Genomic DNA, 55321 nt, shown 5'->3' with positions numbered 1-55321 from the left:
ATTATCAACCGGGCAACTAAAATAGGGGGTTGGTTAAGATAGCAGCAAAAACAAGAGGTTATATGACAAAGCAAAAAACAGGCCAATGTGATTATTTTGTAACAGTATTGTATAAAAAATAGATTAACATTAATCATTTAATAATCAACATTAATAATTTCAAATTAATTTTATTGTTTTATTTTAATTATGTGACTGACATCACATTTATGATGATTGATTTCAGCATTGAATGACTTGAACTGTGACAGTTATTTTTAATTTGTGATAAGTAATGACCTTTTCTGATTAGATTGGATGATGACTTTTAGCTCAGTTGGCAAAACAGGCGCTACGCTATTGCGGATTGGGAGATAATCATCAGAAGTAGGTGTTCGTAATTCATTCACAGAGTGGAAAAAATCATGAACCTTAAGGAGACAAAGATCGCTAGTGCGGATTTATGCCAGTCTTGCTTTGTGTCAACTGTTCGGCCTGTCATTTTGCTCACTTTTTGAAAGGCATAAATGATTATTCTATACAGTATGAAAAGCTTTCTTGACCTTGAAATGGACCTTGATTAATTTAAGGCAGTATTCGTTGTCGCGTAAGCGATCGTTAATGTTCCCGCAGTCTGAGAGGAACGCCTTCGGGTGACTGATTTCAATGCCATTGTAGCCTGAGAGATGGCGTCTTCGGACGGCAAATCCGTTTATCCTTTGAAAACGGGTATCATTAACGATAGTGATGAAGGTGCAATTTCACAGACAGTTTTCCGACTTGCCAGTATCCTCAAACAACAACCTACGGTTCATTTTGCTTTCTACGCTTGCCTGGGTGGTTTCGTTCAGCAGTCTGGATGACTGTTGCCAGATTTGACAGGTTATTGGCTATTTTGCGGACAGCGCATTGGGTCCAGAGGAAACGGGCAGCGTCACTTGTTGGCGTGATAACGAAAACCAAGTGACTCTGCCAGCGTACAACCTGCCAAGCCACGTAATACAAGCTTTCCCCACGTCTTCTACCGTCTGATCGACACGTAGTACATTGGTCAGGATAGTTTGAAGACTGCCACTTACCCTAACGTCTTGAGTGAAAAACAATCATGTTGACGTTTTATATTCAGAAGAAGGAGAACAATCGACTCGATATTGATGGCGACGTCAGTGAAAACTGGCGTTGGAGGTAGTCTGACAACGGTCAGGACGGTGTAAACCGCGAACAGCTCAGAGAGCTGGGGTGCCTCGTAAGAACTCAACATTTCGCCACCCCGATGCACAGATATCAGTCGAGCCGCAGGAAGCGCAAATCAAACCGTGCCGTTGGGGTTGAGAGATGACATTCAGAATACTGTTTTGTATTGCTTGCCTCCGTCAGGTTACAAGCGGTGGTGTCGTGTGGGTTAAAAAGGAAATCGTTTGAATGTCAAAGTTGAGTAAACAGTTAGTCACATTGGCCCGTCAGGCTGGCGGCAGTTTTAAAACCGTTTCAGACAGAATGAAAATAGCCAAACGTCTGGCAGAAAGCATGGCGATATTAAATATTCAAATCCGTGATATTAAGAATATGAAAATTAATCATATTGAAAAATATATTGATAGCCGAAAGTCAGAGAATATTTCAAAGCGCACGTTACAAAATGAGATGGCGGCTGTTCGGGCGATATTCGCTATGGCGGGAAGATCTCAATTAGCTAACCCTCATCACAAACGGTTAAGTAATCATGCGCTCGGATTATCTGGCGCCAGCCGGGAGGGGACTAAGATGGCGATTTCGGATGAGCGTTATCACACGACGCTTGTTGTGGTCCGGGGGAAAGATGAAGGGGTAGCTGCGGCTATGCAACTTTCTCGTTATCTGGGACTGCGAACGGAAGAAGCGGTTCAGGCGGCAAAGTCATTAAAAACGTGGGAAAAAGCCTTATTGCGTGGGGATGAAAGAGTGAGGGTGGTGTTTGGTACAAAAGGGGGACGTCCTCGTGACACGACGGTGGTTGATCGGGATAAAGTGATCCAGGCAGTCAGGGCGGCAATAAAGTATGCCAATAAAAATCAGGGTCGTTTGATTGATAAACCGAATTTACATTCGGCCATTGATCGTTACCGGAATATCGTCAGGGAAGCGGGGTTAACCGGAAAGTCTTCGCCACACAGTTTGCGTTATGCTTATGCTGTTGAGGCCATAAATTATCATTTGTCGAAAGGATTCAGTCGAAAAGAAGCGGAAGCGATGGTTTCAATGGATTTAGGGCATGGGGATGGACGCGGGCATTATGTTACCCGTGTGTATAATAGACAGGGTGGCCATGATTAATCTGTTTTTGGATTTAGCTTGAATAAGAAAAGTATTCTGTTTAGCATAGATTGGCTTATTTGTTGTTTTTGAACAACTGTCAATGTTCTTGCAGTTTGAGAGGAACGCTTTCGGGTGACTGCTCTTAATGTCAGGGGGTCTGAGACTGACGCTTTCGAGTGACCTGTAATGCCACTGTAGCCTGCAAAGTGGCGCCTTTGGGCGGTACACCCGTTTATCCTTTGAAAACGGGTATCACTCATCAGTGATGAAGGTGCAATTTTACTGACCCAGTGGAGGCGTTTAGTTTCCCGATGGGCGACAATCTTCCTCAGTAATCAGGAGGATTGCTAATAGGAAATATAAAATGCGGCTTTGAGACTCACGAGTCTGCCCGTACAAGCGAACCACGTATAGGAAACCTGTTTGACCCCTGTTGACAGCAGTGATGATGATGACTGCGGTGACTGGCGTCATGAGATTTTCTACCTGCCGGATAAGCGGTTAATACCGTGATACCCATTCTGACTACCACCCTGACGGGGAAGACTTTTCCCTGATACAGGGAGAGTGTTCCTCGTTTTTTTCATTCGAGGAAATATTATGCAAACTTTATCGTTATCAACGGAAATATCGGTGAAATCTGTCCGGTTTGAAGAACTGTTTTCGACACAAAGCTGGCTTGAGGCGTTGTTAAAGAAAATGTTTTTTCGCCGGGCCATTCGGTTATGTCCCGGGTATCAGGGCGATTTCTGGGAGGGCCGTGTTTTGTCAAATGGCATTTTTTATGCCGTTCCGACGTTTCAACAACAATACCGTGTGTTTGTTGAGGATAATGGTTTTGAGGGGATCATGTCAGCGGAGGCTTTTGGCATCACGGTGACGCTATTCTCTCTGTATGAACTGGCAGATTTCAGTGAGCAGGACGACGATATTAAAGCCTTTCATGCTTTGTATGGTTATGCTCGTGGGCATTCAGAAGCTAAAAAAATACTCGCGGCTATTGATTAAATATTATCTGCTTATTCGAACTGAATTTTTATTTAACCCAAGTGAGGCGTGTTTCCCGGGTTGGCGATAACAGGGCCAGTTCCCGTATCTTAAAGGCGTCCTGATAAGGATTGACCTGACGGATTTATTCACTTTGTATGATGTTCTTGACGGACATCTTTTTTCACTTCCCGGGGCTTGTCCCCGTCAAGGGCGGGTTTCCGGTAACAGGAGCTGTTAATGCCTGCTTTTCATTCACCTTCTGATCCGACAATCCTGCCGGCTTCAGAGACATTGACCCCGAAACAACGCTCACTTATCCGCGATTTGATCCGTGATGAGCGTGACTACCGAGATCGTGAAGCACTCCTTAAACTTTTGGGCATGATAACGCTGTTCAAAATTGCGGGGATCCTGACGTTAGGTGTGCTGTTGCTGGTTTTCCAGTTGTTATGGGGATAAAGGAGACGAACGATGTTAATGATCTTTGTGACAGTACTTTGGAGCGTTATTCGTTGGATTTCGCTGTCATTTTACCATGTTATGTCCCGGCTATTACGTCGAAGACAGGTGAGACTACCAGCAGCTCATACGCGAAGACACACGGTGTATGCGGGTAAATGGCAACTTTCTGATGACGCGAAGTCGTGCGGGAGACCGGTGGTGGTCAGAGATAGACACCGCTACAAACCGGGTGTGGAGTTGCTGTATTTCGGTGAGGAGAGTTCGGAGCCGTTTTATGGCGAGCGGTACCTTATCGACGAAACGGAAGCGGTGGATTCGGCGCAGCAGATGCTCACGCGTCTGTTGAGACAGCGTAGTTTGTCGAAAGTTTATGATGAGGCTGCATAATGGTCAATGAGACGTTGACTGCCGTTACCCGGTCGGTGATGCCGGCTGTGGCGATTGAAGAGCCAGTCTGGCTGCGAATGGTAAGTTATCCGTCTGCGCCGGAATATGAAACCGAACGGTTTCATCAACTGATTTACCAGGCGTTCAAAGCCTGGTCGGCAGCAAAGCCGGGAACGTGTGAGGTGACGTTTGGTTTTTTCTGTTTGCCGCATGACGGCGACATGAAGGCCCCCTTATGGCAAGCGCTGCGGCTTAAACATGAATCTGATCGGTTGCTGATTGCGTTGGACGCCTAATTGATTGACCACCCTGACGGGGAAACCCGTGAGGGTTAACTCCGTCAGTCATTTTTTTACAACAGGAGTTAACCCTATGAGTACAATGACGACGAAAGAACACATTCGGGAACCGTCCCAGTCCCTGTCAGTGCAGGCGCTGGCTGAACCGGAAATATTCAGAAAAACCCGTAGCCGGTTTAATCAGTGGCTGCAGGCGCAATTCGACAATCACTATCACACGCTGAGAAATCACGGTTATCGCTGTTTTCTTGCTCGTCATCATCCGACCGAGCTTGAGCGTTACGATGAGGCATGTGAAGCCTTACGGCGTGAGGAATTTCACCGGTTCAGTGAGTTGCAGACGCTGGGGCTGTTCCTGTATCAACAGGTTCAGCTAAAGGAGAAAAAACTCAGGCAGCGTCGTCGCTGGCTGTTGACCGGGATAGCATTGACGTCGCTGGTGACAGGCGTGTGTTTGATGCTTCACGCTTATGAAGTTGACTTGTCAGCAGCTTATCACTGGCTGGCCGCGTTACCGGCCAAAATAGCGCATTATTTCATGCGCTAATTATTTATCCCCCGGGGAGAGACGACTCCCTGTGGACGGGTCTCTTCCTTAATTTTAGACAGGAAAAATGATGACCCTTTCTTACCTACCGGATGATATCTGCCGGTTAATAACCCGACGTCTTACAGACAGCCTGGAAAGTGGATGGGCGCCCTGGCAAGCGGCCAGTGAGTACGGTTTGCCGCAGCATGCGCTGACCGGACAACCGTTTAGCGGTATCAATGTGCTGTTGCTCTGGCAAACTATGTTGCAGCGGCAGTTGATATCTAACCGCTGGTTAACCGGTGATGAGTTAAGAGCGTTAGGCGGATGGGTGGTCAACGGTGAAAAACCGACAACCATCGTCCGTTACCGGCCTTCAATGTCGCTGATACGTGTCATTAATCTGGAACAATGTGAAGGACTGCCGACAGAACTTCAACCCGGTTTTCCTTTACCTCCGCGTCCGGCTCCCGGTTTTACCGCTGTTCAGCAACTGGTGACGGCCAGTGGGATCCCGGTGGTTCATCGGTCGGGCATCGTGCCCGTTTACCGACTATTTCATGACCGTATTGAGCTGCCTGTCCGGCGGGACTACGTTGAAGATTCACAATACTGGCATGACTTGTTGCATCAACTGGTTTATGCCACTGGCCATCCGTCCCGGTTAAACCGCTTTGGCCTGACAACCCAAAGTGAGTTAGATGAAGCTCGGGAACAATGGGTGACAGCATTGGGCGCGGCGTTTGTGGCGGCATTAACCGGTGTTCGGGGTAACCCGGTCTATCCTGATAATACAGTACCCTGGGAACACGCTTTGGGTTCAGATCCGTGGTGGTTATTTCAGGTGGCTAATGATGCCCGCCGTGCTATGGATTATTTGCAAGACCGCAGACAGCAGTTACCGACCCAGGTGGAATTGTGGCAGCAGATGGCTGCCGTGTTGCTCAGTGAGCACTATGGTCTGCCGCTGAATGACACCATGCTGGAATATGATGAGGTGGTTCAGCGCCATATTGATCAGGGTATTACGCCGCTGATGGCTGTCAGTGCTTTAGCCCGAATATATCACTGGGAACGGCATGACCAGCCAGAAGGCAGGTTGTTCCCGGAAGAGTTGGGGCAGGCCAGCGAGGCATTGGCGTTATTCGCCAGCCAGCCATCGTGTCTGAACTATGCTCGGATCCCGGTGGCAGAACCCGCGGATACTGGCGAGCCGGACAGATCATCACACGCTGAGGAGTTGTTGTTACCGCCGGTGGCGTCTGACCGTGGCTATGCGGATGAAGATAATGATCCGCCTGACGATAACGTTGTGGCGCTGCCATTAGCGGCAACTTACCGGGAACCGAATCCACATAAACAGGCTTTTATCAGACTGTTTAACCAGATTGCGCCCCATGAAAACCGCTGGCAGGTGTTCTGTGATTTTGTGCATATGGCAGCCTGTTCATTGTATAACGCGCTGTTGCAAAATGAGGAATTTGAAGCGGACTATATGCAGCGGGTTAAACGTTATTCCCGTGAAGATGCATTCCGGCTGAGTCGTTTGCTGAGTGAAGTTATTATGGGACTGGAGTATGAGGTCGGTGATTTTCTGGGGTCTATTTTCATGGCGCTGGAATTAGGTCATGACCAGGCTGGCCAGTATTTTACGCCGTTTCCTGTCAGCCATATGATGGCCAGAATGCAGTTCGCTGAAGGCTTGACGAGGTTGGGATCCGGAGAGCATGAATATATCACGGTGTCTGACCCGGCTTGTGGCGCCGGCGGGATGATTATTGCGATGCATCAGGCCATGCTGGAAGCGGGGTTTAATCCTCAGCGGCAGATGTTGGCGTTTTGTGTCGATATCGACCCGGTTGCCGCGATGATGACGTATATCCAACTGTCGTTGCTGGGCATCCCGGCCGTGGTCACGGTAGGCAATTCACTCACTCATGTCATGTCTCAGCAAATGGTGACGCCAATGTACCATTTAGGCTTCTGGCAGTTCAAACGTCAGCGTCAGGAAGCTGAAGACGAAATAGTGATGCGCAAGGCTGGCTGACATCACATCTTTAATTCAAAGTCACCATTGGGTGGCATCACATTAACCCGATAGGGGATATCCCCTACAGGGGGAACCCCGTCAATCACGAGATTTCCCTTATGTCTTTATTACGTTTTTATATTCGGCATCAATTCGCAGAGCGAATGGGGCTGGAGCTGGATGACGACGCTATTTTCTATCTGTTTCATGAGAGCCAGGGAGATTACGTCAATACCTATATAAAGTTTACCAAAGAGTTACTTTTGCCCATCATGACTCATCTTTTGGACAGTTTGTCTGAGGATCCGGCAAACCGGGCCAGATGCAGAAATAGTGAGCGTATCCTGACGTTATGGATACGGGGAATGGATGCGATATCTCATGCTTATCAGGATCCGATGCTGATGCCCTATACCCATCCGGAAAGCAGTGGTCGTGTGGATACCCTTATCAGACCCGACACAGCCGTTTTGCTGAATATGTCGGCGGAGGAGTTTCTCCGTCTGACGGCACAGGATAACTTGCCGGAGGAGGAACAAATCACGCTGGAACAGTTCAGTAAAACGCAACAGTACTGGACACGTTTTATGGACTATTTGGATAAGCAGTTGACAGAAACGTGTCTGTATTGTTTTGAACGTTTGGGTCAATTTCTGCGTTACTTACAGGTTGAACCCCGTTTAATCCGGCGTTTTTCCTCCGCTATCGGTTACATCGATGTATTAATGGGGCCACAGGATTTGCACAATATTGATGCAGAGGAATTTGAGTCAGGGTATCTCGAAGACTATATCGATGCGGTCTCCGATGGATTTATGACGCCCGTCCAGTTTCGGGTTGATGTGGTATACAAAAATGATCGTGTGATAGAGAGTTTTCGATCAGATGTAGACATTGAAGATGTTAACAACCCAACAGTCAGAGATTATCGGGATGTGGTGGATGAGGCAATCACCTGGGTAGATGAGCAGTTTGTGCTGAAAACCCGTTCAGTGAGCCTGTCTTCGCCAGTACAGAGGCTGGCAGCATAACTAAAATTTAACCCGTTGGGGGAAATGTTCCCTCAAGGGGAACGTTTCTCCTCAGGAGAACGACGATGTTACTTTTTAAGGCTAAAGACCTGAAACCCGTGTTGCGGGAAGCGATAGCCCATCAGTGTGACGTGTTGCTGGTCAAGGATCAGGGCATTTATATCATGTCTGATATGGGTACGATGCAAAACGGCAGGCATCTTGTCGCTTATGCTTGCGGTTATCATCCAGAGAAGGACGAAAGCTGGTATGAACGTGCCCGGGAGGCGGTGGGCGGAGATGATTTTGCGGAAAAGCTGGGTTTCTCCGTATTAACACTCAACCGGTTACTGAATGACAAATGTGATCTGAAGGTGACGCTGACAGCCACACAAATTATCACACAATTTTATCCCTGATTGCCGGGATGCCGGCAGTCGTTTTCACCCTGACGGGCGTTATTTCCCGTCAGGGGATAACGCCCGTTTTTATTTCGGAGCGTTACTGATGAAAAAGATTAAGACCAAAACAGCCCCAAAAACTGTCCGCAAGAATAAAGTCGCCCGTCGTCATGGCAGGCGTTTCCGGCCTGATTTGTACCGGGTGATGACGGGCAGGATTATCGCGGCGTTTGGAAAAAGAAGGCGCCCTGATGTACAGGCCACAAAATTGTGGAGACCGGCTGTCCGGCTATAAATAATTCGGATAGGGCTATCCGAAAGCGGGATAGCCTTTTTTCACATCGCTGAACTTATCACCTGCCTGTGGGGGTATTGCCTTCACAGGGTATGCCCTGTTTCAGGTAAAAAAGAGGATTTTCTACTATGCCGAAGTGGTACGCTAATCGTTTGCATATCACGGGTCAACCTGACCAACTGGAGGCTCTGCAACAATGGGGATTGGGAGACGTCATTCCCTATTACGGGCAGGCTATCCATCAAAGTATTAAGCTGTTTGCCGCAGGCTGTGCCGGTCTCCTGCAACCCACTGAAACGACAGATTACCCACTTTATCCGGCGCTGGTAGCGAAAGGAACAGGGGTAGACTCACCGGAAAACCGGGCGTTTGAGCAATGGCTGGCCTTGTTAAAAGAGAATGTTGCGCTTGATGAAGTCACCAGCCAACAGATTGACAGGCTATACCAACAAAGTGGTCTGGCCGCGCGAAAATGGGAGACGTTGCTCCCGGCAGCGCAGGAAACCATCACAGCGTTGTTTAACCAAAAGTCCTGCGACTGGTTCGGTCTGGTTGACTGGAACGGAGAGCGTGACACGGAAATGCTGTGGTCTCATCTTGATGACCGGCTGACAGAGACAGTTCCTTGTGACTTGTTTCTGCTGATACCGACCCGTCTTGCGAGTGAAATCAATGGATTTTGCGGTGGATTGTTAAGGGATCACGAAACGACTCGTGAGTTGTATATCCGATTGTACGGTATGGCACAGCCGCGAGGTTATGAAATAGCCTGGAAGCACAATGATGATGGCAGTCTGACCGGACATTTTGACAAAACACCCAGGGAACCGTGGTATGAAAAAGTCATAACACCTTTATCCAGGCAATATCACTGCCATATCACCCATTATTTTAAAGGTGGCCGTAGTTTTTGTGGTTACGACAGATACCGGAATGGGCAGAGGGAAGAGGGTAGCATTGATACACTGGAATTTGGCGAGGAAGATGAGGACGGTATCCGTAAAGTGGTCGGACCGGACTACATTCTCGGCAATATTTCACATGACGGATGTTAGTGAGCTGACAATGTTATCCCGCAGGGAAATTCCTGTGGTGAATTGACATAAAAAAACAGGTTCAGGTTTGCCTGAGCGTCTGATAACACTACTGCCGGCGGATATGACGCCGGCGATTTACCCATTGGGGGAATATTCCTCTGAGGGGGAGTGTCCGGCTCTTGGGCCGGAGTTTTATCCAACAGGACGGAGATGAGAAATAAATCGATTGAGGCTGTTTTGTTCATCTCTGACACGTTTTGGTCTGAATCGATAGTGCTTCCCAGATGCACTGGACACATTCTATTTCCCTTAATCCTTTCTTGCATGAGCCGCCATGTGCCTTTTGTACTTATCATGACTGATTCAACGAAATAACCGGATACACGCTTCGTTTACCCGTGACGGAATTGGGAACGTTTGAATCATTGCGTGCGGTTTTCATCGATTAATTTTTATTCCCGGAAAAGAGTTTTGCCTTGTCCCTGTCAGAGGATGTATTAGGGTTTTGGGAAAAAAGAGGAGATTAATCGTGTTGAAAAAAATTAAAATCCTGCTGGCCGGAACATCCGCAGGAAAAAAGTCACTTCCACAACCCACCGCCATCCCAGAAACGGTCAAAGCAGGCTACTTTTTGCCGTCTGAGCCCAGACTGTTGTTGGATACTGCCCGGCGACGGCAGAGTTTACAGTGTCTGTGGGACAATAGCGCATTACCTAAAACACACTATCAGGCATTGTGGCTGGCCCCGTTACATGAGTGTGTTGCATTGATGCAACAACTTCCGGCGGTACCGCAGGGGCCTTATGCCCACCTGGGTGGCTTGATAGATGTGACTTTGCAATGTACTGCATTTGCCGTACGTCTGGCGAAAGGACAGATGTTACCGCCGGGTGTAGCCCCTGAGACGCAGGCAGAACAAAGTGTGATATGGAGCACGGTGGTGTTTTACGCTGCGTTATTTCATTTTTTACCTGTTTTGGCCCAGTTTGACGGAGAACTGGATGAAGGCCAACCCTGGTACCCGGGATTGGTTGTGCCGCAGAGGCCGTATCGTTTCCGGTTCAAAACTCCTCCAGTGGAGACGAGGGTTGCCTGTCATTTCGGGGTGTTACTCGCCGGACGATTGCTGCCGGCTAAGGCGTTGACCTGGCTGGCGTCAGTACCTCATGCCTTGCCTGCGCTGTTTTGTATTTTATCCAGTGACATGAAGGAAGATGACGCAATCAATCAGATAATGACAGAAGCTTTGAATAAAGCGGGCGCGCCGACAATATCAGAAATATTATCTGTCGCGGCTGCATCACCGCAAATGATTGTTTCAGGCAATCCCGATGTTTCTGCTACGCCTTTATCAACAACAATGGACAGTGTTCTGCCCTCTCAGAGCCGGCAGGAAGGTAACCCGATGACTGAAATTGTTTCATCAGCCGTGAAGCCTGTTGATGAGAGCACGCAACAGCTATTGTCATTAATGGGGATGAATGTCGCGGGCACAGTGACAGAACAGGTTATGGCGAGTGAAGCAGAAATCGTACCTCCAGACACGCCGGTGCCTTCACAACACTCGGTTCAGGCAACATTGCAGAACGAAAATGCGATTGAGACATCCTGTATTGGAGAGCAATTCTGGGACTGGCTGTCCGCTGGATTAAGGCATGGGGTGATGACCATTAATACGCCGCAAGCCCGGATACATCTGGTCAGTGGTTTTGTGTTTGTGAGTGCGCCGGCCATTTTCTTCCAGTTTCTCGGTGAGAAGAAGCAGGTGGATGGCAAAGAGGTTATCGAAAAATGGAAACGGGTACAAACCGCATTTGAGCGGCTGGGACGACATCGAGTCAGTGGTGGAAAGTGTTTTTGTTGCTGTCATCTTTATGATTCAGCTGATCGGACTGGCTCCTATCAACGTATTCATGGCTACTTAATCAAAAACACGTTGCTTTATCGTGACCGTTCTGTACCGGAAGATAGCCCTTTTCTCATGATTTCATGAGAAAGCATCTTTAATAACAATATGTTATTTTCTGCGCCCCGCAATGGGTTTTTAAATTGATGAAGTGAGGAAGTAGAGATGGACAGTATGACCTGGGATAACCTGCTGGATGAGTATTTCTTTGCCAAAATGTTGCGGCCGGATACGGAGTCAAGTTATCGCAAGGTGGTGAATACCTTCCAGGTGTTTGCAGGTGTGGACAATCGGCCTGCTCAAGTGACCCGACAACAGGTGCTGGCGTGGCGCAGATATGTGTTGCATCAGTCCGGACGGAAAGGTGTGACCTGGAACAGTAAGATTGCGCATATGCGGGCGTTGTTTAATTTGGCGATAAAAGAAAAAATACTGCCTCAAACGGAAAACCCATTTAATGGTGTCGTGGTTAATGCGAACAAGAAGAAAAAGAAAACATTAACCAAAAAACAGCTGACAGCCCTGTATCTCACGATGGGGCAATTTGAAGAGCGGGAGCGACAGGCAGGGGATAACCATCGTGCCCGCTGTGCATTATATCCGACCTGGTATTGGCTGACGGTACTGGATACGTTGCGTTATACCGGGATGCGGCAAAATCAGCTATTACATATTCGGCTTGGAGATGTTGATCTGAAAGAACGCCGGATTATTCTTTGCTCCGAGGGGAGTAAGAACCATTATGAACACCTGGTGCCGGTGGTGAAATGGTTGTATCCGCGACTGGAAATTTTGCTGGAACGTGCCCTGGCGGCTGGGGCAAAACTGAGTGATCCTCTGTTCTGTGTGAACTATTTTACCGCCAAAACAGACAGAGGAAGTGAAACCGACCCGTTACAGACGATAAAGTCATTCTTTCGGCGCTTATCAAAGGAGTGTGGATTTGATGTGGGTCCACACCGTTTCCGGCATACATTGGCAACTGAACTGATGAAAGCGCCTGATCGTAATTTGCAAATGGTACGCGGATTACTGGGGCATCGCAGTATTGCCACGACGATGGAATATATTGATATCAATCTGGATATTGCCGGGCGTGCGCTGGAGCGTGAGTTAATGCTGTATATCGATGTTGAGCCAGAGAGAGGAGAAATGTTAATTGGATAAAGCAGAGTATGCCTGCTATTGATTGAACTTGTCTTAATCTATTACAAATTCCCTGTTGCAAGATAGGGAATTTTTTTGAACTGATACCATCACCCATAATTAACTTTCTTCTGATCAATGAGGAAAGTTGAGTAACCAACATACAACATCGTGTTAATTAATTCATTGATTTTAGTTTGGATGGCTTGACAGTTGCAATAGAACTTGTAAATATTGCGCTCGAGCGAAAAAAGGACACCTGATCTCTCAGATATCCTGAATCTAGAACCTTTATGCTTTATATCGAAGCGACGCAAGATTAAGTCAACTGTAACGATGCACTTAGGTCCCAGTATCGAACGCCCGTTAAGTTTTCATCTCCCAACAAGCGCACTTTGAATTGGTGCCCGGAGGCGGAATCGAACCACCGACACGAGGATTTTCAATCCTCTGCTCTACCGACTGAGCTATCCGGGCAACGGGGCGCATTAAACCGTATTCGGTAGAGCTCGTCAATAGATTTCTTTGGGAATAGTGATTTGTGCTTTGAAATTATTCGATTAGCCAGAAATATAGGCAAAATAATAACGGAGAGTAGAAAAATTGCTCCCCGTTATTTTCTTAATATTTTAATGTCTTAATGATGATAGACTTTCTGGGCAGTATTGACTTTCATCAGGTAACGACGTGATTCTGCCGATGGATGTTTGGTCGTTAGGGTTTCATAAACATCACCCGGCGCCATTTTATTTATAATTTGAGCCGCTTTTTTCTTATCGCTGGAAAATACCCGTAATACACTACCTGCACCACCATTGTAAGCCGTTATTACCGCGTAACGGCGAGATGTTGCATTAGTGATGTCACCCAGATAACTGTTTTGTAATATCGATAAATATGCTGTGCCGGCATCGATATTATTTTCTGGATCAAATAGATAACTACGGCTTGGTTGCCCTGATTTACCTTTCATCTTAAAGACATCACGGCCAGCAGTATGTTGTACAACTTGCATCAGCCCAAGTGCATCAGAACGGCTGACTGCATAGGGATTGAAGCTGGATTCTATTTGCATAATTGCCAAAATTAGGGATTCATCTATGCCATATTTAATGGAAGCTTGACGAATCAGTGGCAGATATTTATGAGCACGTTTGTCCAAATGGTTTGGAACCAGTTGTATAGTGACAGACCAAATGACATGTAAACCAGATTGGCGTTTTTGTAATTTGTTGGCAATCAGATAATCTGCAAAGTGTGTTGCTCGCCATTCCCAACGAATCGGTTGGCCGTTGTTGTCCATAACTTGTCCGTAAAGAAAGGGTTCTTTACTGATCTGAATATCGTTAGTATCAGAATAGAGATCAACGGAACCTGGATCGTCACCCATTAATAAGGTCGTGATAATGGCCTTGCGTAGATAGGTCGTAGGGTCAATTGGGGAAATTGTCTCAATCGTGATCGTTCCAGCTTCAAAATTGATATGGCTGCGAGTTTGGTATTGATCGGTATACTTTACGTAATCTTTTGGGCCTGCAATTAATACTTCATGCAACCCCCAAATGTTCTCAATGTTATGAGCAAACTGGCCCATCAAAATATCAAAACCATTGGTATCTTTTATATATTCTTCACGGTATTCACGATTTTTGTTGCTGGTACAGGAAACAAGAATTGGGGCAATAACAAACAGTGCTAACAGTTTTTTCATCTTACATTGCCATCTGGTATTGAATACAACATCAGAGCCGCTGGCTCTGATGAAAGCTAAATATTATTTTTCTGGTGGGGTATATCCATCAATTTGAATATCATGACCTTCGAACAGGAATTTAGCCATTTCCTGTTCAAGCAATTTACGATCTTCCGGATTCATGGTGTTGAGTTTTTTCTCATTGATCAGCATGGTTTGTTTGCTCATCCATTGTCCCCATGCTTCTTTGGAAATTTCATTGAAAATGCGTTTGCCCAATTCGCCCGGATAAAGCTGAAAATCCAGTCCTTCGGCTTCATGTTGTAAGAAAGTACAAAAAACAGTTCTGCTCATAATAAATCCTCAAAATAGTGGGTATGAGATTAGCTTAGTTGCTGTAATAGATATTCAACTGGTGCTGCCAGCCCAACAGTCGCGGGTTGCTGTAAGTTATACCAAAGTCCTTTATTTTCATCCATGCAGGTAGTAAAGGATAAAATATTTATTTTTATCGGCACAATATCTAGATGAAAATGGCTAAATGTGTGGCGGAATGCGGTGAGTTGTTCATGTTTACTATGAGAAATACCTGATTGCTCTAACCAGCCATTTAGCAAATCCATGCTCTCAAACTGAGGAAACGCAAACAAACCACCCCAGATCCCCGTTGGTGGGCGTTGTTCCAGCCAGACAGCATCATTATTCTGCATCAGCAGGAAATAAGCTGTTTTCTCAGGAATGCTCTGTTTAGGTTTTTTACCTGGATATTTGGTCCAGCTATGGTTAGCGTAAGCGATACATCCTTGATTTAATGGGCAGATTTCACATTTCGGCTTGCTGCGAGTGCAAACCATTGCGCCTAAGTCCATCATCGCCTGATTAAAATATTCCACCTCTTGCGCTGGCGTTACATTGGTGCTGATTTGCCAAAGGTTGCTTTCAACCTCTTTTTTACCTGGCCAACCTTCCACGGCATAACAGCGGGCTAATACCCGTTTAACGTTGCCATCAAGAATTGGGAAATGTTTACCTTGAGAAAGTGAAAGGATTGCCCCCGCTGTTGAACGACCAACGCCAGGTAGGGCGACAACATCTTCAAAAGTTGTTGGGAATTGACCTTGGTGCAACTCCACAACCTGTTGTGCTGCTTTATGTAAATTACGAGCACGAGCGTAGTAACCAAGGCCGGTCCACAAATGTAGGACTTCATCAAGGGGGGCTGCGGCAAGTGAAGTCACATCGGGAAAACGTGAAATAAAGCGCTGAAAATAGGGAATGACCGTCGCAACCTGAGTTTGTTGCAACATCACTTCTGAAAGCCAGACGTGATAAGAGGTCTTTTCCAATTGCCAGGGCAGGGTTTTACGACCGTAACGATGGTACCAATCTAGTACCACTGCGGAGAATTGCTTTGCTTCCATCATTGGGATAATTGTCTTTAGGGAAAATCAGTGTTTCGTGAATAGGATTGCAACATAGTGTAACCTCGCTGTAAACCGGAACTTTGTTTTCGCAGCGCTACGCAATTTCGTATTAAATTCCGTATTAAAATTGTACTTGTCACGATCGGACTTGCTAAAATCGCCCATCTTTGGATAATGCGCTCTCTTTTATACCCAATGGATTTCAAGATGCATCGCGACGGCAAGGGAGCGAATCCCCGGGAGCATAGGTAACTATGTGACCGGGGTGAGTGAGTGCAGCCAACAAAGAGGCAACTTGAAAGATGACGGGGATAGGTGGTTTGCTGGTAAAGCAGCCATAAGCGGCTGAATAAATGCCTTTAAAACTGACAGAAATACCATGATAAATAACGTAATTTCGCCGGAATTTGATGAAAATGGCAGGGCGTTGCGCCGTGTTAGGAGTTTTGTTCGTCGTCAGGGCCGGTTAACTAATCGTCAGCAACAAGCACTTGATAATCTCTGGCCAAAAATAGGTGTTGAGTATCAGGCAGAAAAGCTGGAGCTGGCAGCACTTTTTGGGCGAGAAGCCCCTGTGGTGTTGGAAATTGGCTTTGGCATGGGGGCATCCCTTGTCACAATGGCAAGTCAGAATCCAGAAAAAGATTTTCTTGGGATTGAAGTTCATGCGCCTGGCGTTGGCGCTTGTCTGGCTTCCGCAGAAGATGAAAATATCGGTAACTTGCGGGTGATGTGCCATGACGCGATTGAAGTGCTGGAAAACATGATCCCGGATAATAGTTTGGAAATGGTACAGCTTTTCTTTCCGGATCCGTGGCATAAAGCACGTCATAATAAACGCAGGATTGTACAGCCGCCATTTGCTGAATTGATAAGAAGCAAGTTGAAAGTGGGTGGCGTATTCCATATGGCGACTGATTGGCAGCCATATGCTGAGCATATGTTGGAAGTGATGAATGGCGTAGATAATTACCTTAATTTGTCTGAGGATGGTGATTATGTACCGCGTCCATCTTCACGCCCGATAACGAAATTTGAATTGCGCGGTCAGCGGTTGGGGCATGGCGTGTGGGACATAATGTTTAAGAGGATTAAGTAATGGCTAAAAACCGCAGTCGTCGTTTGCGTAAGAAGATGCATATTGATGAATTTAAGGAGTTAGGTTTTTCTGTTAAGTGGAGTTTCCCATCTAATACACCTGTAGATGTTATCGATAGCACTGTTGATGCATTTATTGATGAGCTGATTGAATCTAATGGCTTAGCATTGGATGCCAGCGGTTATCTGCATTGGGAAGGTTTAATCTGTTTGCAAAAAATTGGTATGTGTACAGAAGAGCATCGCCAATTGGTTGAAAAGTGGTTGAAGGATCGCGGTATGGAAGATGTCATGACTTCCGAATTGTTTGATGTTTGGTGGGATTGATTAATCTATACCCTATGGATTTCAAGATGGATAGCGACGGCAAGGGAGCGAATCCCCGGGAGCATAGAGAACTATGTGACCGGGGTGAGTACAGCCAACAAAGAGGCAACTTGAAAGATAACGGGTATATCGCTATAAAATAGCTTGCATGAATTACAACAGGGGTCTCTGGTGATTAATGAGTGCCCCTGTCTGGAGTAAAATCAGTGAGTACAACGTTCTCTAATACGTTATTGTCGGATATTTTGCGACAAGTTCGTCCCCTGATTGGCCAAGGGAAAGTGGCAAATTATATTCCTGCATTGGCGGAAGTTCCTGCTGATAACCTGGCAATAGCCATCTGTACCATCGATGGGCAGATATTCCGTGCCGGAGATGCTGAGAAGCGTTTTTCGATTCAATCTATTTCTAAGGTATTAAGCCTGACTTTAGCCATGACGCGTTATCAGGAACAAGAGATCTGGCAACGGGTCGGGCAGGAACCCTCAGGTCAGCCATTTAACTCGTTAGTTCAATTGGAACTGGAAAAAGGCAAACCCCGTAACCCTTTTATTAACGCGGGTGCATTAATTGTCTGTGACATGTTGCAGTCGCGATTGAGTGCGCCTAAACAGCGTATGCTAGAAGTGGTGCGCAAACTTGCTGGTTGCCCTGATATTTGTTACGACAGCAAAGTTTCCCGTTCTGAAATGGAACATTCTCACCGCAATGCGGCGATTGCCTATCTGATGAAATCCTTCGGTAATTTCGATAATGATGTGCTCGCGGTACTGCAAACTTATTTTCATTATTGCGCTTTGAAAATGAACTGTATTGAGCTTGCTAAATGTTTTATTTATTTGGCGAATCAGGGGAGTACGATAGGCTCTGAGCAGCAAATCCTTAGTCCACGTCAGGCCCGGCAGATTAATGCACTGATGATGACCTGTGGTATGTATGATGGTTCCGGCGAGTTTGCATTCAGGATTGGCATGCCAGGAAAATCGGGCGTTGGTGGTGGGATCGTATGTGTCGTGCCGGGAGAGTTTACTGTTGCTGTCTGGTCACCGGAATTGGATCGATCGGGGAACTCTTTAGCGGGTTGTGCTGCCCTGGAATTGTTAGCCGATCGTGTTGGGCGATCCGTTTTTTAACTCTCAATCCGTTTTTTAATTCTCAGGTGATTTTCTTAGGAGAAAACATGTTACGCAAAATTATCACTGTTGCATCTTTGCTATTTGTTGCTCAGGCTCAGGCAGGTTATGAGTGCCAGGTAAATCCACAGAATGACATCATTATTACTTCTCAATCAGTTCAGGTTGTGGGGGCAAGTGGCAATCTCCAGATTTCACCGGATGGTTCAGTAATTCGCGATGGTAAGAACTTAAGTTTAAATACTGAACAGCGTCAGAAAGCACAACGTTATCAGCAGGCTTTGCGGCAGGATTTGCCTTGGATTAAGCAAGAAACCGGAAAACATCTGATAACGGCTCGTAAATCCTTGGATAAAGTGGTAGTGGATACTATCGGTAAGGATAGCAATGTGCGTAACCGGTTGTCTGAGCTTGAGTCAGGGCTTAATCAGCAAATAAACCGAATCATTGAAACTCGCGCTGATGGTATGGCATTTCACCATCAAGCAATTAAGCAGGTTGAAAAAGATAGCCGTAGCTTAATTGAGCAAAGTCTTGGTGGGGTGTTACAGGACAGTATAAATGAGATCGGCAATAAACAATTTAGCCTGAATGGTGATAATAATCAGGCATTACAATCGTTGCTTGGTAGTTTGGGTGGATTGCAGAATAATTTGAAAGCTGAATGGCGTGTTCAGGAAGAAGATTTCCAGCGTTTTGGCAAAGAGGTTTGCGGTAAGGTCAGTGGCCTTGAGCAACAAAGAATTGAGTTACTGAATTCTATTAAATAATTTCTAATAATCACAAATAAGAATCAATTTGAAATTGATTCTTATTTAGATTGACATATTTTTTTCGCTACCTAGAATGCGAATGTTTACTAAATATCCTTTCTTGGAGTGCGATATATGAAAAAGATAATCCCTGTCGTTCTGGTATCGTTATTTGCTGTTGCAAGCCATTCCGCATTTAGTCAGGAATCTTCTGTAGTTACACCAAATATAGTTACCCCAAATGTAGTTACAGCTCAGACTAATGATAAGATCACGGTTAAGCACCTTTCCGGTGAAACTGAAGTCAAAAAAAATCCTCAGAAAGTCGTTTCATTTGATTTCGGTATTTATGATTCATTAGTTAAATTAGGTTTATCAGATAGGGTTGTTGCATTACCTACTGGTAATACGCCTGAATATCTCCGTAATAGCTTACCTAAAGGGGTAGAAAATGCGGGGGGTATGAAAGAGCCAAATCTGGAAAAATTGGCGCAAATTAAACCTGATTTGATCGTTATTAGCGGGCGTCAAACTTCTTCCTATGAAAAGCTGTCAAAAATAGCACCGACAATTAATCTGGGAACTGATAGCAAAAATTATCTGGCTTCAGTTGAAAGTAACATAACGTTATTAGGTGAATTGTTTAATAAACAGAGTGAAGTGAAAGATCAGCTTGTTGAGCTGGAAAAAACCATTGCTAAAGCTCAGGATAAAGCTAAGTCTTCTGGCGCAAAAGTTTTAGTATTGCTGCATAACGCAGGTAAATTAGTGCTGAACAACCAGAGCGTAGTGTATGACGTGGTTAAGGCACAGAAAGCAGAATTATCTATTCCTGCTGGTGAAGATAAAAACAAATTCGTTGTAGTGACTTCTGATATGATTGCTAAAGCCAATCCTGATGTGATTCTCATTATTGACCGTAGTGAAGCAATTGGCGCAGGTAAGCTGAACAAAGAAAAATTTGAAGATGATAAAATAAAATCTACTTCGGCGTATAAGAATGGCAAAATCACTTACCTGAAATCTGATTTGTGGTATTTATCGGGCGGTGGTTTGGAAAGCTTAACTGCACAAGTTAATGCTGTAGCTGATGCCCTTTAATCAGGTCATGCGCCATTTTGAATTTGAATAGTGATTGAAGTTCCACAATGGATTGTTTTAGATTTGGTCTGACAGTTATCGGTTATTTTATGCTGGTGACTGTCAGGTTTTTGGTCTAAATCTTGCCCGATTGGGGCAATATTCTATGAGTAGTTGGCTTATTATTCGTATTTTCAGTATTAATAATTTAAAAGATAGACAAATCTTTTCTATTCAAAACAATGTCTTATCTATTCATAAAATAAAAATTTAATCTGTTATAATAATGGTGTGAAAACTAATGTTGTTATTAAGAAATAATAAATGTATTTCTGTTATATATAATTGGACAGAGAAATTATTTGTAGATATTAATGGTGATTATTATATTGAATTTACAAGGTGAAAACATTATTTGTTTTATATTTTAGCGTCTGATTTATTCGAGTTTATAATATGAAGGATGATATTTATATTGAAAGGAACTTATAATAAATAATAAGTTCCTTGATAATTAAATGAGATTACAGATAAAGGTTTTATGAACAAGTATTAACCGCGTCTACAGAGTCAAATACCAATCTGGCTATAGCAGGACCAGCTAGTGCTATTTCTACAATAAATGCAGCTCCATCTGTAGCAAACCATATAGTTAATTGTGCTATTGCAGTTATTCCAGTAATAACCCAGTCGTACCAATGCATTGACTCCTTTAAGCAATTAGTTATTCCAGAAATACCTATATCATCCTTAACTTTAGCAATTAATGACCAGGTATTCTTTGATTTATCAGTAATAGAATTCGAATTCTTAAGGTCATGAACTATAGTCAATAACTCATGTATAGCCTCATGACCTAATTTTTTCAATAATATCTGTGTGGCTGATTCTCTTTCGGGTTCATGTATGCCCATGAATTTAAATGCAAGTTTAAAAGCACCTGCGACAACTGTACCAATTGCAAGAGTGCATGGAGATACACCTGCGTACTCTATTAATTTTGATCTTCCATCAGTGTCAGTTGGAGCTGAATTATTAAAATGCAATCTCTTGTAAGCATCATTTACAACCATGTCAAAACTAATATTTTCTTTTTGATGATCCGAAAGTTGATCATAAAAATCTTTATAATACGGCGTCAGTGCTGTAGCGAGGTCTTCTTTGGATAAAGTATATAACATTTCTTTATTTTCAATGTTCATTTTTCACCCCAATCAAAGTGAAATTAAAAATGATTTTTTAAATGCTCGTGCTTATCAATAGAAATACAACCAAGCACAAATTAAATATAGTCGTATTTGAGATGATTTAAGTGATATTATTGCGGTGTAATTCACATATATTAAAATTAATCTTGTGTAAAATATGGTTTTATTAAATTTTAATTAATACTCTTATTGATGGTCGATATTAACTATTATTTACATAGATAAACATATTTGTAGGGTAGGTGGATTAATAAATTTTTATATTATTTTTTTTGTGGTGTATTTGTTAATTTATTTTTTACATATTGGGATTTTATCATTGAAAATTAGATTGTGAATTATTATTTCAATATTAATGCCTTGGTTAATTTGTCACTTATATATTATTTAAGTTTTGGGGTGCAATCACTCCTCCGAAAGGAACAGGAATCCAACATGGGGCAATCAGTCGCCACCGTCTAATGGAGTCCCCACCGAAATTCAGTGGGGGAAATGTATTATGAATAGAAACGAAACCAGTGGCGGTATCAATTTTATGCAAAGATAATCTTTACGGAGCTGAATTTTCCAAAGGCAATTTCTGTACTAGAGAAATAATTCCAATAATGAATTTAGGAACAGTTTGCCTTTTTGCGTGATTTGCCAGTGTGTTGCTGTTTCAGAAAGATAACCTGCGGCTAAGGCTTGCCCTATTTGAGTACGGATTGAGTCCTCAGATAACCCTGTAAAATCACTGAAATCTTGTTTTGGCATCATTTCCAGTAAACGGAATCGGTTCATAAAAAATTCAAATGGCCGATCTTCATTTTCTACTTGATGTTGTTTATCCAGATAGCGTCCTTGCATATATCCACGGGGATGTTTGGTTTTCACTGTGCGCAGAATACGGCCATCTTCAAATGTGATTTTTCCATGAGCGCCACAGCCAATGCCAAGGTAATCTCCAAAGCGCCAGTAGTTGAGATTATGCTGGCATTGATAGCTTGGTTTAGCATAAGCAGAAGTTTCATATTGCTGATAACCTGCTGCTGTCAACAATTGATGACCTTGTGAAAAGATATCCCATAAAGCGTCATCGTCGGGCAGAATAGGAGGGCGAGAGCCAAAGCTGGTATTAGGTTCAATAGTCAACTGATACCATGAAAGATGCGGTGGTGATAACGCGATTGCCTGACGCAAATCATCCAGTGCCTCATCAAGGCTTTGATTCGGCAAACCATGCATCAAATCCAGATTAAAACTGCGTAGCCCCAGACTAGCGGCTAAATGTGCTGCCCGTTTGGCTTCATCCGGCCCGTGAATACGGCCAAGGCGTGCCAGTTTATCCGGGCTGAAACTCTGCACGCCAATGGATATTCGGTTAATCCCCGCTTGCTGATAACCACTGAAACGATCGGCTTCCACAGTACCCGGATTGGCCTCCATAGTAATTTCAGCTTGCGGCGATACCGGTAGGAGAGCACGAACACCATCCAGCAATTGTTGCATTGCCTGTGAGCTAAGCAGGCTAGGGGTCCCACCACCAATAAAGATAGTGGTAACTTCCCGTCCGTTGACCATTGGCAGATCTGTTTTCAGATCTGCTAATAAATGGTCAACATATTCCTGATGCGGAACATCACCTTTCAATGCATGAGAGTTGAAATCACAGTAAGGACACTTTTGTACACACCACGGAATATGGATATAAAGACTTAGTGGCGGGAATTTAAGCATTACTGAGTGTATCCAACATCATCTTTAGTGCCTGACCACGGTGCGAAACGGCATTTTTTTGTTCACCCGTTAATTCAGCGGCAGTACAACCTAATTCCGGTATGTAGAAGATAGGATCATAACCAAACCCACCATTACCGGCAGGTTGGCGTGCGATAATCCCCGGCCAGCGGCCATGAAATACCAGCGGTGTTGGATCTTCCGCATGGCGCATATAAACCAGCACACAGTTAAACTGAGCTTGACGTTGATCATCAGGAACATCTTTCATCGTATCTAGCAGTTTTTCTAGATTTTGCTGATCGGTGCTGTTTTCACCTGCATAGCGGGCTGAATAGATACCTGGAGCACCGCCAAGGATGTCTACGGATAGACCAGAGTCATCCGCAATTGCCGGTAGTCCGGTAACTTGTGCGGCGTGGCGAGCTTTAAGAAGGGCATTTTCAATAAATGTCAGCCCGGTCTCTTCGGCTGAATCTACGCCTAATTCAGTTTGAGCAACAATATCCAGTCCAAAATCAGCCAGTAATTGTGCCAGTTCACGAACTTTTCCGGGGTTGCCGGTTGCCAGAACGACTTTTTGCATTATTTTGAATCCAATTTAATTCTTATTTACTGTATCAGCCATGAAAGAACATCAGCGCGAAGATAGTTCAGTGCGTAGAGGATCAAAATGACTATCATTGCTGAAAAATCAAGGCCGCCCATCGTTGGGATAATACGGCGGATAGGCGCCATCAACGGTTCTGTCAGTTGCATCAAAACATAGTCAATCGGATTGCGCCCCTGACTTATCCAGCTTAGTAAAGCACGCGCTAGCACTAACCAAAATACCAGTTTACCTGCTGCTGTCAGCAATTCGATTAACCCGACAGGAAGGAAAAGTGTGTGGAAAGCAAGCGAACCGGTATTGAACCAAAGTTGCATGATAAATTTAAACAATACCAGAACATAAGCGACAACAATGGAGGCAGTATCAAGCGAACTAATAGCTGGTATGACTCGGCGTAATGGCCGAACGATCGGTTGAGTTATTTTCACAATAAATTGGGCAAATGGGTTATAAAAATCACAACGAACCCATTGCATCCATACACGAAGTAATAAAACAGCGATGTATAAATCCAGAACTGTGGATAGAATAAAGTGTAAAAATTGCATTTAGCAGCCTTGATAAAATTAAAATTGTTTTTCCATTTCCTGCGCCCGGCGAATAGCCGCCTGCATAGCGTTGGATACAGTTTCCGGCAATTTGCCTTCATAAAAGATACGTAATGCTTCCGCAGTAGTACCGCCTTTAGATGTTACCTGTTCACGCAGGGTTGCAAAAGGGAGATCTACGTTTGATGCGGCCAGTGCCGCAGAACCTATTGCCGTTTGCAAAACAATTTCACGGGCTGTCTGGCTATCAAAACCTAAACGTTCTGCTTCCTGTTGCATTGACTCCATAAATAGGAAGAAATAAGCGGGCGCACTGCCTGCTACGGCGATAATGTCATTGATGCCGTTTTCATCTTTTACCCAGTAAGTTTTACCGACACTGTTCATTAATGCTTGAGTGAAATTACGGTCAGACTGGCTGACTTGTTCAGAGGCGAATAATCCACTCAACCCCTGACCAATTAACGCCGGTGTGTTTGGCATGATACGGATAATATTGAGTTTGTCTTGTAATAAAGCATCAAAGCGTGCAACGGAAATACCTGAGGCGATAGATAGAACCAGCTTATTACTGAAATCTACCTTTTCTTGCAGAGGCTGACAAACATCTGCCATCATTTGCGGTTTTACCGCCAGAACAACAACGTCGGCTTCCTGTGCGTAGTGAATATTGTCACTACCGCTATTAACGCCATACTCTTTTGCTAGTGCATCACGGTGAGTATTACTTGGTGCGCAGACATTAATCAGCTCAGCAGGGTACCCTCCTTTTACTAATCCGGCGATGATGGCGTGAGCCATATTACCTGCACCAATAAAGGTAATTTTACGTTTTTCCATTTAAATACCTCGTAGTGTTGAAATGGTTAATTGTGATACTGACGCGCACCGAAAATTGCTGTTCCAATTCGTACTAATGTGGAACCACAATTAATCGCAGCAGCCATATCATCAGTCATCCCCATTGAGAGGGTATCTATTTGAGAATATTTAGTTTTCAGGTTAAGGAAGGTTTGCTCCATTCTCCTGAAAACCACCAATTGACGTTCATAGTCAGGTTCCGGCGCTGGGATTGCCATTAAACCCCGAAGCCTTACGTTTGGTAGTTTGTTCACTTCGGCAGCCAGAGTAGGTAGCTCATCAAGTTGAATACCTGATTTGCTCTTTTCATCACTGATATTTATTTGAATAAGAATATTCAGCGGTTCCATTCCCTTCGGGCGTTGCTCGTTCAGGCGTTGTGCTATTTTTAAGCGGTCAATGGTATGGCACCAGTTAAAACTTTCTGCCACTAAACGGCTTTTATTAGACTGCAACGGACCGATAAAGTGCCATATCAAATCATTATGATTGGCAAAATGAGCAATTTTTTCTACACCTTCCTGCACATAATTTTCACCAAAATGACGTTGCCCGGCAGCGATTGCTTTTTCGATATCTTCCACAGGTTTGGTTTTACTGACTGCAAGCAAGGTAATTTCTTCTGGAGCGCGTTCGCATTTTTGTGCGGCAATGGCTATGTGGGTCCTGACATCTTGTAAATTTTGTTCAATATTGTTCATGGTGACTCAGGAGATTAAAAAATGAATATGGATAAGTTAGTAGCCCTTAGTGTAAAGCATAATGCGTCAGATCTGCATCTTTGTATTGGACAAGTTCCCGTATTACGTATAAATGGAGTGCTTTGCCCACAAACTCAACTGCCATCTGTAAATAATCTATTGTTGGAAGAGTGGAGTAGACAATTTTTATCGGAAAATCAGCGACAACAGCTATTAACTGGTGGACATGTGGATTTTGCGTTGGAGACAGAAAATGGCCAACGATTGAGAGGCAACATCTTTCGTCAGCACTCCGGGTTGTCAGCCGTTTTGCGTTTAATTCACGCTCAGTGTTCAACTCTGGAACAGCTAAAAGCACCTGAAATTATCCGTGAAATGGCTTTGCGGGAAGAGAGTGGGTTGATTCTGGTGACTGGCGCTACAGGCAGTGGGAAGTCGACAACATTAACTGCCATTGTGGATATGCTGAACAGCCACAGTTGTCAGCACATTATTACATTGGAAGATCCCGTTGAATTTATCCACCACAGCCGCAATTGTCTGATACAACAGCGACAAATTGGATTGGACTCGCCCAGTTATCAGGCAGCGCTAAAAGGGGCTCTCCGGCAAGATCCTGATGTATTGTTGTTGGGGGAGTTGCGGGATAAGGAGACAATACGCTTGGCGTTAACTGCGGCAGAGACTGGGCATTTGGTATTGTCGACTTTGCATACCAGAGGTGCTGTACAGGCAATTGACCGATTGGTAGATATTTTCTCTGCCGAAGAAAAAGGGTGGGTACGTAGTCAGCTAGCAGGCAGTTTGAAAGCGGTGATAGCCCAGCAATTAGTTTCTGCTCAGGGAGGAGGGCGAGTCGCTATATATGAAATATTGGTAGTTAATCAGGCTGTGAGCCATTTGATACGAGAAGGAAAAAATCATCAAATAACAACGCTTATGCAGACGGGCGCTGCCAGTGGGATGCAAACCTACGAGCAAGGCTGGCAGCAACGTAAATTGCAGGGATTACTGGCAGAGCAAACAGATAGGAGGATTAAAGAAAATGCTATACCCTATGGATTTCAAGATGCATCGCGACGGCAAAGGAGCGAATCCCCGGGAACATAGATAACTATGTGACTGGGGTGAGTGAGTGCAGCCAACAAAGAGGCAACTTGAAAGATAACGGGTATATCAGTTAATCGCGAATCGTGGTTATACGATTGCTGTTAATTGATCGCTGCTACTGTTAGCTATTGTGCTATTAATAGTGCTGTTCAAACCAGCTTTCCAGAATAATAACAGCGGAAGTAGCATCTACTTTTCCTTTACTTAAGGCTTTATAACCACCTCGGTCAAACAGATGAGCACGGGCTTCAACAGTTGTCAAGCGTTCATCTTGGAGTTGAACTTGCATGCCAAACCGGCCATGCAGCCGGTTTGCAAATTTACGTGCTTGCGCTGTGACTAATTGCTCAGTGCCATCCATATTAAGGGGAAGACCAACGATAACTAAATCGGGTTGCCACTCTTTAAGTAATTTTTCGATTTGTTGCCAATTGGGGATACCCTCTGTGGCTTTAAACGAGGTCAATGCTCTGGCGGTACCTGTGATTTCTTGCCCGATGGCTGCGCCGATGCTGCGGGTGCCAAAATCAAAAGCCATTATTGTACGGTTATTCATCTATGCATGCCCTGCCTGTGGCGCAATATTATAGATATTGATACCGAGCAAAGATGCGGCTTCACGCCAGCGGTCCGCAATGGGTGAGTTGAAAATAATATGTGGATCAGCGTTTGTTGTTAGCCAACTATTCTCCATTATTTCTTTTTCAAGTTGACCTTTTTCCCAACTAGCATACCCCAACGTGACCAATATCTGTTTTGGTTGGCGTGGAGTACCCAAGGTTTCAAGGACATCTTTGGATGTGGTGATCATTGTGTCATCGGAAATTTTGATACTTGAACTGAAACCTGGTTTTGGTGTGTGCAATATAAAACCATGATCTTCAGCCAGTGGACCGCCAGTCATGACAGGTTTGTTTAGACTGATGCTTTCATCCCGATCTTCTGGTGATATTTTCAGCTTTTGTAAAACTTTCCGAACGGAGATTTGCTCAATAGGTTTATTTATCACCAGTCCCATAGCCCCATTTTCATTGTGTTCACAAATGTAAACAACTGAGCGTTTGAAATAGGGATCAGATAATGAGGGCATGGCGATAAGAAAATGGTGCTGTAGATTCATTTTATTTCTAGTAATTAACCTTGCTATGTAAGGATTATTTAGCCCACAGTATGTGGGCTAAAAGTATAAATGACAAACCCTGACAGGCAAATTCGCAAAAAGAATTTTTTATTTCTCTAACCGTTCTTCAATCGCATTCATTAACATGCCGATGATTGAAATATCAGGGAAAGCGGCTTCTATCTCACGTGCACAGGTCGGACTGGTGACATTAATTTCAGTCAGTTTGTCACCAATAATGTCCAGACCAACAAAAATTAACCCTTTTTCTTGTAAAGTCGGAGCAACAGCTCTGGCGATAGCCCAGTCACTTTCTGAAAGCGGGCGAGCTTCACCACGGCCGCCCGCGGCAAGATTACCGCGAGTTTCACCTTGGGCAGGGATACGAGCCAGGCAATAGGGAACGGGTTCGCCGTCGACAATTAATACCCGTTTATCGCCTTCTTTGATGGCCGGTAAGAAATTTTGTGCCATGCAGAAACGATTGCCATGTTCCGTCAGGGTTTCAATGATAACCCCAACGTTTGGATCATCTTTTTTCAGGCGGAATATCGATGCGCCGCCCATACCATCTAGTGGTTTAAAGATGACATCACCATGTTTCTGGTGGAATTCACGCAACTGAACGGCATTGCGAGTCACTAATGTATCTGGTGTTAAATCAGGGAACCAAGCTGTGAATAGTTTTTCGTTACAATCGCGCAGGCTTTGTGGTTTATTGACAATGAGAGTGCCTTTCTCTTCCGCACGTTCCAAAATATAAGTGGCGTAAATGTATTCAGTATCAAATGGTGGATCTTTACGCATCAGGATGACATCCAATGTTTCCAGTGCCAGATCTTGTTCTCTATCGAACTGATGCCATTGCTGTGGGCTGTTTTCTACCTGCAATAGGCGGGTACGTGCGCGGGCTTCCCCTTGGTGCAGATAGAGATCACTCATCTCCATATAATGGAGCTCCCAGCCGCGGCGTTGCGCTTCCAATAGCATGGCAAAACTGGTGTCTTTCTTGATGTTGATGGATGAAATGGGGTCCATCACTATGCCGAGTTTGATCATTCTTTCTCCTTAACCCAAATCGCCGAAACGCACTTGTAATGCGGTAATTGCGGTGAGCGCTGTCGTTTCTGTTCTCAGCACTCGTGGTCCTAATAGGATATCAGTAAATTGGTAATTAGCTGTCATAGCAATTTCATCTATCGATAATCCACCTTCCGGGCCGATCAGTAAACGTACTCTTTCTACGGGTAAAGGCAGGGTATTGATACTTTGGCTGGCTCGTGGATGTAGATTCAATTTCAAACTGCCATCATCTTCCGCACACCAGTGTTCGAGTTGCATCACTGGGCGAATTTCAGGTATACGGTTGCGACAGCATTGCTCACAGGCGGCAATGGCAATCTTCTGCCATTGTTGAAGTTTTTTAGCCAGCCGTTCTCCATCCAGCTTTACGCCGCAACGTTCAGAAATTAAAGGCGTAATAACATTTACCCCTAGTTCTACAGATTTTTGAATGGTGAATTCCATTTTTTCACCGCGGGATATGACTTGCCCTAGATGAAGATTAAGTGGCGATTCATTATCGGCAAGTTCGCTGTTGCTGATATGTACTTTGACGGATTTTTTGCTAGCTTCGGTGATCTGAGCGTTGAAGATCTGATTGCTGCCATCAAACAGTTGCAACTGTTGGCCATGAGTCATTCTGAGAACCCGCCCGACATGGTTAGCCGCCTCATCACTCAGATAAATTTCAGTATTCGATGAGAGTAATTCCGGGTGATAGATGCGGGGTATGCGCATGTTTTTTTCCTTCCAGCGGGGTATAGATATACATAAGACAATAAATAATGGAGGGTATGATAAGGGAGGCTTAATCAAATTATCAAGCTATCTCGATACGGATTGTTATCTCTGAATAAATGTTGCGAGTCTGCTCGCATATTTATATTTAATTTGACTATTTTATATTTATTTTGTTGTTTTAAAACGTCATTGTTTATTACTATATTTTTATGTCGAAAACATAATTGATATTTGTTTTTTTATTTAATTAAAATATTCATAATGGAATAATGTTGGAGGTGTTCTGTTTAATGGATTTTAACATTAAAATCATTATTTTGGCTATTTTTGTTGGGATAGTGGCAGGAATAAGTTTGAATAAAATGATATCGGTATTTCCTAAAATTATTTATGGATATGAAAAAATAGATTTCGGTTATTTTCAGGTTGAATTAGTAACACTGTTTATAACTTCTTTTTTTATGATTTGTTTTCCATTGAATTTCCATTTATATGCAGTTTTGATATTTATTTGGATGCTAATTATACTTTCTTTTATTGATGTAAAAATTAATTTATTGCCAGATATAATAAATTATCCACTTTTATGGTTAGGATTATTATTGAATTTGAATCAAACTTTCGTGCCTATTGAACAAGCTGTAGTCGGTGCTATTGCGGGTTATTTGATTTTATGGTCACTCCATTGGTTATTCAAAATAATTTGTCATAAAGAAGGGTTAGGATATGGTGATTTTAAGTTAATGGCAGCGGTTAGTGCTTGGTTGGGGATTGGTGCAATTCCTTTATTAATGTTTTTATCCTCACTGTTTGGTCTTATTGGGTACTTTTGGATGTGGAGAATACGAGAAAATTACCAAGAGTCTGTTGCTTTTGGCCCCTATATAGCCATTTCTGCGATCATCATGATCTATATGCACTTATTGGGAATGGATGGGTTATTGTGAATGGCGCCCGATAGCTGAAAATGTATGGGCGCCAGTAGTTAAAATTGTGGTATTAAAACGGTGGTGTTAAAACTGATAGTGAATCAGCATATCTTGCCAATGTTTGGGTTGTCCCAAGTATTTATCAAGAGAAATAATAGATAGCTCGTTTCTGTTATTTTCTAAAATAAACGTAGGGAAGCCTGAGCCGCCAACGGCTGCCAACAGTTCACGGCTTTTCCTAATATGTTGGAGACTTTCTGACTCATTATTCAGTGTCAGCTCTTGCTGAAATAGTTCTGAATCAAGCTGTAACTCATTTGCTAAATTCAATAATGTTTCAGTTTCGCTGATTTTTAATCCACGAACATAATGCGCTTTTTGTACTGCCAGTAACATTTCAACACCTTTACCAGCCAACTCTTCTGCTGCAAGAATGGCTGATATTGGTGGTAATGAATCCATAATCAGTGATTTATCATTTAACAGTGTGACATATTGTTCACTGAAAATTTGCCCGGTAAGGCTTGCGATCCGTTTATCCTGACTAAGGACATAATCACGCCATGTGCTGTCTATTTGGCGTCTGTTATCCCCTGTCAGCATTCCGCCGCCATGCAATTCAATTTTCACATTTGCGACCTCTTTTGCTGCTTGTATCAGAGAGGAAACGCCATAACACCAGCCACATAGTGGATCGTAGATATAATGCAGAGTCATTCCGGGCATATTACTTATTCCTGAAAAAGAGTTAATTTACTTATTGGGGCCACTTCATTTCGCCTTTCAGCACTTTGGCGCTTAATTCGAGACTGGATTTGTCTGCAAGTTTTGGATAGTGCTTTTCCATTGCGGCTATTAGCGCTTTTGAATCTTTCGCTTTTGCCAGCTCTTTCTCAAAAATAGTCAGGTACTTTTGCGTGAAATGAACGGATTCCAACGTCATTGGCGTGTTACCAATGAAATGTCCTGGAACCACAATAGTTGGTTTCAGCTCTTTTATACGATCTAATGTCTGCATCCAGTTTTTACGGGACTCTTTAGTCTGTGTATCTGCTATCCAGACATGAATGTTGCCTGAAACGGTGACACCGCCTACTACCGCTTTTAATTTTGGTATCCAAACAAAAGTACGGTCAGCCGCAGGGCCATCAAGACCTTCGACGATTAACTTCTCACCGTCAACCGTAAAAGTGTTACCTTCCAACGGTTGCGGCACGATAACTTTTTTGGGGGCCTGTTCTTTCAGAACACCTCCCCAATAAGCCAGTTTGCCATCTTTGGTTTTTTTGATTTCTTTAATGGTTTCTGGTGATGCAATGACTTTTGCGTTAGGGAACGCTTTGGTCAGTGTATCAAGGCCAAAATAGAAATCAGGATCAGACTGACTGATATAGATAGTTGTCAGTTTTCTGCCGGTATACTTAATTCTTCTGGCCAGTGCTTCAGCGTCATTTTTTTGGAACTGAGCATCGATCAATACAACTTCTCTATCACCGATGATGAGCTCAGAAGAGACGGGAAATACGCTTCTTTCACCTGGATTGAAAACATCCAGTTTTAGGTTAGTGGCTTGTGCCAGAGAAATGGTACCCAAGGAAAGGATACCTGCCAGCGCAATATTTAGTGTTGTTTTGCGAGTCATGATTGAATTCCTGATGTTGTGTCAATGAGGTTCATAATAAGTTGCGTTTTTCGATGAAAAAACCGCATAATTGGCAATTATTTGTTGCATAAATCGAGCTAATTGATGGATAGAGTCACTGCTGCGCAAGTGTTCACTATAATTGTAGAACAAGGCAGCATGATTGCCGCATCGGAACGGTTAGATATGTCGCGGGCAATGGTATCTCGCTATCTGGCTGAAATGGAAAAATGGGCGGGAGTACGTCTGTTACATCGTACAACGAGAAAGATCAGCCTGACATCGGCAGGAGAGATCGCCTATCAGCGCAGTCGTAAATTATTGCAATTAGCGGAAGAGATACCGGTTCATCAACCTGTAGAAGCACAGGAACTGAGTGGTCTTTTGCGGATAAGCAGTTCTCAATCTCTGGCGATGAGCGCATTGTCTGTGGCGATTCCTGAGTTTATGCGGATTTACCCTCAGATAGCTATTGATATGCAAATGAGTAATAAGGCAATAAATTTGGTCGAGGAACGGATAGATTTAGCGTTACGCATCACGAATAATCTGGAACCGAATTTGATCGCCAGACCGTTATCAACATGCCATTCTGTAGTTTGTGCCGCTCCTTCTTATCTGGCAGGAAAAATGTTTCCGCAAAAGCCTGCTGATTTAGCTTTGCATAACTGTATGACTTATAACTTCTTTGGTAAAAGTCTTTGGTTATTTGAACGCCAAGGGGAAAAATATTCTGTTCCTGTTAGCGGTACTTTAAGTGCTAATGAATCGGTTGTATTAATGGAGGCAACGTTGCAAGGGGCGGGAATCGCCATGCAACCCTATTATTCTGTTGCTTCGCATTTGGCGTCAGGAAAATTGATTCAGTTGTTGCCAGAATATCGACCTCAGGCGATGGGAATTTATGGTATTTATGCCAGTCGTCAAAATATGCCAGCAACGCTGAGAGCATTACTGGATTTTCTGGTTCAGTGGTTTGCTTCTTCTCCGTACTGGCAAGCACTAATGCTGAAAAGCTGACTTTAGTTTTTGAGGAAACAGGGCAATTTGTGCTTTTAGGTGTTCAATAAAAGTATCTACTGGGGCAGAAGAAGGGCGATGAATGGGCTTTATCAGGCTGACAGTAAAAGGAATATCGATACTGAATGGGCGAGCGCATATTTCAGATTTGCCGTGGCTGTCCAGATAATCGAGTATGGTCAGTGGGTTGACAATAGAAACGCCAATGCCTTCGCGCACCATTGCACATACTGATGCAGCACTGTGAGTTTCCATAATCAGGCGGCGGCGAATATGGTGTTCTGCGAATATGCCATCAATGAGCTGCCGGTAGCTATCCGCTATTGAAAGACTGATAAAATTTTGCTCGCTGAAATCTTCGGGAGTCAATAGCGGTTTATGACTGAGAGGATGCTCGGCGGGCAATACGCAAATTTCATTCAGCGTGATCAATGTTTCTCTCTGTGTACCGGGTGGTGTCTGCAAATGTTCTGTCAAACCCAGATCATGGCGTTGAGCTGAGAGCCACTCTTCTAATAGCGGTGATTCCTGTGGAATGATGGTTAAATTAGTATCAGGGTATTGACGGGTGAAGTGGCGGCAAACTTTCGGTAACAGTGATTGAGAAAATACCGGCAAGCAAGCAATAGAAAGCTGAGCATGTTGAAATTTACGTATATTGTCAGCCGCATTCATTATTCTTTCGAGTCCGTAATAAGAGCGCTGAACTTCTTCAAAAAGGCGTAATCCTTGTGCTGTCGGATGCAGGCGGCCTTTTACTCGGTCAAATAGTTTGAATTTTATTAGGTGCTCAAATCGTGCTAATTCACGACTGACGGTTGGTTGTGATGTTTGTAATAAAATAGCCGCTTCTGTCAGGTTTTTTGTCGTCATTACCGCATGGAAGATTTCAATATGGCGCCATGAACAAGAAGACATAAATTGTTCCTTCAAATGATAATTCTATATCACAGATGAATAGACTATAACGAAATGGATATTTTTATTCCTGTTTTTTGCTGTTAATAATGGGTTATCTGCTGACTTTGTGAGAGAAACCCTGATGAGTACTTTTACCCCCGATTTTACCCGCAATAGTTGTCCTAACCTGATAGCGGAGAATTTGAGTCGTCTGCCAGAAACGTACGGTACTCCATTATGGGTTTACGATAGTGAAACAATTATCCAAAGAATCAAATTATTATGTCAGTTTGATGTCGTCAGGTTTGCTCAGAAAGCTTGTTCTAATACTCATATTTTGCGCCTGATGCGTGAGTATGGTGTGAAAGTTGATGCTGTTTCGCTAGGGGAAATTGAGCGTGCTTTGCGGGCCGGATTTTGTCCAGGGCAAGAAGTGTCAGACATTGTTTTTACTGCTGATTTAATCGATGTGCCGACGTTGCAACAAGTAACCAAATTGGATATTCCGGTTAATGCGGGTTCTATCGATATGTTGGAACAGATTGGTCAATGTAAACAAGGGCATCCGGTATGGCTGCGGATTAATCCCGGGTTCGGTCATGGTCATAGCCAGAAGACGAACACGGGAGGGGAAAACAGCAAACATGGTATTTGGTATCAGGATCTTCCACGAGCGATTGAGAAAATACGCCACTATGGATTGAAATTGCTTGGTTTACATATGCATATTGGATCTGGTGTTGATTATCATCATCTTTCCAGTGTATGCAATGCGATGGTTGAACAGGTTATTCTTTGTGGTGAAGATATTCAGGCGATTTCAGCCGGCGGTGGTTTATCGACCCCTTATCATCAGGGAGATGAGCAAATCAATATCGCTCATTATTTTGGGTTGTGGGATGATGCGCGTAAAAGAATTGAGCAGCATTTAGGTCATAAAGTTGAGCTGGAAATTGAACCGGGACGTTTTTTGGTAGCGGAATCTGGCATTTTGATGACAGAAGTGCGGGCGGTTAAGCAGATGGGGAACCGTAATTATGTGCTGGTGGATGCGGGATTTAATGACTTAATGCGCCCGGTAATGTATGGCAGTTATCACCATATTTCAGTTTTGCCTGCTGATGGACGTAAGATTGAGCAATTTTCATTGCAAGAAACATTAGTTGCGGGGCCGTTATGTGAATCTGGCGATATCTTTACACAGATTGAGGGGGGAGGCATTGCGCCAAGAGCGTTGCCGCCGGTTCGGGTTGGTGACTATCTGGTTTTTCATGATACTGGTGCTTATGGTGCGTCAATGTCTTCCAATTACAACAGTCGCCCGCTGATCTCTGAGGTGCTGTTTGTTAATGGTAGCCCCCAATTAATTCGCCGTCGCCAAACAATTGAAGAGTTATTAGCGTTGGAAGAAGTACCCTGTCCCTCTACACCATAAAAGATGGGGCGATACTTTAAGGTATCGTCCTGTCTGTTGATAAACCTATCCCTTAATCCTGTCAGTCCGACAGCATTTCCTTAAAAAGCATGTGATATATAAAACCGATACCACTATTGGTTGCAAATTTATTTGTATTCGAAAATGTTAAATTAATGAATATAAATTGTTAAATTTCGGCGATAAAACACACTTATTTTTATAACTTTCGGAATATTCCTATATATTTTTAAATTAAATCTGTTGCACTATTAATCAGATATTAACTGGTTAGTAGTAAGGCTATCTCAGGTAGAACCGACACGATGGGCAGAACCCTGACCGGACAGAACGAGGCTGACGAAAATCTGCAACCGGGCCGGTGGTAACACGCTGGTAGAGTATTATGGGATTTATGGAGAAGTAAGTATGGCAATATCCAATAGCGGCAAAATGTGCCCGGCTGTCACATCAATCACCTGTACGATGGAAATAGGGGTCTTTCCCGCCGATGAAGACCCCTGTTATCTGGCGGAAAAAGCCGAATATGCTTTGCGTCTGCCGGCAATGATTATCACCAAACTGGGGGCTATTCGCTTTCTTAATCAGGTCATTATGAGTGGGTTGATTAAGGTTGAGGAACTCAAACATGACTTCCTGTGGCCCTATAAAGCGGAAGTGGTGTTTGCTATCCGAGGAGAGCAAGATGTCCCCTTACCCATGCTGGCGACCAGTCAAGACTCTAAGCAGCGTTATGGTGATAATTTACCGCAATCCAGTAATCCGTTTGCCCGACCTTCTGCCGAAGACGCGGAGAAATTTGGGGTTAAACGTATTCGCCGACCCGATATTATTCTGGTTAAAGAGGAAGCTCTCCGCTGGCCGGGTAGAAATGCCACCTACTTCGATGGTTCTGTGCATCCCGATAATCTGAAAATGTTGATTGAGGTGAAATTTCCGGGGGATGATCTCTCTGACGATCAAGAAAAAGATTATATCCGGATTGCGACAGAAAAACGTTTTGGTGTAATGCGTGTCATAGATAATCGCACTGAGGAGCAAAAACAATATGATGAAGCGTGGCGAAAACATTATCAACCCGGTTCCCAACACTATAAAAATCCCATCCCACTGGCCCCGCTACCGCCGGGTTCGCCTCCTGATGACGAAGCTTTACCCACCCCTCCCGCAGAGGGTGTGCCGGGGACCATTCCGCAGCCGCTGACAAAAAATCCACCGCTTCTCAGTACTTCCCGTTGGTCGTTTTTACCCAGCTATGAAGACTGGGTTATCCTCGGGCAGGAAGTGGCGAGTCTGGCTGAAAACGGGTTGAATTATGTCCGCGACAGTACCCGGGAGCTTCTTGCCCAGTTTGGTTCATGGCTCAATCAAACCGGCAAGTGGGTGTGTGAAGAGATTATTGACCCGATAAGCCATCAGGTCAGCTACGCATTTTCTTGGGTCAGTGAACAAACGGGGAAAATCGTGATCTGGACGGAGAGTGAGATAAAAGCCCGCTGGCAGGCGGTGCAGCAGGGTTCAGATATCACCCTGGAAGAGCTAAAAAATATTAGCTGGATGCAGATACTGAAAGAGGTGGGTGAAAGCATGCTGGAAATGGTGGTGATTATTGCCGGTGTTGCCGTTGTTATTCTTGTCACCCTTGCCGTCGCTGCCGCATTGATTGCACTGGTAGAAATTTTAGCTGCCGCCACCGCAGTGAGCGCCGCGGCGTTAGCCTCTGTCTTGGCAATATTGGCGAGTGTGACATTCGCCACCGCTTCATAATTAACGGAGAAAATATGGAAACTTCAGACTACTTTGCCCAGTTGAAATCACAACTGACCGCGTTTACCTTCCTCAATGGCGATGGGCTGACTGTTTCTCGTCTTGGGATTTCTATCACCCTGTTTTTTAAACAAGGCTACACCCCGGAGAAAAAACAGCGCATTCTGGCCTGCTACCGGCGCTTTCGCGAAGAATTTGGTACCTACCTGCGTTTTCATCGTCATTCGTTGGAGGGATTAAAAAAATATTCCCCAGAAAATATTGCCAAAGTCGAAGAAGGCATTCTTAATCGGAAAAAAAACCAGCCCTCTAGTTGGGTAGTCAGTGATGCCAAAAATCTCTATGAAGCCCCTCGCTATCTGATGCGTTACCTTGATTCCGATGAAGCTGATGGTGACGATGGTAGCTCTTACCTAAGCCTGACACTTCCTTGGGATTACCTAAAAGAACAAGAGGGCATGGCTCGTTTTATGGCCTGGCTGGAGTTTCTGTGTGAACAACTCGAACCGGACAGTGGGGATTGTGGCTACAGCCTAGTCATCCCCAGAGATTACCATGACTACTTTCCCTTAGAGTACCAATTGGCGCAACGTTATCCCTCTCTGCAAGTCAATTCTGCGGTCCATACTGCGGTATTACAGTATGGGAATTCTGTCCGTGGCATTAACTGGATCACCCTGCTGTCCAAACGCTTTGTAAACCGACTGGGTGGGGAATACTGGATACGTCAGGTGCTGCGCCCCTACCGGGATGTGGTGATTACTTCTTATTCCAATGGGCTGATAATCCGGGCCGGTCAATACCCGGACTTAACGCCACTGCCGGGCAGTGTCCCGGAGAGTTATTTTGCCATTAACCAGCTAATACGTCCGATACGGGTGATACCTCGTGAAGGCCATTCATTGCACTTCTATGGTGAGGGGCATTTTGATGATATTTCCACCCTGGCCTGGTATGCCCGTTATGACCGGGGGCCGCTGCAAGTGACTCCTCTGAGAGGCGACCATCCGGCACTGGTCAGCGGGATCTGGCGAACCGATAGTCTGCCGGGCAAGCAGTTCTTCTTTTCTCAGGGTACGATGGCTTTTGATGTTGAAGGTGCAAAGACAGGCACAACCCTCTGGCATCTGATCCGGGAAGCGGCAAATATGTGGGAATAACTGATTATCCACTACCTGATAATCATAGGTATTTACACAATTTTCATAAAAAATGGTTAAGGAAAGCCATTTTTCGTCTGTCAATATGGTTTTAAAATCTGGAAAACAGAACCAGAGTACCATGAGAAAACAGGTAAAAAATTTAATCATTAAAAGTAAAAAGCAGTGATTAAAGATTTTTTAAAGCGAGTAAAAGATTCGATGCTCTTCTGGCATTGGAAGAAAAAACATCAAGAAAAACGGGTTTTAGATTGAATTAATAAGGTGACAAAATAATAACATTAACCCAATAACAAAAACGTGCGATTATGTTAAAACATTTAACAGGATTAACCGTATTAAACAAATTATCAGTTAAAAAGCACAAAAACACTTAAAAAACATTAAAGATTATTAAAGAAGTGAACGTTGTTTTTAATACCATTGGCTTATCTGTTATCCTCGCTGGTTTTAAACCTAAAAAAATTACATACAGAAAGGAAAAATGAGAAAATTTAACTATCAGTTTACGGGCATTAAAAAGTTTTCTAGTCGTTATTTTACAAAGTAAGTCATAAAAAAATAGCGCAATAAAGAATAGGTAAAACGGTTAATTTACCCGGGTTTAAGCCCTGAAAAAGATCTGATTATTCGAAAAGATATAAGAGGGTATTTTTATATCATCAGGTTATTTACTGGCTGATTTATTCTCTTCATTCTTTAAATCACTGCTGCGTTGGTTGCTTTCACTTATTTATATTAATCTGTCAGACCTTTCACCCTCGTTGATGCGATTAAAGCATCGGAGAAAGCCAATAAACGACAACACATTATCTGAAATTTTAGATAATGTGAAAACATCCCTTGTTTTTTTAAATGGGTTATCCAACAATCTGGGGCGATACTTTAAGATATCGCCCCATGATTAATTTAGCTCTTAATTCTCTTTAATCGTCAGTTTTAGGCCGCTTTTGTTCTCGGTTTTTTGACCGGGGCAGCGACAGCCAGTGCTTCTGGTTCAAACTCATCGACGTTAATAGAGCGTAGACGGCTTGCCTCGGCGCGTTTCAGAATTTCAGCTTCGTCTGGCGTGATCTTACGTTCTGCGAGTGCACGCTCTGCCAGTTTATCCAGGCGAGTAAAACCAAGACGTTTACCTGCTTCGCGACTCAAACGGGCATGGATCGGTTCTGCGGCAATAATATCGTGCAGAGCTTCTTCCAGTAATCCGTGAGGATTGTGCTCGCTTGGTGTCAGATATTGACCTCGGCCAATGCGATCACGGGTAGCCGAAGGTTGTTGTAAGATCTGAGCCAGTTTGTGATCCAGATGGTCAGATGGCGCTGAATGTACACGTCCTAGAGGGAAGACGATAACACGCATCAGACCGGCAACCAGACGATTCGGGAAGTTACTCAGTAAATTATCTATCGCCTGTTCTGCCTGATACAAACTATCTTGAACGGCCCACTGAACGAGCGGCAAATCTTCTTTTTGACGACCTTCATCTTCATAGCGCTTCAACGTCGCGGAAGCTAGATAGGTTTGGCTCAGAACATCGCCAAGACGGGCGGAGACACGTTCACGACGTTTCAGGCTGCCACCTAATACCCCCATTGCCACATCTGATAATAGCGCAAGGTTGGCACTCAGGCGGTTTAATTGCTGATAGTAACGGCGTGTTGCATCATTGACCGGTGTGCTGCTGGTGCGGCCATTGGTTAAGCCAAGCCAGAAGCTGCGTAGCATGTTACTGGCAACGTGACCAAGGTGGCTAAATAGTGCCTTGTCAAAGTCTTTGATACGATTATTTTCAGCCGCAGCCATTTCATCAAGAACATAAGGATGGCAGCGGATAGCTCCCTGGCCGTAGATAATCATGTTACGGGTCAGAATATTGGCGCCTTCAACGGTAATGGCGATAGGCGCGCCTTGATAAGCGCGAGCAAGGAAGTTGGATGGACCAAGGCAAATACCTTTACCACCGGCAATATCCATTGCATCAATAACAGATCTTTGGCCTCTGTGGGTGCAGTGATATTTGACGATAGCGGATAACACAGAGGGTTTTTCACCTAGCATGATACCGGTTGTTGCAAGCGTTGAAGCGGCATCCATCAAATAGGCGTTACCGGCAATGCGTGCCAGTGGTTCTTCAATCCCTTCCATTTTACCAATTGGCATTTTGAATTGGCGGCGGATATAAGAGTATGCGCCGATCGCCATAGCAACACTTTTCAAACCGCCGGTTGCATTTGACGGCAGAGTGATACCACGGCCGACAGACAGACACTCAACCAGCATGCGCCAGCCTTGTCCGGCCATTTTTGGCCCGCCAATAATGTAGTCGATCGGAACAAAGATATCTTTACCGCGAGTTGGCCCATTCTGGAATGGAATATTCAGTGGGAAATGGCGATGACCAATTTCTACCCCCGGTACATTGGTCGGGATCAATGCACAGGTAATGCCCAATTCTTCTGTATCACCCAATAAATGGTCAGGGTCAGACAGTTTGAAAGCCAAACCGAGTACGGTAGCGATAGGTGCAAGTGTGATATAACGTTTGTTCCAGGTCAGGCGCATACCCAGAATTTGCTCGCCTTGCCATTCTCCCATACAGACTACGCCTGTATCTGGGATTGATCCGGCATCAGAGCCAGCTTCCGGGCTGGTCAATGCGAAACATGGGATCTCTTCGCCACGGGCAAGTCCGGGTAGATAGCGGTTCTTCTGCTCTTCGGTGCCATAATGCTGTAACAATTCCCCCGGGCCGAGAGAGTTAGGCACACCTACGGTGATTGCCAGAATGCCGGATGTCCCCGCCAATTTTTGCAGGACTCGCGCCTGTGCATAGGCTGAAAATTCCAGACCGCCATACTCTTTTTTAATGATCATGGCAAAGAAGCGCTGTTCTTTCAGGTAACGCCATAACTCAGGCGGCAAATCAGCAAGTTCATGGCTTATCTGGAAATCATTGGTCATACGGCAAGCTTCTTCTACCGGACCATCCAGAAATGCTTGTTCTTCAGCGGTTAACTGAGGTTTTGGGTAGTCATGTAATTTTTTCCAGTCGGGTTGACCGCGGAATAGTTCACCTTCCCACCAGGTAGTACCTGCATCAAGAGCTTCTTTTTCCGTGCGAGATAGGCTTGGCATCACCTTACGGAAGGCTTTTAAGGCCGGAACAGTAAGTAAGGAGTGGCGCATTGGCGCAAAATTCAGTGGGAACAGAATAATGGCCGTTGGTAACAACATCCAGTAGCTCCATGCATCAATAGCGCCCATCAAGACGGTATAGACAAGGAGCAGTAGGCTGCTGAGACTGAGATTGACTTTGTGATAGCAAAGTATCCCAATCAATACTAAGAATAGAATAATACTCAATGTGGTCATAATAAAAGCTCCTGGTTAATCTCAGGGTCAGGTAAGTCATCAGAGGTCGGACCTGTTAGGGTGTTCTTCTCTTTTTAGACCATGAAATTGTTTTTAGCAATATCTTTACATCTTAATTACAATCTAGCTCACAAACTCGTGGTGATCGGCAGCGGATTAATTCTCCAGAAACGTGATGTTGTCTTCTTTCAATTCTCTTGATCCGGTAAACTGCCATCCGGCACAACATTAAAGATTACCTGACCGAAGTGAGGAGCCTATGTATCAAGACCTGATCCGTAGTGAATTGAACGAAGCCGCGGATACGCTGGCAAAGTTTTTAAGTGACGATGCAAATATTGAAGCAATTCAAAAAGCAGCGGTATTATTGGCTGATTCATTTAAAGCGGGTGGCAAAGTACTGTCCTGTGGTAATGGGGGTTCGCATTGTGATGCGATGCATTTTGCCGAAGAATTGACCGGCCGTTACCGCGAAAATCGCCCTGGTTATCCAGCGATTGCAATTTCTGATGTCAGCCACCTTTCCTGCGTCAGTAATGATTTTGGGTATGAATTTGTTTTTTCTCGTTATGTGGAAGCCGTTGGAAAAGAGGGAGATGTGTTACTGGGTATCTCCACTTCCGGTAATTCCGGTAATATTATCAAAGCAGTTGAAGCTGCCCGCTTAAAAGGCATGAAAGTTATTACGCTGACAGGCAAGGATGGCGGTAAAATGGCGGGAACCGCTGATGTGGAAATTCGTGTCCCGCATTTTGGTTATGCAGATCGTATTCAGGAAATTCATATCAAAGTTATTCATATCCTGATTCAACTTATCGAAAAAGAGATGATTAAAGCCTGATTTTACAGGCTACAGAGGTGGGCAATGTGTGAGTTACTTGGCATGAGTGCAAATGTGCCAACAGATATCTGCTTTAGTTTAGGTGGTCTGATTCAACGGGGTGGTCATACCGGGCCCCATAAAGATGGTTGGGGGATCACATTTTATGAGGGGCGGGGCTGTCGCACATTTAAAGATCATCAACCAAGTTACAATTCGCCCGTTGCTCGCTTCGTACAAGAGTACCCGATTAAATCCAGAGTGGTGGTTTCTCATATCCGGCAGGCTAATCGCGGTAATGTCGCGTTGGAAAATACTCATCCTTTCATCCGTGAGATATGGGGACGCAACTGGACTTATGCCCATAATGGGCAGCTTCGGGGCTATCGGCAGCTTGAAACGGGTCAGTATCGTCCCGTTGGGCAAACTGATAGTGAACATGCTTTTTGCTGGATTCTGCATCAACTTTCACAAAAATATCCAAGAACCCCTTCCAACTGGCCTCAGGTTTTTCGTTTTATCGCTTCACTGGCGGACGAACTCAGCAAAAAAGGCGTATTCAATATGTTGCTGTCAGATGGGCGTTTTGTGATGGCATATTGCTCAACCAACCTCTATTGGATTACCCGTCGGGCGCCGTTTGGAAAAGCAAAACTTCTCGATCAGGATGTTGAAATTGATTTTCAACAGCATACACAGCCGGATGATGTTGTTTCTGTTATTGTTACTCAACCGTTAACCGGTAATGAAGACTGGAATCGTATTGAGCCGGGTCGTTATGCACTATTTCATCTTGGTGAACGCGTATTGTGATTGATGCTGCAAAAGGGGCGATTTGTCAGGTGTCGCATTAACCACATATTGACCGTTAATGACGCTGATTACTGCCGGCTGGTGATTTTTTACAAAATAGTCATAAGCCGGTTGCAACTGTAGCCAAAACATATAATGGGAGGATGAACGGTGGCGTAACATATTCTGTGGTGTCATTTTGAATGGATAAATACTGATATTAATTTCATACTGCCCGCGCAATAATGCGCTTTCTACATAATGGTAGATTTCATCCATGTAACCATTAGTCATCGCGTAACAACCGACAGATTTACACTCTCCGTGGATCATTAAATAGTTGCCGGAATAGCCTCTGAATTTATCGTATTCATTTGGAAAACCCAGATTAATAGATCGGTAATACCGACTATTTGGATTGAGTTGATGGGTTTTTACACGATAGAACCCTTCTGGACTTTTCAGATCGCCTTCTGTGGTTTTGGGACCAAGGCCGCCAGAATAATTACAGATGGGGTAGCTTTTAGACAGTTGGTAGCTTCCATGACCATTTTTAGTATAAAGCTCCAGTATCCGCTCTTCTTTGAATATTTGGATAAAGACAGGAGAGCCGGTTTGCACTGGGGAGTTTTGCTTTAATTGAACTAAAGTATCCTGAGCATGGACAGGAGTGAGTGGATTAGAAAATAACAATATTATTGCAGGAAAAACCGCAGTTTTTTTCATGTGACTACCGTATAGCGACGTATCGGGTTGACTAAAAATTTGGCTTAAGATTGCCATGAGACATCGATTTTGTGAATAGAAAATGATGACGATAATTTTATCCTACAAAGTAATTGTTAGGTTAAAATACAATCAGGTGTCGGTAAAGGTGATATAATAATTCGTTTTTTGCGAGTAATTAATCGTTCAGTGCCAAAATTATTCCTGTTTGCTTGAACTAAATCACTTGATTAGTCAGACAGGCCAAGAAGGGAGATGTTAAAATTACCGCTTGGAGATTAAAAGAAAATCGTAACAATTATCGGAGAATAATAACCTGGGCACGATTCGTGACTTAAGGGTTTTTTTATAGAGTGGCTATGTTACCACCAGGTAATCTGTAGCATATGATTTAATTGATAAACTTGTGCAAATCTTATGATTAAAATTAAAAAAGGACTCGACCTCCCGATTGCAGGAGCGCCTGCTCAAGTAATAGAAGACGGTCCGACGATTCGCCATGTAGCACTGTTGGGTGAAGAGTATGTTGGAATGCGTCCTTCTATGTTGGTTAAAGAAGGTGAGCATGTTAAGAAGGGCCAGATTCTTTTTGAAGATAAAAAGAATCCCGGTGTAGTTTTCACCAGTCCGGCCTGTGGGCAGGTTGTGGCGATTAATCGTGGTGAACAACGTGTTTTGCAATCAATCGTGATTGAGATAACGGGAGACGAACAGGTTGATTTTGACCGTTATGATCGTTCCCAACTTTCTCAGTTATCCCGAGAACAAGTGGAAAAGAATCTTATCGATTCCGGGTTATGGGCCGCACTGCGAACCCGTCCTTACAGCCGAAGCCCTGCTCCCGGCTCCTCGCCAAAAGCAATTTTTGTAACTGCTATGGATACTCAGCCTCTGGCTGCAAATCCACAGGTTATTATTGCTACTGAGGAGGAGGCTTTTGTTGATGGTCTGAATGTGCTGACTAAACTGACCGAAGGTAAAGTCCATGTTTGCCATAGTGCGGGAAGCTTGCCGAATGTCGGTAATAATGCACAAATCACTTATAATCAGTTCTCAGGTCCGCATCCTGCGGGATTAGTTGGAACTCACATTCACTTTATTGAACCCGTCAGTGCGACTAAAACGGTATGGCACTTGGGATATCAGGATGTGATTGCTATCGGTAAATTATTCACTACCGGCACACTTTATACTGATCGTGTCATCGCATTGGCCGGTCCACAGGTTGAGAAACCACGGCTTATACGTACCTGCTTAGGGGCTGATCTGCTTGAGTTAACTCAGGATCAGCTTAAAGAGGGTGAAAACCGTATTATTTCAGGCTCTGTATTGTGCGGTACTCAGTCAGATGAGGTTCACCACTATCTTGGTCGTTTCCACACTTTGGTTTCTGTTTTGCGTGAAGGCCGTGAAAAAGAGCTATTCGGTTGGATCATTCCGGGTGCCGATAAATTTTCCATCACCCGCACCACCATTGGTCATTTCCTGAAAAATAAGCGTTTTGCTTTTTCAACCACAATGAATGGCGGCGAACGTTCTATGGTGCCAATCGGTAACTATGAGCGTGTTATGCCTTTGGATATTATGGCGACGCATTTGCTGCGGGATCTGCTGGTGGGCGATACCGATAGCGCTCAGGCACTGGGTTGTCTGGAGTTAGATGAGGAAGACTTGGCGCTTTGTACCTATGTCTGTCCTGGCAAATATGAATATGGTCCGGTACTGCGTGAAGTGCTGACTAAGATTGAGCAGGAAGGATGATTTCATGGGCCTGAAAAACTATTTTGAAAAAATTGAGCGCCACTTTGAGCCTGGGGGCAAATTAGAAAAATATTATCCGCTGTATGAAGCGGTAACGACGGTTTTCTATACACCAGGTACAGTAACTTCTGGTCGTGCTCATGTCCGTGATGCTATCGATCTAAAGCGTATGATGATCATGGTATGGCTGGCGGTATTCCCGGCAATGTTCTGGGGAATGTATAACGTTGGTCAGCAGGCGATTCCTGCGCTGTATCATTTGTACAGTGGCGCGGAATTACAGCAAATTCTGGCATCTGATTGGCACTATCGTGTTGCTCAGTTTTTCGGTGCGTCACTGACGCCAGGTGCTAGCTGGTGCAGCGAAATGTTGCTTGGCGCGACTTATTTCCTGCCTATTTACATCGTTGTATTTGTGGTTGGCGGCTTCTGGGAAGTACTGTTTGCCATTATCCGTAAACATGAAATTAACGAAGGATTTTTCGTTACTTCGATTTTATTTGCGTTGATTGTTCCGCCGACGATTCCTCTATGGCAGGCGGCGCTGGGTATTACATTCGGTGTTGTCATTGCGAAAGAGGTCTTCGGTGGTACAGGTCGTAACTTCCTGAACCCGGCACTGGCTGGTCGTGCTTTTCTATTCTTTGCTTATCCGGCACAGATTTCGGGAGATTTGGTATGGACTGCGGTTGATGGTTTCTCTGGCGCGACTCCGTTATCGCAATGGGCGGCTGGTGGCAGTCAGGGATTAGTGAATACCGTTACCGGTCAACCTATTACCTGGATGGATGCTTTCATTGGTAATATTCCTGGCTCTATCGGTGAAGTGTCTACGCTGATGATTCTCATTGGCGGTGCGATTATTCTGTTTACCCGTATTGCTTCATGGCGCATTGTCGCTGGAGTGATGTTGGGTATGGTTGCGACTTCCTACCTATTTAATGCTATCGGTTCAGAGACTAACCCGTTGTTTGCTATGCCGTGGTATTGGCATATGGTTCTGGGTGGTTTCGCTTTTGGTATGATCTTTATGGCAACCGATCCGGTATCCGCTTCATTTACCGATAAAGGTAAATGGTGGTACGGCATTCTGATTGGTGTGATGTGTGTTCTGATCAGGGTTGTCAACCCGGCATATCCAGAAGGTATGATGCTGGCGATTCTGTTCGCAAACCTGTTTGCGCCATTGTTTGATTATCTGGTAGTGCAAGCCAATATTAAGCGGAGAAAAGCCCGTGGCTAATGATAAACCTAAAAATAATGACAGCGTGGGCAGAACATTTATCGTTGTTTTTGTGCTATGCCTCGTTTGCTCAATTGTGGTGGCAGGTTCTGCGGTAGGGCTGAAATCTCAGCAACAGGAACAAAAATTGCTGGATAAACAGCGTAATATCCTCGATGTCGCTGGATTACTCAAGCCTCAGATGAGTGCCGATGAAGTTAAAGAAACATTCAAAAGCAGTATTAAAACCGAGTTGTTGAATCTCGATACTGCAACCCTTGAAAGCAGTCAGGGCAAGTTTAACCTGAGCGATGCATTGCGCAGTGATGATACCAGTATTGCATTACCACCTGAAAAGGATTTGGCGAAAATCCGTCGTCGCGCCAATATGGCCGAAATCTATTTGGTGAAAAATGAGCAGGGTAAAACTCGCGAAATCGTTCTGCCTATTTATGGTTCTGGCCTGTGGTCTGTCATGTACGCTTTTATCTCCGTTGATGTGGATGGCAAAACGGCCCGCGGCATCACCTATTATTCGCACGGCGAAACGCCGGGATTGGGGGGAGAAGTGGATAACCCGCAATGGCGTAAAAAGTGGATAGGTAAAAAACTGTATAACGATGAGGGCAATCCGGCGATCAAAATTGTTCGTGGCGGCGCTGCTGCCGATGACTCTTATGGTGTTGATGGCTTGTCTGGTGCGACCCTCACCTCTGCCGGTGTCCAGAATATGTTTAATTTCTGGTTAGGGGATAACGGTTTTGGTCCGTTCCTGAAAAAAGTACGCGAAGGAGCGTTGAAAGATGGCTGATAGTAAAGAAATAAAACGAGTCCTTCTTGGGCCGCTCTTGGATAACAACCCGATTGCATTGCAGGTTCTGGGGATTTGCTCAGCGCTGGCGGTAACAACCAAGTTGGAAACGGCGTTGGTAATGACAATAGCGGTAACATTGGTTACTGCCTTTTCCAGCTTTTTTATCTCGTTGATCCGTCATTACATCCCTGGCAGTGTGCGAATCATTGTACAGATGGCGATTATTGCATCGCTGGTTATCGTGGTAGATCAGATTTTGCAGGCTTATGCTTATGAAATTTCCAAGCAGTTGTCTGTATTTGTTGGCCTTATCATTACTAACTGTATCGTGATGGGACGTGCGGAAGCTTATGCCATGAAGTCTCCACCTATTGAGAGCTTTATGGATGGTATTGGTAATGGTTTAGGTTACGGGGTTATTCTGGTACTGGTTGGTTTCCTGCGTGAGTTGTTTGGTTCCGGCAAACTGTTCGGGATTACCGTGATGGAATCGGTACAGAATGGGGGTTGGTATCAGCCTAATGGTTTGTTCCTGTTGGCGCCTAGCGCGTTTTTCATTATTGGTATGCTGATTTGGGGTCTGAGGACTTTGAAACCGGCGCAGGTTGAGAAGGAGTAACTGACAACATGGAACATTTTATAAGCCTGTTTGTCCGCGCCGTCTTTATTGAGAATATGGCGTTGGCTTTCTTCCTCGGCATGTGTACTTTTTTGGCGGTATCGAAAAATGTCACAACAGCGTTTGGTCTGGGTATTGCCGTCACGGTGGTTTTAGGGATCTCTGTTCCTGCTAATAATCTGGTGTATAACTTGGTATTGCGTGACGGCGCATTGGTTGAAGGGGTTGATCTCAGCTTCCTGAACTTTATTACGTTTATTGGCGTGATTGCTGCATTAGTGCAGATTCTTGAAATGATCCTTGATCGTTATTTTCCTTCACTCTATAACGCGCTTGGCATTTTTCTGCCGCTGATTACCGTTAACTGTGCGATTTTTGGTGGTGTCTCTTTCATGGCGCAGCGTGACTATAACTTTTCTGAATCCATCGTGTATGGTTTTGGCTCAGGTATAGGTTGGATGTTGGCAATTGTTCTGCTGGCTTCTATCCGTGAAAAAATGAAATATGCTGATGTTCCGGCAGGTCTGAAAGGATTGGGGATCACCTTTGTCACTACGGGTTTGATGGCATTGGGTTTTATGTCCTTCTCTGGTGTGCAGTTATAAGGGCGAGAAGCATTCATGGATATAATAATTTTAGGCGTAGTGATGTTTACCCTAATTGTGTTAGTACTGACGGCGCTGATTTTGTTCGCAAAATCAAAGTTAGTTAACACTGGGGATATTAGAGTTGAAGTTAATGGCGATCCGGAAAAGAGCTTTACCGCTCCAGCCGGTGATAAATTGCTAAATATGTTGTCAAGCCAGGGGATTTTTGTCTCTTCTGCTTGTGGCGGCGGTGGCTCTTGTGGCCAATGTCGGGTAAAGATTAAAGATGGCGGCGGCGACATTCTGCCGACAGAGCTTTCTCACATTAGCAAGCGTGAAGCGAAAGAGGGTTGTCGTCTGGCTTGTCAGGTCAATGTAAGACAGGACCTGAAAATTAAATTACCGGAAGAGATATTCGGTGTTAAGAAATGGGAATGTGAAGTTATCTCCAATGATAACAAAGCAACTTTCATTAAAGAGCTGAAATTGAAGATCCCTGATGGGGAAGTTGTACCTTTCCGTGCAGGCGGCTATATTCAGATTGAAGCTCAACCACATATTGCTCGTTACTCCGATTACAATGTGCCGGAAGAATACCGAGAGGATTGGGATAAATTTAATTTATTCCGCTTTGTCTCTGAGGTGAAAGAGCCAACAATTCGTGCTTACTCAATGGCAAACTACCCGGAAGAGCACGGTATTATCATGCTTAACGTTCGTATTGCGACGCCGCCGCCAAGAAATTCGGAAGCGCCGCCGGGAATTATGTCTTCTTATATTTGGTCACTGAAACCCGGTGATAAAGTGACTATTTCTGGTCCATTCGGTGAATTTTTCGCGAAAGATACTGATGCAGAAATGATCTTCATCGGTGGTGGCGCAGGTATGGCGCCAATGCGTTCTCATATCTTTGACCAGCTTAAAAGATTGAATTCCAAACGTAAGATTAGCTTCTGGTATGGCGCCCGTTCTAAACGTGAAATGTTCTATACAGAGGATTTTGATCAGCTAGCGGCGGAAAATGAAAACTTTACCTGGAATGTAGCGCTATCCGATGCACTGCCTGAGGATAACTGGGATGGCTACACCGGTTTTATCCATAATGTTCTGTATGAGAATTATTTGAGGGATCATCCCGCTCCTGAAGATTGTGAATTCTACATGTGTGGGCCTCCGGTTATGAATGCTGCGGTGATCAAGATGTTGAAAGATCTTGGAGTCGAGGATGAAAACATCATGTTGGATGATTTCGGTGGCTGATAAGCCATAAAATAGTTTGATTTTAATGATTGGCGCCCACAATTTTGTGGGCGCTAACAATTCGGAAAGAGTAATTAACTGTGCGTAAAAAGATAAGTAGCTGGATAGCGTTAATATTTGCCGTATTGCTGCTGGCGGCATGCGATGGTCTGGAGCAGAAAAATATTCATGGGCAAACAATGGGAACTTACTATTCCATTAAATTTGTCACGGGTTCGTCGGCACCTTCGCCAGAAATGTTACAAAAAGAGATTGATCGTTTGCTGGAAGAAGTTAACGATCAGATGTCGACATATCGCCCTGATTCTGAATTGAGTCGTTTTAATCAAAGCCGTCAAATTGATCGTCCGTTCCCTGTATCGCCCGCGACAGCCAAAGTGGTTAAAGAAGCGATCTACATTAATAAATTGACGGATGGCGCATTGGATGTGACGGTTGGCCCATTGGTTAATTTATGGGGGTTTGGTCCTGAGGGGCACGTGACGAAAGCGCCTTCTGCGAGTGAATTGGAAAAACGCCGTGAATGGATTGGGATAGATAAACTGGTGGTAGAAGGTAATAACCTGATTAAAACCGTTCCAGAGCTGTATATCGATTTATCATCTATTGCTAAAGGTTATGGCGTAGATGTTGTTGCTGAATATTTGGAATCGCAGAATATCAAAGATTATATGGTTGATATTGGCGGTGAAGTCCGTACATCAGGTCGTAATGGTAAAGATCTGCCGTGGCGGATTGCGATTGAAAAGCCATCTGACACCGGCATGGCTCAAAATGCTCAGGAAGTGATAATGCCTGGGAATATGTCGATAGCGACTTCTGGTGATTACCGTAATTACTTTGAACAAAATGGTGTGCGCTATTCTCATACGATTGATCCAAAAACGGGGAACCCTATTTCTCATAATTTAGTCTCTATTACGGTAATTGCTCCAGCTTGTATGAGTGCTGATGGCCTATCTACTGGACTGAATGTTTTAGGGCCGAAAAAAGGGATGGAAGTTGCAGAAAATCTGAGTATCCCGGTTTTTATGATCATAAAAACGAAAAATGGTTTTGAAGAGCGTTACAGTAAAGCCTTTGAGCCATACCTACAGAAAAATCAATGAGAAGGGGAAAGAAGTGCTGAAAGTATTTATTGCAGCCTTCGTCTTTTTCCTGCTGGCTTTTGCAGGAATGTCGTTGGGCTATATGATTAAACGTAAGAGCATACAAGGGAGCTGTGGCGGTTTAAGCAGTATTGGAGTGGAGAAAGTATGTGATTGTCCGGAACCTTGTGATGCTCGTAAGAGACGTATGGCTCGTGAGGCTGCGCGGCAGGTTCAATTAGAGAAACATCGGATTATCTGAGTTTAACCAATCGGCGGAATTCTCCTTCCTGCTTTCACGTAGTTTGAGATAAAGTAAATAAAAAGCAGAAATACCAGTTTGATAAAATCCCCTTCACATTAAGCGGCTTACTGTGAAGGGGGTTTTAAATACACACCCTGTTAATATAGGTTTTAAGATAAAGTGAGCAATCTGAATTCATATAAATATGAAATTCAGGTTATTTAATTGTATCTTTTGAAAACTATTTAATTGATAGAAGACCATTTATATTGTGTGAGGAGTTTTTTGTAAATAAGAAATTAGACTTCCAATTTAAAATGAAAAATATAAACAGCTTTTAAAGTTGTAATATAGGCTAATGATGATTTAGCATGAATTATTACATGTGATTTTATATTTCTCAGCAAATAATTTTCTATTTAATAAAATAAAATTCCAATATTTCCAGGGTTAAAATAAATATTTTTATAACCTCAGGATTTTGACAAAATTTATAAAAGCGATACACTTAAGGTGAAATTTATAAATTATGTAAGTTATAAAACTATTAAAGGAGAAACTTTTATGTTTAAGAAATTATTAGCAGTTGGGGCATTAGCGGCAGGTATTACATTAACCGGAGGAATTGGGGCTGCATCGGCAAGCGTATATATTCCTTGGGACAATTGTTATAGTTCAGGTATAACCCATAACAATGGCCTATATACTCAATATATTGCTAAAGATAATGGTACTTTTGCTAATGTATATGATTGGGCTGGAGTCAGATGGTATCTTAAAGGTTATAAATATTTAGATTATTGTGGAAAATATATCGCTTTATATGAAGGTAGAGGCTTGTAAAATTTTACCTAAAAATCCCAACAATCTGGGCCAAATATTATAAATGTTTGGCTCATTATATTGTGTCAGATACTTCTTCCTGCAAGGTGGTTAGTTTAAAAATCCTTGGGAAATATATGTCAAAGTTACCCCTGTTATGAATAAGTTAAGTAAGATAATATTAATCACATAGCTTAATATTTTTTACATAGGTATTCGGTGACATCCAGGATATTCTTTCACATACCAGATAATTCTCACTTTTTAATTTCTAATCCACATAGAAAGATAGGGGTAAACTCAAAAAAAATGAAATTATAGCTATAAATCCAAAACAGTTAATAAAATTATCGTGATATTTTGGACAACGGCCAGTTATATTAAATAAAATCATAAAATACGAAAGTAGAGGAAAAGAATATTATAAAAACAGGGCTTGAGAATGTTATTTTATCTTTCATTTTAATTAAGGAAAATAAATTTTCCCCAGCCAAAAAGAAACCTGATAGCGCTAAAATAAAAATAGCAAGAGCACAGATTATTGGGGTAGACCCAACAGCCGTGTCACCAGCCGCCATTTCGATCATGGCTGCCCAAGCCATCACTCTTTGAGCCGGTCAGCCAGTCGTGTCATCAGGTCCATGCGTTCATGGAAAATAGCCACGATCAGAGCAGGCGCTCCCTCACGCGGTAGACAGAAGACGTAATGATGTTCGTACCGCCCCATCCGTAGGCCCAGAAAAAGCGCACTCATGTCTTTGAACACACCCCAGCCATCGCGAGGTTGGCGATACCCTGTTCTAACATAGCAATGTAGCGGCGCACCTGAGCATCGCCCCATTGCTTGCGGGTGTAGCGGACGATGCCACGCAGGTCGGATTCTGCCGCCGTAGTGAGAACGTAGCCGGTCAATCCCGGCCCTCGGTCAGTTCTTCATCGAGAATTTCGCTGATGCTCTTGGTAGACACATTGCCAGCAAGTCCCTCGTGGATGCGGGTGCCGAGCAGGGTTTTCAGCTCCTTCCATGCCTGATTGGCATCAACATCGCCGGGAAACAGCCTTTCCAGCGCGTATTGCTTGATGGTCTTGCCCTGCAAGGCAGCCAGTGCTTTCAGGCTTTGGTGCTGTTGGTCTGTTATGTCGATGGTTAGGCGACTCATGGGATAATCTCCAAACTCCAAAATTACACATTCTCACATTAGCACATATGTGCTAATAGAGCCAAACAGTTGTACATGACAACATTGGCGCAGGTAGCCGGTAAATAAGTGTTTTACGACACGGGTAAAAATGGTCTGGATGTCCTGTGTGCACATCGCCTAAAAACATGCGGAAAACTCTGTCGTTAGGTATAGCATACGAAAATTCAACGTGAGGGGTTTTTCATAGTTCCCCAAGTTATGAAGAAATTAAATAAGATAATATTAATCACAAAGCTTAATATCTTTTACATAGGTATTCGGTGACGCCAAGGATATTCTTTTACATATTAAATAATTCTCACTTTTTAATTTATAATCCACATAAAAAGATAGGGGGAAACTTAAAAAGAATGAAACAAAGGCTATCACCCCAAAACAGTTAATAAAACTATCGTGATGTTTTGGCCAGCGATTTTTTATATTAAGGAAAATAACAGAAACTATAAAGTATGAAAGGAAAGGAAAAGCAAAAAATAGCATAAAAACAGGGCCTGAGAATATTATTTTATCTTCCATTTTAACTAAGGAAATTAAATTTTCTCCGCTAGAAAAAAAGTAAATAACGTTAGAATAATAAAGGAAAAAGCTCCTATAATATGCAAAATCTTTTTTTTATTTACCATAATTCCCCCAGTTATGAAGAAATTGATTGAAATTAGCTTCTGGCGTTTTTGGTTTTCTTTCTATTTCTTTTTTGATTAAATTAATCACAGTTTCACTAATTTTAAATTTTTTATCTAATGAATCAAGTATAGATACTGTTGCAATACCTACTAAAAGCATAATACCAGCCACAATAATTACGCTAGCACCAGTAGCAAATGCAGTTGCTGCAAAAGTCCCAATAACCCAAGAAGCAAAAGCCGCTACTGCTGCTTTAGCCATATCTACTGAAATATTGCCTAAGAAATCAGCCAATGTGTATTCATCCTTAAAGATGTATTCAACCGCTCGATAAGCTGAGGAAAATAGTATATTGAATTTAACTCCCTTAACTATGCCACTGTTTATTCCTTGTTGCCCTATTCCCATAGAGATTATCTTCATGTTAGAAGCGCAGGGCAAGATCACGAATGTTTTTTAGCCAAAAATAAAATAGGTTGCTTCAAATAAAGCACTGTGATCTTATACTCTCTTTTGAGAGTGAAAACCTATATCATGTGCCTTGAGAACTTTACCCTTCA

58 protein-coding genes, 1 tRNA gene and 2 pseudogenes are annotated in these 55321 nt (G+C 43.8%); 36 read left to right on the top strand and 25 right to left on the bottom strand.

The window, feature by feature from the left end; translation table 11 throughout:
• Positions 1-783: 783 nt before the first annotated feature.
• The gene (locus tag EAE93_RS21260; RefSeq protein ID WP_214040515.1) at positions 784-984 is read right to left on the bottom strand and encodes a hypothetical protein; all 201 of its coding nucleotides are present in this window, start codon (positions 982-984) and stop codon (positions 784-786) included.
• Between the two features lie 417 nt (positions 985-1401).
• On the opposite strand from EAE93_RS21260, the gene EAE93_RS21255 reads away from it, so the two are divergent.
• The 14 genes from EAE93_RS21255 (at position 1402) to EAE93_RS21195 (ending at position 12786) form a co-directional block, all read left to right on the top strand.
• Entirely contained in the window at positions 1402-2292 is an 891-nt protein-coding gene (locus EAE93_RS21255; protein ID WP_214040514.1) for an integrase domain-containing protein, read from the top strand.
• Positions 2293-2874: 582 nt separating this feature from the next.
• Positions 2875-3282, top strand: a complete 408-nt coding sequence (locus tag EAE93_RS21250) for an antirestriction protein (RefSeq protein ID WP_052739681.1) — start codon at positions 2875-2877, stop codon at positions 3280-3282.
• A 219-nt stretch (positions 3283-3501) separates the two neighbouring features.
• Complete coding sequence (locus tag EAE93_RS21245; RefSeq protein WP_036814765.1) at positions 3502-3723, top strand: hypothetical protein; 222 nt, start codon at positions 3502-3504, stop codon at positions 3721-3723.
• Positions 3724-3735: 12 nt separating this feature from the next.
• Positions 3736-4113: a hypothetical protein gene (locus EAE93_RS21240; protein WP_036814764.1), complete on the top strand. Its 378-nt coding sequence runs from the start codon at positions 3736-3738 to the stop codon at positions 4111-4113.
• 38 nt (positions 4114-4151) lie between these two features.
• Positions 4152-4409 carry a hypothetical protein gene (locus tag EAE93_RS21235; protein WP_229001633.1) on the top strand — a complete coding sequence of 86 codons (258 nt, stop codon included), beginning with the start codon at positions 4152-4154 and terminating at the stop codon, positions 4407-4409.
• A gap of 76 nt (positions 4410-4485) precedes the next feature.
• Complete coding sequence (locus EAE93_RS21230) at positions 4486-4959, top strand: hypothetical protein (RefSeq protein WP_214040513.1); 474 nt, start codon at positions 4486-4488, stop codon at positions 4957-4959.
• 70 nt (positions 4960-5029) lie between these two features.
• Complete coding sequence (locus EAE93_RS21225; RefSeq protein ID WP_250151133.1) at positions 5030-6988, top strand: ArdC-like ssDNA-binding domain-containing protein; 1959 nt, start codon at positions 5030-5032, stop codon at positions 6986-6988.
• Between the two features lie 101 nt (positions 6989-7089).
• Complete coding sequence (locus EAE93_RS21220; protein ID WP_110086617.1) at positions 7090-8001, top strand: hypothetical protein; 912 nt, start codon at positions 7090-7092, stop codon at positions 7999-8001.
• 65 nt (positions 8002-8066) lie between these two features.
• Positions 8067-8399 (top strand): DUF3085 domain-containing protein, encoded by a 333-nt coding sequence (locus EAE93_RS21215; RefSeq protein ID WP_214040511.1) that lies wholly within the window; start codon positions 8067-8069, stop codon positions 8397-8399.
• A gap of 88 nt (positions 8400-8487) precedes the next feature.
• On the top strand, positions 8488-8676 hold the full coding sequence (locus tag EAE93_RS21210; RefSeq protein ID WP_082300852.1) for a hypothetical protein: 189 nt from the start codon (positions 8488-8490) through the stop codon (positions 8674-8676).
• A gap of 128 nt (positions 8677-8804) precedes the next feature.
• A complete protein-coding gene (locus EAE93_RS21205) occupies positions 8805-9731 on the top strand; it encodes a DUF1281 domain-containing protein (RefSeq protein ID WP_110091714.1) in 927 nt (308 codons plus the stop codon).
• Positions 9732-9798: 67 nt separating this feature from the next.
• Positions 9799-9927 (top strand): hypothetical protein, encoded by a 129-nt coding sequence (locus EAE93_RS25155; RefSeq protein ID WP_256448170.1) that lies wholly within the window; start codon positions 9799-9801, stop codon positions 9925-9927.
• A gap of 315 nt (positions 9928-10242) precedes the next feature.
• The gene (locus EAE93_RS21200) at positions 10243-11706 is read left to right on the top strand and encodes a conjugal transfer nickase/helicase domain-containing protein (protein ID WP_332009562.1); all 1464 of its coding nucleotides are present in this window, start codon (positions 10243-10245) and stop codon (positions 11704-11706) included.
• 78 nt (positions 11707-11784) lie between these two features.
• Positions 11785-12786: a tyrosine-type recombinase/integrase gene (locus EAE93_RS21195; RefSeq protein ID WP_214040509.1), complete on the top strand. Its 1002-nt coding sequence runs from the start codon at positions 11785-11787 to the stop codon at positions 12784-12786.
• Positions 12787-13166: 380 nt separating this feature from the next.
• On the opposite strand, the gene EAE93_RS21190 is transcribed toward EAE93_RS21195, so the two are convergent.
• From EAE93_RS21190 to mutY, 4 genes are all read right to left on the bottom strand, one after another.
• Positions 13167-13242, bottom strand: a tRNA-Phe gene (locus EAE93_RS21190).
• Positions 13243-13402: 160 nt separating this feature from the next.
• Positions 13403-14476: a membrane-bound lytic murein transglycosylase MltC gene (mltC, locus tag EAE93_RS21185; protein WP_036814749.1), complete on the bottom strand. Its 1074-nt coding sequence runs from the start codon at positions 14474-14476 to the stop codon at positions 13403-13405.
• 63 nt (positions 14477-14539) lie between these two features.
• The gene (locus EAE93_RS21180; RefSeq protein ID WP_214040508.1) at positions 14540-14812 is read right to left on the bottom strand and encodes an oxidative damage protection protein; all 273 of its coding nucleotides are present in this window, start codon (positions 14810-14812) and stop codon (positions 14540-14542) included.
• Between the two features lie 29 nt (positions 14813-14841).
• The gene (gene mutY, locus EAE93_RS21175; protein ID WP_110086611.1) at positions 14842-15882 is read right to left on the bottom strand and encodes an A/G-specific adenine glycosylase; all 1041 of its coding nucleotides are present in this window, start codon (positions 15880-15882) and stop codon (positions 14842-14844) included.
• Between the two features lie 379 nt (positions 15883-16261).
• Here mutY and trmB point away from each other — a divergent pair, with 379 nt between their 5' ends.
• The 5 genes from trmB to EAE93_RS21150 all read left to right on the top strand — a co-directional run bounded on the left by trmB (position 16262) and on the right by EAE93_RS21150 (position 20293).
• Complete coding sequence (gene trmB / locus EAE93_RS21170; protein WP_036776903.1) at positions 16262-16981, top strand: tRNA (guanosine(46)-N7)-methyltransferase TrmB; 720 nt, start codon at positions 16262-16264, stop codon at positions 16979-16981.
• Positions 16981-17307, top strand: a complete 327-nt coding sequence (locus EAE93_RS21165; RefSeq protein WP_036776901.1) for a YggL family protein — start codon at positions 16981-16983, stop codon at positions 17305-17307. Before trmB ends, EAE93_RS21165 begins: the two co-directional genes overlap by 1 nt.
• Before the next feature lie 206 nt (positions 17308-17513).
• Complete coding sequence (gene glsB, locus EAE93_RS21160) at positions 17514-18440, top strand: glutaminase B (RefSeq protein ID WP_036776900.1); 927 nt, start codon at positions 17514-17516, stop codon at positions 18438-18440.
• A gap of 47 nt (positions 18441-18487) precedes the next feature.
• Entirely contained in the window at positions 18488-19210 is a 723-nt protein-coding gene (locus EAE93_RS21155; protein WP_110086610.1) for a YggN family protein, read from the top strand.
• A 117-nt stretch (positions 19211-19327) separates the two neighbouring features.
• Positions 19328-20293 (top strand): siderophore ABC transporter substrate-binding protein, encoded by a 966-nt coding sequence (locus EAE93_RS21150; protein WP_046396572.1) that lies wholly within the window; start codon positions 19328-19330, stop codon positions 20291-20293.
• A gap of 518 nt (positions 20294-20811) precedes the next feature.
• Here EAE93_RS21150 and EAE93_RS21145 read toward each other — a convergent pair.
• The 6 genes from EAE93_RS21145 to EAE93_RS21120 form a co-directional block, all read right to left on the bottom strand.
• Positions 20812-21474 (bottom strand): hypothetical protein, encoded by a 663-nt coding sequence (locus tag EAE93_RS21145; protein WP_036814740.1) that lies wholly within the window; start codon positions 21472-21474, stop codon positions 20812-20814.
• Positions 21475-22065: 591 nt separating this feature from the next.
• Positions 22066-23196: a radical SAM family heme chaperone HemW gene (hemW, locus tag EAE93_RS21140; protein WP_214040507.1), complete on the bottom strand. Its 1131-nt coding sequence runs from the start codon at positions 23194-23196 to the stop codon at positions 22066-22068.
• Positions 23189-23782: an XTP/dITP diphosphatase gene (locus EAE93_RS21135; protein ID WP_214040506.1), complete on the bottom strand. Its 594-nt coding sequence runs from the start codon at positions 23780-23782 to the stop codon at positions 23189-23191. Before EAE93_RS21135 ends, hemW begins: the two co-directional genes overlap by 8 nt.
• A 26-nt stretch (positions 23783-23808) precedes the next feature.
• Positions 23809-24357, bottom strand: a complete 549-nt coding sequence (locus EAE93_RS21130; RefSeq protein ID WP_214040505.1) for a YggT family protein — start codon at positions 24355-24357, stop codon at positions 23809-23811.
• 18 nt (positions 24358-24375) lie between these two features.
• Complete coding sequence (proC, locus tag EAE93_RS21125; protein WP_214040504.1) at positions 24376-25197, bottom strand: pyrroline-5-carboxylate reductase; 822 nt, start codon at positions 25195-25197, stop codon at positions 24376-24378.
• 26 nt (positions 25198-25223) lie between these two features.
• Positions 25224-25919: a YggS family pyridoxal phosphate-dependent enzyme gene (locus tag EAE93_RS21120; RefSeq protein ID WP_214040503.1), complete on the bottom strand. Its 696-nt coding sequence runs from the start codon at positions 25917-25919 to the stop codon at positions 25224-25226.
• 21 nt (positions 25920-25940) lie between these two features.
• On the opposite strand from EAE93_RS21120, the gene EAE93_RS21115 reads away from it, so the two are divergent.
• Positions 25941-27029 carry a type IV pilus twitching motility protein PilT gene (locus tag EAE93_RS21115; RefSeq protein WP_214040502.1) on the top strand — a complete coding sequence of 363 codons (1089 nt, stop codon included), beginning with the start codon at positions 25941-25943 and terminating at the stop codon, positions 27027-27029.
• 136 nt (positions 27030-27165) lie between these two features.
• Here EAE93_RS21115 and ruvX read toward each other — a convergent pair whose 3' ends face one another.
• From ruvX to rsmE, 4 genes are all read right to left on the bottom strand, one after another.
• Positions 27166-27585 carry a Holliday junction resolvase RuvX gene (ruvX, locus tag EAE93_RS21110; RefSeq protein WP_214040501.1) on the bottom strand — a complete coding sequence of 140 codons (420 nt, stop codon included), beginning with the start codon at positions 27583-27585 and terminating at the stop codon, positions 27166-27168.
• Positions 27586-28149, bottom strand: a complete 564-nt coding sequence (locus tag EAE93_RS21105) for a YqgE/AlgH family protein (protein ID WP_065391141.1) — start codon at positions 28147-28149, stop codon at positions 27586-27588.
• A gap of 108 nt (positions 28150-28257) precedes the next feature.
• Positions 28258-29208 carry a glutathione synthase gene (gshB, locus tag EAE93_RS21100; RefSeq protein ID WP_105398163.1) on the bottom strand — a complete coding sequence of 317 codons (951 nt, stop codon included), beginning with the start codon at positions 29206-29208 and terminating at the stop codon, positions 28258-28260.
• A 9-nt stretch (positions 29209-29217) separates the two neighbouring features.
• On the bottom strand, positions 29218-29949 hold the full coding sequence (rsmE, locus tag EAE93_RS21095; protein ID WP_105398162.1) for a 16S rRNA (uracil(1498)-N(3))-methyltransferase: 732 nt from the start codon (positions 29947-29949) through the stop codon (positions 29218-29220).
• Between the two features lie 293 nt (positions 29950-30242).
• Here rsmE and EAE93_RS21090 point away from each other — a divergent pair, with 293 nt between their 5' ends.
• Positions 30243-30899: a prepilin peptidase gene (locus EAE93_RS21090; RefSeq protein WP_214040500.1), complete on the top strand. Its 657-nt coding sequence runs from the start codon at positions 30243-30245 to the stop codon at positions 30897-30899.
• Positions 30900-30965: 66 nt separating this feature from the next.
• Here EAE93_RS21090 and EAE93_RS21085 read toward each other — a convergent pair whose 3' ends face one another.
• On the bottom strand, positions 30966-31607 hold the full coding sequence (locus EAE93_RS21085) for a DsbA family protein (protein ID WP_214040499.1): 642 nt from the start codon (positions 31605-31607) through the stop codon (positions 30966-30968).
• Positions 31608-31638: 31 nt separating this feature from the next.
• Positions 31639-32523, bottom strand: coding sequence for an MBL fold metallo-hydrolase (locus EAE93_RS21080; protein ID WP_036814724.1), 885 nt, complete (start codon positions 32521-32523; stop codon positions 31639-31641).
• A 105-nt stretch (positions 32524-32628) separates the two neighbouring features.
• On the opposite strand from EAE93_RS21080, the gene EAE93_RS21075 reads away from it, so the two are divergent.
• Positions 32629-33543 (top strand): LysR family transcriptional regulator, encoded by a 915-nt coding sequence (locus EAE93_RS21075; protein WP_214040498.1) that lies wholly within the window; start codon positions 32629-32631, stop codon positions 33541-33543.
• Here the strand turns inward: EAE93_RS21075 and EAE93_RS21070 are convergent.
• A complete protein-coding gene (locus EAE93_RS21070) occupies positions 33526-34461 on the bottom strand; it encodes a LysR family transcriptional regulator (protein ID WP_040152240.1) in 936 nt (311 codons plus the stop codon). The genes EAE93_RS21075 and EAE93_RS21070 overlap by 18 nt on opposite strands.
• Before the next feature lie 124 nt (positions 34462-34585).
• Between EAE93_RS21070 and lysA the strand changes: the two genes are divergently transcribed.
• From lysA to EAE93_RS21055, 3 genes are all read left to right on the top strand, one after another.
• Entirely contained in the window at positions 34586-35878 is a 1293-nt protein-coding gene (gene lysA / locus EAE93_RS21065) for a diaminopimelate decarboxylase (RefSeq protein ID WP_046396559.1), read from the top strand.
• A 408-nt stretch (positions 35879-36286) separates the two neighbouring features.
• A complete protein-coding gene (locus EAE93_RS21060) occupies positions 36287-37645 on the top strand; it encodes a VRR-NUC domain-containing protein (RefSeq protein ID WP_110090695.1) in 1359 nt (452 codons plus the stop codon).
• A gap of 14 nt (positions 37646-37659) precedes the next feature.
• Positions 37660-38805, top strand: a complete 1146-nt coding sequence (locus EAE93_RS21055; RefSeq protein WP_214040497.1) for a DUF3396 domain-containing protein — start codon at positions 37660-37662, stop codon at positions 38803-38805.
• Between the two features lie 939 nt (positions 38806-39744).
• Here EAE93_RS21055 and fadE read toward each other — a convergent pair.
• The gene (gene fadE, locus EAE93_RS21050) at positions 39745-42180 is read right to left on the bottom strand and encodes an acyl-CoA dehydrogenase FadE (RefSeq protein ID WP_214040496.1); all 2436 of its coding nucleotides are present in this window, start codon (positions 42178-42180) and stop codon (positions 39745-39747) included.
• Positions 42181-42439: 259 nt separating this feature from the next.
• On the opposite strand from fadE, the gene lpcA reads away from it, so the two are divergent.
• Together lpcA and EAE93_RS21040 are read left to right on the top strand one after the other, a co-directional pair.
• Positions 42440-43021: a D-sedoheptulose 7-phosphate isomerase gene (gene lpcA / locus EAE93_RS21045; RefSeq protein WP_036814714.1), complete on the top strand. Its 582-nt coding sequence runs from the start codon at positions 42440-42442 to the stop codon at positions 43019-43021.
• A gap of 24 nt (positions 43022-43045) precedes the next feature.
• Entirely contained in the window at positions 43046-43813 is a 768-nt protein-coding gene (locus tag EAE93_RS21040) for a class II glutamine amidotransferase (protein ID WP_036776873.1), read from the top strand.
• On the opposite strand, the gene EAE93_RS21035 is transcribed toward EAE93_RS21040, so the two are convergent.
• Positions 43784-44518, bottom strand: a complete 735-nt coding sequence (locus EAE93_RS21035) for a L,D-transpeptidase family protein (RefSeq protein ID WP_214040495.1) — start codon at positions 44516-44518, stop codon at positions 43784-43786. The two genes, EAE93_RS21040 and EAE93_RS21035, sit on opposite strands and share 30 nt — an antisense overlap.
• A gap of 417 nt (positions 44519-44935) precedes the next feature.
• Between EAE93_RS21035 and EAE93_RS21030 the strand changes: the two genes are divergently transcribed.
• The 9 genes from EAE93_RS21030 (at position 44936) to EAE93_RS20990 (ending at position 52956) form a co-directional block, all read left to right on the top strand.
• Entirely contained in the window at positions 44936-46279 is a 1344-nt protein-coding gene (locus tag EAE93_RS21030) for a Na(+)-translocating NADH-quinone reductase subunit A (RefSeq protein ID WP_214040494.1), read from the top strand.
• A gap of 4 nt (positions 46280-46283) precedes the next feature.
• Positions 46284-47522, top strand: a complete 1239-nt coding sequence (locus EAE93_RS21025) for an NADH:ubiquinone reductase (Na(+)-transporting) subunit B (protein ID WP_105398153.1) — start codon at positions 46284-46286, stop codon at positions 47520-47522.
• The gene (locus EAE93_RS21020) at positions 47515-48312 is read left to right on the top strand and encodes a Na(+)-translocating NADH-quinone reductase subunit C (protein WP_214040493.1); all 798 of its coding nucleotides are present in this window, start codon (positions 47515-47517) and stop codon (positions 48310-48312) included. The genes EAE93_RS21025 and EAE93_RS21020 overlap by 8 nt, the downstream gene beginning before the upstream one ends.
• The gene (locus EAE93_RS21015; RefSeq protein WP_011145526.1) at positions 48305-48934 is read left to right on the top strand and encodes an NADH:ubiquinone reductase (Na(+)-transporting) subunit D; all 630 of its coding nucleotides are present in this window, start codon (positions 48305-48307) and stop codon (positions 48932-48934) included. The genes EAE93_RS21020 and EAE93_RS21015 overlap by 8 nt, the downstream gene beginning before the upstream one ends.
• An 8-nt stretch (positions 48935-48942) precedes the next feature.
• Positions 48943-49539, top strand: coding sequence for an NADH:ubiquinone reductase (Na(+)-transporting) subunit E (nqrE, locus tag EAE93_RS21010; protein ID WP_011145527.1), 597 nt, complete (start codon positions 48943-48945; stop codon positions 49537-49539).
• Between the two features lie 15 nt (positions 49540-49554).
• Positions 49555-50781, top strand: a complete 1227-nt coding sequence (gene nqrF, locus EAE93_RS21005; protein ID WP_036776865.1) for an NADH:ubiquinone reductase (Na(+)-transporting) subunit F — start codon at positions 49555-49557, stop codon at positions 50779-50781.
• 80 nt (positions 50782-50861) lie between these two features.
• A complete protein-coding gene (locus EAE93_RS21000) occupies positions 50862-51890 on the top strand; it encodes an FAD:protein FMN transferase (RefSeq protein ID WP_214040492.1) in 1029 nt (342 codons plus the stop codon).
• Between the two features lie 13 nt (positions 51891-51903).
• Positions 51904-52131: a (Na+)-NQR maturation NqrM gene (nqrM, locus tag EAE93_RS20995; protein WP_040152259.1), complete on the top strand. Its 228-nt coding sequence runs from the start codon at positions 51904-51906 to the stop codon at positions 52129-52131.
• A gap of 546 nt (positions 52132-52677) precedes the next feature.
• Complete coding sequence (locus EAE93_RS20990; RefSeq protein ID WP_036814172.1) at positions 52678-52956, top strand: LCI fold-containing protein; 279 nt, start codon at positions 52678-52680, stop codon at positions 52954-52956.
• 160 nt (positions 52957-53116) lie between these two features.
• Here EAE93_RS20990 and EAE93_RS20985 read toward each other — a convergent pair.
• The 5 genes and pseudogenes from EAE93_RS20985 to EAE93_RS20965 form a co-directional block, all read right to left on the bottom strand.
• A pseudogene (locus EAE93_RS20985) lies at positions 53117-53513 on the bottom strand (DUF1240 domain-containing protein).
• Between the two features lie 172 nt (positions 53514-53685).
• On the bottom strand, positions 53686-53847 hold the full coding sequence (locus EAE93_RS24795; RefSeq protein ID WP_250151132.1) for a type II toxin-antitoxin system RelE/ParE family toxin: 162 nt from the start codon (positions 53845-53847) through the stop codon (positions 53686-53688).
• Entirely contained in the window at positions 53844-54095 is a 252-nt protein-coding gene (locus EAE93_RS20975; RefSeq protein WP_110086275.1) for an antitoxin, read from the bottom strand. The genes EAE93_RS24795 and EAE93_RS20975 overlap by 4 nt, the downstream gene beginning before the upstream one ends.
• Before the next feature lie 264 nt (positions 54096-54359).
• A pseudogene (locus EAE93_RS20970) lies at positions 54360-54760 on the bottom strand (DUF1240 domain-containing protein).
• Positions 54750-55169: a hypothetical protein gene (locus EAE93_RS20965; RefSeq protein WP_250151131.1), complete on the bottom strand. Its 420-nt coding sequence runs from the start codon at positions 55167-55169 to the stop codon at positions 54750-54752. Before EAE93_RS20965 ends, EAE93_RS20970 begins: the two are co-directional and overlap by 11 nt.
• Positions 55170-55321 lie beyond the last annotated feature (152 nt).

The sequence above is a fragment of the Photorhabdus akhurstii genome (assembly GCF_018448925.1).
Taxonomy (GTDB): domain Bacteria; phylum Pseudomonadota; class Gammaproteobacteria; order Enterobacterales; family Enterobacteriaceae; genus Photorhabdus; species Photorhabdus akhurstii.
This window is presented reverse-complemented; position numbering and strand designations above follow the sequence as displayed.

What these genes read in the sequence shown, in the direction of transcription:
- EAE93_RS21255 (WP_214040514.1), top strand. Translation starts at nt 1,402, where the DNA reads ATGTCAAAGTTGAGTAAACAGTTAGTCACATTGGCCCGTCAGGCTGGC.
- EAE93_RS21250 (WP_052739681.1), top strand. Translation starts at nt 2,875, where the DNA reads ATGCAAACTTTATCGTTATCAACGGAAATATCGGTGAAATCTGTCCGG.
- EAE93_RS21245 (WP_036814765.1), top strand. Translation starts at nt 3,502, where the DNA reads ATGCCTGCTTTTCATTCACCTTCTGATCCGACAATCCTGCCGGCTTCA.
- EAE93_RS21240 (WP_036814764.1), top strand. Translation starts at nt 3,736, where the DNA reads ATGTTAATGATCTTTGTGACAGTACTTTGGAGCGTTATTCGTTGGATT.
- EAE93_RS21235 (WP_229001633.1), top strand. Translation starts at nt 4,152, where the DNA reads ATGCCGGCTGTGGCGATTGAAGAGCCAGTCTGGCTGCGAATGGTAAGT.
- EAE93_RS21230 (WP_214040513.1), top strand. Translation starts at nt 4,486, where the DNA reads ATGAGTACAATGACGACGAAAGAACACATTCGGGAACCGTCCCAGTCC.
- EAE93_RS21225 (WP_250151133.1), top strand. Translation starts at nt 5,030, where the DNA reads ATGACCCTTTCTTACCTACCGGATGATATCTGCCGGTTAATAACCCGA.
- EAE93_RS21220 (WP_110086617.1), top strand. Translation starts at nt 7,090, where the DNA reads ATGTCTTTATTACGTTTTTATATTCGGCATCAATTCGCAGAGCGAATG.
- EAE93_RS21215 (WP_214040511.1), top strand. Translation starts at nt 8,067, where the DNA reads ATGTTACTTTTTAAGGCTAAAGACCTGAAACCCGTGTTGCGGGAAGCG.
- EAE93_RS21210 (WP_082300852.1), top strand. Translation starts at nt 8,488, where the DNA reads ATGAAAAAGATTAAGACCAAAACAGCCCCAAAAACTGTCCGCAAGAAT.
- EAE93_RS21205 (WP_110091714.1), top strand. Translation starts at nt 8,805, where the DNA reads ATGCCGAAGTGGTACGCTAATCGTTTGCATATCACGGGTCAACCTGAC.
- EAE93_RS21195 (WP_214040509.1), top strand. Translation starts at nt 11,785, where the DNA reads ATGGACAGTATGACCTGGGATAACCTGCTGGATGAGTATTTCTTTGCC.
- mltC (WP_036814749.1), bottom strand. Translation starts at nt 14,476, where the DNA reads ATGAAAAAACTGTTAGCACTGTTTGTTATTGCCCCAATTCTTGTTTCC.
- EAE93_RS21180 (WP_214040508.1), bottom strand. Translation starts at nt 14,812, where the DNA reads ATGAGCAGAACTGTTTTTTGTACTTTCTTACAACATGAAGCCGAAGGA.
- mutY (WP_110086611.1), bottom strand. Translation starts at nt 15,882, where the DNA reads ATGATGGAAGCAAAGCAATTCTCCGCAGTGGTACTAGATTGGTACCAT.
- trmB (WP_036776903.1), top strand. Translation starts at nt 16,262, where the DNA reads ATGATAAATAACGTAATTTCGCCGGAATTTGATGAAAATGGCAGGGCG.
- EAE93_RS21165 (WP_036776901.1), top strand. Translation starts at nt 16,981, where the DNA reads ATGGCTAAAAACCGCAGTCGTCGTTTGCGTAAGAAGATGCATATTGAT.
- EAE93_RS21155 (WP_110086610.1), top strand. Translation starts at nt 18,488, where the DNA reads ATGTTACGCAAAATTATCACTGTTGCATCTTTGCTATTTGTTGCTCAG.
- EAE93_RS21150 (WP_046396572.1), top strand. Translation starts at nt 19,328, where the DNA reads ATGAAAAAGATAATCCCTGTCGTTCTGGTATCGTTATTTGCTGTTGCA.
- EAE93_RS21145 (WP_036814740.1), bottom strand. Translation starts at nt 21,474, where the DNA reads ATGAACATTGAAAATAAAGAAATGTTATATACTTTATCCAAAGAAGAC.
- hemW (WP_214040507.1), bottom strand. Translation starts at nt 23,196, where the DNA reads ATGCTTAAATTCCCGCCACTAAGTCTTTATATCCATATTCCGTGGTGT.
- EAE93_RS21135 (WP_214040506.1), bottom strand. Translation starts at nt 23,782, where the DNA reads ATGCAAAAAGTCGTTCTGGCAACCGGCAACCCCGGAAAAGTTCGTGAA.
- EAE93_RS21130 (WP_214040505.1), bottom strand. Translation starts at nt 24,357, where the DNA reads ATGCAATTTTTACACTTTATTCTATCCACAGTTCTGGATTTATACATC.
- proC (WP_214040504.1), bottom strand. Translation starts at nt 25,197, where the DNA reads ATGGAAAAACGTAAAATTACCTTTATTGGTGCAGGTAATATGGCTCAC.
- EAE93_RS21120 (WP_214040503.1), bottom strand. Translation starts at nt 25,919, where the DNA reads ATGAACAATATTGAACAAAATTTACAAGATGTCAGGACCCACATAGCC.
- EAE93_RS21115 (WP_214040502.1), top strand. Translation starts at nt 25,941, where the DNA reads ATGAATATGGATAAGTTAGTAGCCCTTAGTGTAAAGCATAATGCGTCA.
- ruvX (WP_214040501.1), bottom strand. Translation starts at nt 27,585, where the DNA reads ATGAATAACCGTACAATAATGGCTTTTGATTTTGGCACCCGCAGCATC.
- EAE93_RS21105 (WP_065391141.1), bottom strand. Translation starts at nt 28,149, where the DNA reads ATGAATCTACAGCACCATTTTCTTATCGCCATGCCCTCATTATCTGAT.
- gshB (WP_105398163.1), bottom strand. Translation starts at nt 29,208, where the DNA reads ATGATCAAACTCGGCATAGTGATGGACCCCATTTCATCCATCAACATC.
- rsmE (WP_105398162.1), bottom strand. Translation starts at nt 29,949, where the DNA reads ATGCGCATACCCCGCATCTATCACCCGGAATTACTCTCATCGAATACT.
- EAE93_RS21090 (WP_214040500.1), top strand. Translation starts at nt 30,243, where the DNA reads ATGGATTTTAACATTAAAATCATTATTTTGGCTATTTTTGTTGGGATA.
- EAE93_RS21085 (WP_214040499.1), bottom strand. Translation starts at nt 31,607, where the DNA reads ATGCCCGGAATGACTCTGCATTATATCTACGATCCACTATGTGGCTGG.
- EAE93_RS21080 (WP_036814724.1), bottom strand. Translation starts at nt 32,523, where the DNA reads ATGACTCGCAAAACAACACTAAATATTGCGCTGGCAGGTATCCTTTCC.
- EAE93_RS21075 (WP_214040498.1), top strand. Translation starts at nt 32,629, where the DNA reads ATGGATAGAGTCACTGCTGCGCAAGTGTTCACTATAATTGTAGAACAA.
- EAE93_RS21070 (WP_040152240.1), bottom strand. Translation starts at nt 34,461, where the DNA reads ATGTCTTCTTGTTCATGGCGCCATATTGAAATCTTCCATGCGGTAATG.
- lysA (WP_046396559.1), top strand. Translation starts at nt 34,586, where the DNA reads ATGAGTACTTTTACCCCCGATTTTACCCGCAATAGTTGTCCTAACCTG.
- EAE93_RS21060 (WP_110090695.1), top strand. Translation starts at nt 36,287, where the DNA reads ATGGCAATATCCAATAGCGGCAAAATGTGCCCGGCTGTCACATCAATC.
- EAE93_RS21055 (WP_214040497.1), top strand. Translation starts at nt 37,660, where the DNA reads ATGGAAACTTCAGACTACTTTGCCCAGTTGAAATCACAACTGACCGCG.
- fadE (WP_214040496.1), bottom strand. Translation starts at nt 42,180, where the DNA reads ATGACCACATTGAGTATTATTCTATTCTTAGTATTGATTGGGATACTT.
- lpcA (WP_036814714.1), top strand. Translation starts at nt 42,440, where the DNA reads ATGTATCAAGACCTGATCCGTAGTGAATTGAACGAAGCCGCGGATACG.
- EAE93_RS21040 (WP_036776873.1), top strand. Translation starts at nt 43,046, where the DNA reads ATGTGTGAGTTACTTGGCATGAGTGCAAATGTGCCAACAGATATCTGC.
- EAE93_RS21035 (WP_214040495.1), bottom strand. Translation starts at nt 44,518, where the DNA reads ATGAAAAAAACTGCGGTTTTTCCTGCAATAATATTGTTATTTTCTAAT.
- EAE93_RS21030 (WP_214040494.1), top strand. Translation starts at nt 44,936, where the DNA reads ATGATTAAAATTAAAAAAGGACTCGACCTCCCGATTGCAGGAGCGCCT.
- EAE93_RS21025 (WP_105398153.1), top strand. Translation starts at nt 46,284, where the DNA reads ATGGGCCTGAAAAACTATTTTGAAAAAATTGAGCGCCACTTTGAGCCT.
- EAE93_RS21015 (WP_011145526.1), top strand. Translation starts at nt 48,305, where the DNA reads ATGGCTGATAGTAAAGAAATAAAACGAGTCCTTCTTGGGCCGCTCTTG.
- nqrE (WP_011145527.1), top strand. Translation starts at nt 48,943, where the DNA reads ATGGAACATTTTATAAGCCTGTTTGTCCGCGCCGTCTTTATTGAGAAT.
- nqrF (WP_036776865.1), top strand. Translation starts at nt 49,555, where the DNA reads ATGGATATAATAATTTTAGGCGTAGTGATGTTTACCCTAATTGTGTTA.
- EAE93_RS20990 (WP_036814172.1), top strand. Translation starts at nt 52,678, where the DNA reads ATGTTTAAGAAATTATTAGCAGTTGGGGCATTAGCGGCAGGTATTACA.
- EAE93_RS20975 (WP_110086275.1), bottom strand. Translation starts at nt 54,095, where the DNA reads ATGAGTCGCCTAACCATCGACATAACAGACCAACAGCACCAAAGCCTG.
- EAE93_RS20965 (WP_250151131.1), bottom strand. Translation starts at nt 55,169, where the DNA reads ATGGGAATAGGGCAACAAGGAATAAACAGTGGCATAGTTAAGGGAGTT.